This is a genomic window from Klebsiella sp. D5A (assembly GCF_001620885.1).
Classification (GTDB): Bacteria; Pseudomonadota; Gammaproteobacteria; order Enterobacterales; family Enterobacteriaceae; genus Klebsiella; species Klebsiella variicola.
Genome location: NZ_LOAR01000004.1, coordinates 54230 through 110476, shown reverse-complemented (window position 1 = coordinate 110476; position 56247 = coordinate 54230). Strand labels below are relative to the sequence as shown.

Annotated in this window: 54 protein-coding genes, 3 tRNA genes and 5 pseudogenes (2 of these 62 only partly in view); 39 read left to right on the top strand and 23 right to left on the bottom strand. The window is 57.5% G+C overall.

Translation table 11 applies throughout. The features are described from left to right. The 6 genes from dacD to cobT form a co-directional block, all read left to right on the top strand. On the top strand, positions 1-1118 hold the 3' portion of the coding sequence (gene dacD / locus AS136_RS06525; protein ID WP_016161444.1) for a serine-type D-Ala-D-Ala carboxypeptidase DacD. The gene continues 46 nt to the left of window position 1, outside the view; only the last 1118 of its 1164 coding nucleotides appear in the window; its start codon lies beyond the left edge, outside the window; its stop codon occupies positions 1116-1118. Positions 1119-1294: 176 nt separating this feature from the next. Further along, a complete protein-coding gene (sbmC, locus tag AS136_RS06520; protein WP_012967620.1) occupies positions 1295-1768 on the top strand; it encodes a DNA gyrase inhibitor SbmC in 474 nt (157 codons plus the stop codon). Between the two features lie 98 nt (positions 1769-1866). Continuing rightward, a complete protein-coding gene (locus AS136_RS06515; protein WP_004203544.1) occupies positions 1867-2925 on the top strand; it encodes an FUSC family protein in 1059 nt (352 codons plus the stop codon). 167 nt (positions 2926-3092) lie between these two features. Then, the gene (locus AS136_RS06510) at positions 3093-3416 is read left to right on the top strand and encodes a DUF496 family protein (RefSeq protein ID WP_002911883.1); all 324 of its coding nucleotides are present in this window, start codon (positions 3093-3095) and stop codon (positions 3414-3416) included. Between the two features lie 312 nt (positions 3417-3728). Further along, positions 3729-4469, top strand: coding sequence for an adenosylcobinamide-GDP ribazoletransferase (cobS, locus tag AS136_RS06505; protein ID WP_023322943.1), 741 nt, complete (start codon positions 3729-3731; stop codon positions 4467-4469). A 27-nt stretch (positions 4470-4496) separates the two neighbouring features. Further along, positions 4497-5564, top strand: coding sequence for a nicotinate-nucleotide--dimethylbenzimidazole phosphoribosyltransferase (cobT, locus tag AS136_RS06500; RefSeq protein ID WP_023322942.1), 1068 nt, complete (start codon positions 4497-4499; stop codon positions 5562-5564). A 45-nt stretch (positions 5565-5609) separates the two neighbouring features. On the opposite strand, the gene AS136_RS06495 is transcribed toward cobT, so the two are convergent. Next, complete coding sequence (locus tag AS136_RS06495; RefSeq protein ID WP_023297930.1) at positions 5610-6719, bottom strand: adenosylhomocysteinase; 1110 nt, start codon at positions 6717-6719, stop codon at positions 5610-5612. Positions 6720-6919: 200 nt separating this feature from the next. On the opposite strand from AS136_RS06495, the gene AS136_RS06490 reads away from it, so the two are divergent. After that, positions 6920-7651, top strand: coding sequence for an HPP family protein (locus AS136_RS06490; RefSeq protein WP_023322941.1), 732 nt, complete (start codon positions 6920-6922; stop codon positions 7649-7651). Between the two features lie 20 nt (positions 7652-7671). Here the strand turns inward: AS136_RS06490 and AS136_RS06485 are convergent, their stop codons facing one another. Continuing rightward, positions 7672-8061: a tautomerase family protein gene (locus tag AS136_RS06485; RefSeq protein WP_008804146.1), complete on the bottom strand. Its 390-nt coding sequence runs from the start codon at positions 8059-8061 to the stop codon at positions 7672-7674. A gap of 115 nt (positions 8062-8176) precedes the next feature. On the opposite strand from AS136_RS06485, the gene AS136_RS06480 reads away from it, so the two are divergent. Beyond that, positions 8177-9133 (top strand): LysR family transcriptional regulator, encoded by a 957-nt coding sequence (locus AS136_RS06480; protein ID WP_023322940.1) that lies wholly within the window; start codon positions 8177-8179, stop codon positions 9131-9133. On the opposite strand, the gene AS136_RS06475 is transcribed toward AS136_RS06480, so the two are convergent. Continuing rightward, positions 9093-9833 (bottom strand): lipoyl protein ligase domain-containing protein, encoded by a 741-nt coding sequence (locus AS136_RS06475; RefSeq protein WP_032754902.1) that lies wholly within the window; start codon positions 9831-9833, stop codon positions 9093-9095. The two genes, AS136_RS06480 and AS136_RS06475, sit on opposite strands and share 41 nt — an antisense overlap. 45 nt (positions 9834-9878) lie before the next feature. Next, positions 9879-11198 (bottom strand): shikimate transporter, encoded by a 1320-nt coding sequence (gene shiA / locus AS136_RS06470; RefSeq protein ID WP_008804149.1) that lies wholly within the window; start codon positions 11196-11198, stop codon positions 9879-9881. A gap of 306 nt (positions 11199-11504) precedes the next feature. Between shiA and AS136_RS06465 the strand changes: the two genes are divergently transcribed. Continuing rightward, the gene (locus AS136_RS06465; protein ID WP_012541125.1) at positions 11505-12002 is read left to right on the top strand and encodes a putative pterin-binding protein; all 498 of its coding nucleotides are present in this window, start codon (positions 11505-11507) and stop codon (positions 12000-12002) included. A 10-nt stretch (positions 12003-12012) separates the two neighbouring features. Continuing rightward, complete coding sequence (locus AS136_RS06460; RefSeq protein ID WP_023322938.1) at positions 12013-13923, top strand: putative bifunctional diguanylate cyclase/phosphodiesterase; 1911 nt, start codon at positions 12013-12015, stop codon at positions 13921-13923. On the opposite strand, the pseudogene AS136_RS28580 reads toward AS136_RS06460, so the two are convergent. Beyond that, a pseudogene (locus AS136_RS28580) lies at positions 13920-14048 on the bottom strand (hypothetical protein). The gene AS136_RS06460 and the pseudogene AS136_RS28580 overlap by 4 nt on opposite strands. A gap of 97 nt (positions 14049-14145) precedes the next feature. On the opposite strand from AS136_RS28580, the gene AS136_RS06455 reads away from it, so the two are divergent. Together AS136_RS06455 and AS136_RS06450 are read left to right on the top strand one after the other, a co-directional pair. Then, positions 14146-14478, top strand: coding sequence for a TehB family protein (locus tag AS136_RS06455; RefSeq protein WP_008804152.1), 333 nt, complete (start codon positions 14146-14148; stop codon positions 14476-14478). Between the two features lie 6 nt (positions 14479-14484). Next, complete coding sequence (locus AS136_RS06450) at positions 14485-14820, top strand: DUF1869 domain-containing protein (RefSeq protein WP_016161436.1); 336 nt, start codon at positions 14485-14487, stop codon at positions 14818-14820. Positions 14821-14825: 5 nt separating this feature from the next. Here the strand turns inward: AS136_RS06450 and AS136_RS06445 are convergent, their stop codons facing one another. Further along, complete coding sequence (locus AS136_RS06445; RefSeq protein ID WP_023322937.1) at positions 14826-15740, bottom strand: LysR substrate-binding domain-containing protein; 915 nt, start codon at positions 15738-15740, stop codon at positions 14826-14828. A gap of 131 nt (positions 15741-15871) precedes the next feature. Between AS136_RS06445 and AS136_RS06440 the strand changes: the two genes are divergently transcribed. The 3 genes from AS136_RS06440 (at position 15872) to AS136_RS06430 (ending at position 18637) form a co-directional block, all read left to right on the top strand. Continuing rightward, complete coding sequence (locus AS136_RS06440; protein WP_023322936.1) at positions 15872-16447, top strand: hypothetical protein; 576 nt, start codon at positions 15872-15874, stop codon at positions 16445-16447. A gap of 176 nt (positions 16448-16623) precedes the next feature. After that, positions 16624-17460: an alpha/beta fold hydrolase gene (locus AS136_RS06435; RefSeq protein WP_008804155.1), complete on the top strand. Its 837-nt coding sequence runs from the start codon at positions 16624-16626 to the stop codon at positions 17458-17460. Between the two features lie 205 nt (positions 17461-17665). Beyond that, positions 17666-18637 carry a sensor domain-containing diguanylate cyclase gene (locus AS136_RS06430; protein ID WP_012541130.1) on the top strand — a complete coding sequence of 324 codons (972 nt, stop codon included), beginning with the start codon at positions 17666-17668 and terminating at the stop codon, positions 18635-18637. Here the strand turns inward: AS136_RS06430 and AS136_RS06425 are convergent. Then, the gene (locus AS136_RS06425; RefSeq protein WP_023322935.1) at positions 18634-19734 is read right to left on the bottom strand and encodes an AarF/UbiB family protein; all 1101 of its coding nucleotides are present in this window, start codon (positions 19732-19734) and stop codon (positions 18634-18636) included. The two genes, AS136_RS06430 and AS136_RS06425, sit on opposite strands and share 4 nt — an antisense overlap. A 528-nt stretch (positions 19735-20262) precedes the next feature. Here AS136_RS06425 and AS136_RS06420 point away from each other — a divergent pair. From AS136_RS06420 to AS136_RS28105, 3 genes and pseudogenes are all read left to right on the top strand, one after another. Continuing rightward, on the top strand, positions 20263-20520 hold the full coding sequence (locus AS136_RS06420; RefSeq protein ID WP_012541132.1) for an AbrB/MazE/SpoVT family DNA-binding domain-containing protein: 258 nt from the start codon (positions 20263-20265) through the stop codon (positions 20518-20520). Continuing rightward, positions 20521-20853: a type II toxin-antitoxin system PemK/MazF family toxin gene (locus AS136_RS06415; protein WP_023322934.1), complete on the top strand. Its 333-nt coding sequence runs from the start codon at positions 20521-20523 to the stop codon at positions 20851-20853. It begins immediately after the preceding gene. A 54-nt stretch (positions 20854-20907) separates the two neighbouring features. After that, a pseudogene (locus tag AS136_RS28105) lies at positions 20908-21019 on the top strand (DNA primase); the annotation flags it as partial. A gap of 237 nt (positions 21020-21256) precedes the next feature. Here AS136_RS28105 and AS136_RS06410 read toward each other — a convergent pair. From AS136_RS06410 to AS136_RS06375, 8 genes are all read right to left on the bottom strand, one after another. Then, a complete protein-coding gene (locus tag AS136_RS06410) occupies positions 21257-21829 on the bottom strand; it encodes a TetR/AcrR family transcriptional regulator (protein WP_032738874.1) in 573 nt (190 codons plus the stop codon). Positions 21830-22023: 194 nt separating this feature from the next. Beyond that, on the bottom strand, positions 22024-22734 hold the full coding sequence (locus AS136_RS06405; RefSeq protein ID WP_023322932.1) for an SDR family oxidoreductase: 711 nt from the start codon (positions 22732-22734) through the stop codon (positions 22024-22026). Next, positions 22721-23041: a Dabb family protein gene (locus tag AS136_RS06400; protein ID WP_023322931.1), complete on the bottom strand. Its 321-nt coding sequence runs from the start codon at positions 23039-23041 to the stop codon at positions 22721-22723. Before AS136_RS06400 ends, AS136_RS06405 begins: the two co-directional genes overlap by 14 nt. Beyond that, on the bottom strand, positions 23034-23813 hold the full coding sequence (locus AS136_RS06395; protein ID WP_228140419.1) for a sugar transporter: 780 nt from the start codon (positions 23811-23813) through the stop codon (positions 23034-23036). The genes AS136_RS06400 and AS136_RS06395 overlap by 8 nt, the downstream gene beginning before the upstream one ends. A 103-nt stretch (positions 23814-23916) precedes the next feature. Next, positions 23917-25638, bottom strand: coding sequence for a thiamine pyrophosphate-binding protein (locus AS136_RS06390; RefSeq protein WP_023322929.1), 1722 nt, complete (start codon positions 25636-25638; stop codon positions 23917-23919). Next, complete coding sequence (locus AS136_RS06385) at positions 25635-26828, bottom strand: mandelate racemase/muconate lactonizing enzyme family protein (RefSeq protein ID WP_023322928.1); 1194 nt, start codon at positions 26826-26828, stop codon at positions 25635-25637. The genes AS136_RS06390 and AS136_RS06385 overlap by 4 nt, the downstream gene beginning before the upstream one ends. Then, a complete protein-coding gene (locus AS136_RS06380) occupies positions 26815-27681 on the bottom strand; it encodes an alpha/beta hydrolase (RefSeq protein WP_227538960.1) in 867 nt (288 codons plus the stop codon). Before AS136_RS06380 ends, AS136_RS06385 begins: the two co-directional genes overlap by 14 nt. A gap of 27 nt (positions 27682-27708) precedes the next feature. Then, positions 27709-29364: a GH3 family acyl-acid amido synthetase gene (locus tag AS136_RS06375; RefSeq protein WP_023322926.1), complete on the bottom strand. Its 1656-nt coding sequence runs from the start codon at positions 29362-29364 to the stop codon at positions 27709-27711. 319 nt (positions 29365-29683) lie between these two features. On the opposite strand from AS136_RS06375, the gene AS136_RS06370 reads away from it, so the two are divergent. The 6 genes and pseudogenes from AS136_RS06370 to AS136_RS06345 form a co-directional block, all read left to right on the top strand. After that, the gene (locus AS136_RS06370; protein ID WP_023322925.1) at positions 29684-30670 is read left to right on the top strand and encodes an aldo/keto reductase; all 987 of its coding nucleotides are present in this window, start codon (positions 29684-29686) and stop codon (positions 30668-30670) included. Between the two features lie 20 nt (positions 30671-30690). Further along, positions 30691-31866: a condensation domain-containing protein gene (locus tag AS136_RS06365; protein WP_023322924.1), complete on the top strand. Its 1176-nt coding sequence runs from the start codon at positions 30691-30693 to the stop codon at positions 31864-31866. 10 nt (positions 31867-31876) lie between these two features. After that, a complete protein-coding gene (locus AS136_RS06360; protein WP_023322923.1) occupies positions 31877-33256 on the top strand; it encodes an MFS transporter in 1380 nt (459 codons plus the stop codon). 39 nt (positions 33257-33295) lie between these two features. Beyond that, complete coding sequence (locus AS136_RS06355) at positions 33296-34126, top strand: phytanoyl-CoA dioxygenase family protein (protein ID WP_023322922.1); 831 nt, start codon at positions 33296-33298, stop codon at positions 34124-34126. Positions 34127-34187: 61 nt separating this feature from the next. Next, complete coding sequence (locus AS136_RS06350; protein ID WP_032738873.1) at positions 34188-34571, top strand: 5-carboxymethyl-2-hydroxymuconate Delta-isomerase; 384 nt, start codon at positions 34188-34190, stop codon at positions 34569-34571. Between the two features lie 743 nt (positions 34572-35314). Continuing rightward, positions 35315-35777 (top strand): annotated as a pseudogene (locus tag AS136_RS06345) (phage baseplate assembly protein V); the annotation flags it as partial. A gap of 120 nt (positions 35778-35897) precedes the next feature. Here AS136_RS06345 and AS136_RS26415 read toward each other — a convergent pair. Together AS136_RS26415 and AS136_RS06340 are read right to left on the bottom strand one after the other, a co-directional pair. Further along, a pseudogene (locus AS136_RS26415) lies at positions 35898-36101 on the bottom strand (Arm DNA-binding domain-containing protein); the annotation flags it as partial. A 161-nt stretch (positions 36102-36262) separates the two neighbouring features. Then, positions 36263-36338: transfer RNA gene (locus tag AS136_RS06340), tRNA-Asn, on the bottom strand. A gap of 5 nt (positions 36339-36343) precedes the next feature. On the opposite strand from AS136_RS06340, the gene AS136_RS29315 reads away from it, so the two are divergent. From AS136_RS29315 to AS136_RS06330, 3 genes are all read left to right on the top strand, one after another. Next, positions 36344-36523 carry a DUF5951 family protein gene (locus AS136_RS29315; RefSeq protein WP_219163281.1) on the top strand — a complete coding sequence of 60 codons (180 nt, stop codon included), beginning with the start codon at positions 36344-36346 and terminating at the stop codon, positions 36521-36523. Positions 36524-36531: 8 nt separating this feature from the next. Next, complete coding sequence (locus AS136_RS06335; protein ID WP_016161429.1) at positions 36532-37968, top strand: EmmdR/YeeO family multidrug/toxin efflux MATE transporter; 1437 nt, start codon at positions 36532-36534, stop codon at positions 37966-37968. A 128-nt stretch (positions 37969-38096) separates the two neighbouring features. Beyond that, positions 38097-38172 (top strand) — tRNA-Asn (locus AS136_RS06330). A 170-nt stretch (positions 38173-38342) separates the two neighbouring features. Here AS136_RS06330 and AS136_RS06325 read toward each other — a convergent pair. After that, positions 38343-39797: an AMP nucleosidase gene (locus AS136_RS06325; protein ID WP_008804170.1), complete on the bottom strand. Its 1455-nt coding sequence runs from the start codon at positions 39795-39797 to the stop codon at positions 38343-38345. A 130-nt stretch (positions 39798-39927) separates the two neighbouring features. Further along, positions 39928-40173, bottom strand: a complete 246-nt coding sequence (gene pmrD, locus AS136_RS06320; RefSeq protein ID WP_008804171.1) for a signal transduction protein PmrD — start codon at positions 40171-40173, stop codon at positions 39928-39930. A 270-nt stretch (positions 40174-40443) separates the two neighbouring features. On the opposite strand from pmrD, the gene AS136_RS06315 reads away from it, so the two are divergent. Continuing rightward, positions 40444-42066 (top strand): alpha/beta hydrolase, encoded by a 1623-nt coding sequence (locus AS136_RS06315; protein ID WP_023322918.1) that lies wholly within the window; start codon positions 40444-40446, stop codon positions 42064-42066. Here AS136_RS06315 and AS136_RS06310 read toward each other — a convergent pair. The 3 genes and pseudogenes from AS136_RS06310 to acuR all read right to left on the bottom strand — a co-directional run bounded on the left by AS136_RS06310 (position 41977) and on the right by acuR (position 44706). Next, complete coding sequence (locus AS136_RS06310) at positions 41977-42909, bottom strand: nucleoside recognition domain-containing protein (RefSeq protein ID WP_023322917.1); 933 nt, start codon at positions 42907-42909, stop codon at positions 41977-41979. The genes AS136_RS06315 and AS136_RS06310 overlap by 90 nt on opposite strands. A 118-nt stretch (positions 42910-43027) precedes the next feature. Then, positions 43028-43948: an MDR family oxidoreductase gene (locus AS136_RS06305; protein WP_232672667.1), complete on the bottom strand. Its 921-nt coding sequence runs from the start codon at positions 43946-43948 to the stop codon at positions 43028-43030. After that, positions 43881-44706: pseudogene (gene acuR, locus AS136_RS06300) on the bottom strand (acrylate utilization transcriptional regulator AcuR). The gene AS136_RS06305 and the pseudogene acuR overlap by 68 nt, the downstream one beginning before the upstream one ends. A 559-nt stretch (positions 44707-45265) precedes the next feature. Between acuR and AS136_RS06295 the strand changes: the two are divergent. From AS136_RS06295 to AS136_RS06260, 8 genes are all read left to right on the top strand, one after another. Further along, the gene (locus AS136_RS06295; protein ID WP_016161424.1) at positions 45266-46900 is read left to right on the top strand and encodes a Na+/H+ antiporter; all 1635 of its coding nucleotides are present in this window, start codon (positions 45266-45268) and stop codon (positions 46898-46900) included. Between the two features lie 427 nt (positions 46901-47327). Then, positions 47328-48284, top strand: a complete 957-nt coding sequence (gene epsC, locus AS136_RS06290; protein WP_012967641.1) for a serine O-acetyltransferase EpsC — start codon at positions 47328-47330, stop codon at positions 48282-48284. A gap of 63 nt (positions 48285-48347) precedes the next feature. After that, complete coding sequence (locus tag AS136_RS06285; protein WP_012967642.1) at positions 48348-49253, top strand: PLP-dependent cysteine synthase family protein; 906 nt, start codon at positions 48348-48350, stop codon at positions 49251-49253. Further along, on the top strand, positions 49246-49674 hold the full coding sequence (locus AS136_RS06280; protein ID WP_063266711.1) for a M67 family metallopeptidase: 429 nt from the start codon (positions 49246-49248) through the stop codon (positions 49672-49674). Before AS136_RS06285 ends, AS136_RS06280 begins: the two co-directional genes overlap by 8 nt. 59 nt (positions 49675-49733) lie before the next feature. Beyond that, positions 49734-50024 carry a MoaD/ThiS family protein gene (locus tag AS136_RS06275; RefSeq protein ID WP_008804180.1) on the top strand — a complete coding sequence of 97 codons (291 nt, stop codon included), beginning with the start codon at positions 49734-49736 and terminating at the stop codon, positions 50022-50024. Beyond that, positions 50021-51196, top strand: coding sequence for a molybdopterin-synthase adenylyltransferase MoeB (gene moeB, locus AS136_RS06270; protein WP_012541141.1), 1176 nt, complete (start codon positions 50021-50023; stop codon positions 51194-51196). Before AS136_RS06275 ends, moeB begins: the two co-directional genes overlap by 4 nt. Positions 51197-51233: 37 nt before the next feature. Beyond that, positions 51234-52178, top strand: a complete 945-nt coding sequence (locus AS136_RS06265) for a family 2A encapsulin nanocompartment shell protein (protein ID WP_008804182.1) — start codon at positions 51234-51236, stop codon at positions 52176-52178. Then, a complete protein-coding gene (locus tag AS136_RS06260; protein ID WP_032737119.1) occupies positions 52165-53655 on the top strand; it encodes a cysteine desulfurase in 1491 nt (496 codons plus the stop codon). Before AS136_RS06265 ends, AS136_RS06260 begins: the two co-directional genes overlap by 14 nt. A 73-nt stretch (positions 53656-53728) precedes the next feature. On the opposite strand, the gene AS136_RS06255 is transcribed toward AS136_RS06260, so the two are convergent. Next, positions 53729-53804: transfer RNA gene (locus tag AS136_RS06255), tRNA-Asn, on the bottom strand. Between the two features lie 330 nt (positions 53805-54134). Here AS136_RS06255 and nac point away from each other — a divergent pair. The 3 genes from nac to ldtA all read left to right on the top strand — a co-directional run. Beyond that, a complete protein-coding gene (nac, locus tag AS136_RS06250) occupies positions 54135-55052 on the top strand; it encodes a nitrogen assimilation transcriptional regulator NAC (RefSeq protein WP_002911729.1) in 918 nt (305 codons plus the stop codon). 106 nt (positions 55053-55158) lie between these two features. Beyond that, on the top strand, positions 55159-56109 hold the full coding sequence (gene cbl, locus AS136_RS06245; RefSeq protein ID WP_004180456.1) for an HTH-type transcriptional regulator Cbl: 951 nt from the start codon (positions 55159-55161) through the stop codon (positions 56107-56109). A 77-nt stretch (positions 56110-56186) separates the two neighbouring features. After that, a protein-coding gene (gene ldtA, locus AS136_RS06240; RefSeq protein WP_023322915.1) for a L,D-transpeptidase crosses the window boundary here: on the top strand, positions 56187-56247 show its 5' portion. 881 nt of this gene lie beyond the right edge of the window; the window shows 61 of its 942 coding nt (coding positions 1-61); the start codon lies at positions 56187-56189; its stop codon lies beyond the right edge, outside the window.

Sequence of the window (56247 nt, the reverse complement as noted above, 5' to 3'; positions counted from 1 at the left end):
TTTCCTGTGCATTTGCCGTCGACTTCCCTGCTACGGTCGCGCCACCGGCTATTCAGGCTGGCTCCTGGGTGCTGATGGATTACACCACCGGTCAGGTCCTGACCGCGGGTAACGAACATCAGCAGCGCAATCCTGCCAGTCTGACCAAACTGATGACCGGCTACGTGGTCGATCGCGCCATCGACAGCCATCGTATCACCTTTGACGACATCGTCACCGTGGGTAAAGACGCCTGGGCGAAGGGCAACCCGGTGTTCGACGGGTCATCCCTGATGTTCTTAAAACCAGGGGATCGCGTCAGCGTCCGCGACCTCAGCCGTGGGCTGATTGTCGACTCCGGTAACGACGCCTGCGTCGCGCTGGCCGACTATGTCGCCGGCGGCCAGCCGCAGTTTGTCGCCCTGATGAATCAGTATGTCGAAAAATTGCACCTGCGGGATACCCATTTCGAAACCGTCCACGGCCTCGACGCCCCGGGCCAGCACAGTTCTGCCTATGACCTCGCGGTGCTGTCGCGGGCGATTATTCATGGCGAACCTGACGTCTACCACATGTACAGCCAGAAAAGCCTGACGTGGAACGGGATCACCCAGCAAAACCGTAACGGTCTGCTGTGGGATAAAACCATGAACGTCGATGGCCTGAAAACGGGCCACACCTCGGGCGCCGGGTTCAACCTGATCGCCTCGGCGGTGGATGGCCAGCGCCGGCTGATCGCCGTGGTGATGGGGGCGGACAGTCCGAAAGGCCGCGAGCAGCAGGCCGCTAAACTGCTGCACTGGGGGCAGCAGAACTTTGACACCGTGCAGGTGCTGCAGAAAGGCCAGAAGGTCGGCACCGAACGCATCTGGTACGGCGATAAAGAGCAGATTAAGCTCGGCACCGATCAGGATTTCTGGTTAGCGCTGCCGAAGGCGGAAGTGTCGCGGATTAAAGCGAAATATGTGCTGGATAAGAAGGATCTGGAGGCGCCGATCGCCGCCAACCAGCGGGTCGGCGAGATTTCGCTGTATGACGGCGACAAGGTGGTGGGGCACTATCCGCTGGTCACCCTCGAAAGCATCAATAAAGGCGGGGTGTTCTCGCGAATGAGCGATTACCTGCACCACGAGCTGTAACCATGATAACCGCCTCTTTGCAGGCGGTTTTTTTTCGTCTGTCGCTCCTGCTGGCGGGGCGCCTGTTTTTTCAGCAGTGTGATGGCGACTCTGTGAATTCGCGCACATACTGAGGGGGGATCTCCTGTTAAATTAACTGTGTATTCATACAGTCATTTATCCCCAAAGGAGGCAAGATGAACTACAGTATCACCACCCTCGGCAAGAAAACCATTGCCGGTTTCCATCTGGTCGGGCCCTGGGATCAAACGGTCAAGCAGGGGTTTGAGCAACTGATGATGTGGGTTGAGAACCATCAGGTGCCCGCCCGTGAGTGGCTTGCCGTCTACTACGATAACCCGGAGGAAGTGCCGGCGGAAAAACTGCGCTGCGCCACCGTGGTCGCCGTTGACGAGGATTACGTCATTCCCGCCAACAGCGAAGGGGTGATACTGGCGGCGGTTGCCGGCGGGGATTACGCCTGCGCCCGCGCGCGGGTGGTGGATTACGATTTTGCCACCCCGTGGATGCAGTTTTTCGACAGCCTGCTGCAGAGCACAACGTATCGCGTGGCCCCCAGGCCCTGTTTTGAGATCTATCTCAACGACGGCAACCACGACGGCTACTGGGATATCGACATGTATGTCCCCGTTGAGCGCGTAGCGTCGTAGCGGTTTACCCCTGTTCCGGACAAGGATTTTTACATTCCCGGCACGCTCCGGGCGAAAAAGCAGTTACAATTGGCCTTTTCGTTTTGCCGGAGAGGGTTGTGCGCGCTGATAAATCACTCAAGCCATTTGAGATCCGCTTGTATCGCCATTATCGGGTGGTGCATGGCGTGCGGATTGCGCTGGCCTTTGTGCTCACTTTTTTGCTGGTGCGGCTGCTGAACGTGCCTGAGGGGACCTGGCCTCTCATCACCCTGGTGGTGGTGATGGGTCCGATCTCCTTCTGGGGCAACGTCGTGCCGCGGGCGTTTCAGCGCATCGGCGGCACGATCCTCGGCTCGGCGCTGGGGCTGGTGGCGCTGAAGCTTGAGCTCATCTCCCTGCCGCTGATGGTCCTCTGGTGCGCGGCGGCGATGTTCCTCTGCGGCTGGCTGGCGCTGGGCAAGAAACCCTATCAGGCACTGCTGATCGGCATTACCCTGTCGGTGGTGGTCGGGGCGCCGCCCGGCGATATGCATACCGCGCTGTGGCGAAGCGGCGACGTGATCTTCGGCTCGCTGCTGGCGATGCTGTTTACCGGTATCTGGCCGCAGCGGGCGTTCATCCACTGGCGCATCCAGATGGCCAGCTATGTCACCAACTTTAACCGCCTCTACCAGGCCGGCTTCTCGCCAAATCTGGTGGATCGGCCGCGGCTGGAAAAGCATCTCCAGCAGGCGCTGAACGACGTCGTCAAAATGCGCGGGCTGATCACCCCCGCCAGCAAAGAGACGCACATCCAGAAGGCGATCTTCGAGGCTATCCAGACCGTCAGCCGCAACCTCGTCTGCATGCTGGAGCTGCAGATCAACGCCTGGTGGGCCACCCGTCCGGGTCATTTTGTGATGCTCAATGCGCACACCCTGCGGGAGACGCAGCAGATGACCCAGCAGACGCTGTTGGCCATCGCCCACGCCTTGTATGAAGGGAACCCTCAGCCTGTGCGCGCCAACAATGAAAAGCTGAATGAGATCGTTCTCGAACTGCGCCAGCTGATGAAAGAGCAGGGTGACGACAGCCTGGCGGAAACCCCAATTCATGGCTATGTTTGGCTCTCGATTGAACTGGCGCGTCAGCTGGAGCTGCTGTCGCATCTGATCTGCCGCGCGTTGCGCAAATAAGCACCAGATGCACCGGGTAACTGCATGGGTTGTTTCGATTCAGCAGCGTTTAGGGTTATGATAAACGCAAAGGAAAAAACATTGTCATCAGCGACTGCTAGCAGTTATGTTAGCCCTATAACGCAGTCGCTTTACGAATCCGAATCTCAATTATTAGGGGTGTAAAAATGGAAACAACTAAGCCTTCTTTCCAGGACGTACTGGAGTTTGTTCGTCTGTACCGTCGTAAGAACAAACTGCAGCGTGAAATTCAGGACGTTGAGAAAAAGATCCGTGATAACCAGAAGCGCGTTCTGCTGCTGGACAACCTCAGCGACTACATCAAACCGGGCATGAGCGTGGAAGCTATCCAGGGCATCATCGCCAGCATGAAGAGCGATTACGAAGATCGCGTTGATGATTACATCATCAAAAATGCCGAGCTGTCCAAAGAGCGCCGCGACATCTCCAAAAAACTGAAAGTGATGGGCGAAGCCAAAGTCGAAGGCTAATCCCTGCCGGTCCGGCGGCGATCGACGTCGCCGGGCTGTTCTGCTCTACCTCCCCATTCGTCTCTTTTTCTGCAAAACTTTGTCCCGGCAACTGACTCTCCTCACCGACTCTTTGCTATACTGCCCCGCGAAAACGTATTGATATCGGAAAGGTTTCTCTCATCCTGGCCGGGCATCTGACGCAGCGGCGTCAGAGCGATATCTCAACACCTCTCACCTCTCCGACGATCGATTCGCCAGAAGACAAACTCAGGTGCTGACCGGGCGCGACCGAACTCTTCCGCTGCTTTCGCCGACAGGAGTCAACCTCACGTGATTAAGTCATTCTTTGCTGCACTCTCGTTTATCAGCCGCCTGCCGGTCCCGGCGCGGTTATCTCAGGGCCTGGAGATCGAACAGTACCAGCGCAGTATCGTCACCTTTCCGCTGGTCGGTTTACTGCTCGGTGCCATCGCCGGCGCGGTAGTGCTCCTCCTGCAGCCGTGGTGCGGCGTCCCGCTGGCGGCGCTGTTCGGCGTGCTGGCGCTGGCGCTGCTCACCGGCGGATTTCACCTTGACGGGCTGGCTGATACCTGCGACGGCATCTTCTCCGCCCGCACCCGCGATCGGATGCTGGAGATCATGCGCGACAGCCGGCTGGGCACCCACGGCGGGCTGGCGCTGATCTTCGTGCTGGTGGCGAAAGTGCTGGTGGTCGGCGAGCTGCTGCTGCGCGATACCCACCCCATCGCCGCGCTGGCGGCGGCCTGCGCCGTCGGTCGCGGAATGGCGGTGCTGCTGATGTATCGTCATCGCTACGCGCGGGAAAAGGGGCTGGGCAATCTGTTTATTGGCAAAGTTAGCCTGCAGCAGACGCTGGTGACGATGGCGATGGGGGTAGCGCTGGCCACCGTCCTGCTGGGGCTGCAGGGCCTGCGCGCCGCGCTGATCACCCTGGTGCTGATCTGGGGTCTGGGATGGGCGCTGAAGCGAACCCTCGGCGGGCAGACCGGGGATACTCTCGGGGCGGCGATTGAGCTGGGTGAATTACTCTTTTTACTGGCGCTGCTGTAAGGCCTGGCGCCAACGATGAGGAACAGAATGGAAACACTTTCTGCATTACTGGCTGCCATTCCGCAGCCCGATGTGGCGGGCATGGCGCGCGCTCAGCAGCATATTGATGGCCTGTTAAAGCCGCCCGGTAGCCTTGGACGTCTGGAGACGCTGGCCGTGCAACTGGCTGGTCTGCCGGGGCTGCAGGGGCAGCTGGCGCTGGCGGAGAAGGTGATAGTGGTCATGTGCGCCGACCATGGCGTCTGGCATGAAGGCGTGACGCCTTCGCCGCAGGTGGTGACGGCCATTCATGCCGGCAATATGGTGCGGGGCAACACCGGCGTCTGCGTGCTGGCGGCGCAGGCCGGGGCCAGGGTGCAGGTGGTGGATGTCGGCATCGATGCCGACCCGCTGCCGGGCCTGATTAACCTCAAGGTGGCCCGCGGTAGCGGGAATATCGCCCGGACGGCGGCGATGAGTCGCCAGCAGGCGGAGACGGTGCTGCTGGCCAGCATGCATCTCACCCGCCAGCTCGCCGCCGACGGGGTGAAAGTTTTTGGCGTCGGTGAACTGGGAATGGCCAATACCACCCCGGCCGCAGCCGTGATCAGTGTCCTGACGGGCAGCGATCCTGACGCCGTGGTGGGCTGTGGGGCCAATCTGCCGCTGGCGCAGCGGGGCCATAAGGTGGCGGTGGTGCGCCAGGCGATAGCCCTTAACCAGCCGAACCCGGAAGAGGGGCTGGATGTCCTGGCGAAGGTGGGCGGTTACGATCTGGTGGGCATGACCGGGGTGATCCTCGGGGCGGCCTCCTGTGGCCTGCCGGTGGTGCTGGATGGCTTCCTCTCCTATGCCTCTGCCCTGGCGGCCTGCCGCATAGCCCCGGCGGCGCATCCTTATCTTGTCCCTTCGCACTTGTCGGCGGAGAAAGGGGCGCAGATCGCCCTGGACGCGCTGGGTCTGCGGCCGTATCTCGATATGGACATGCGCCTGGGAGAGGGCAGCGGCGCCGCGCTGGCGATGCACCTGCTGGATGCCGCCAGCGTGATGTACAACCAGATGGGAACGCTGGCGCAGAGCAACATTGTGCTGCCCGATACCGCGCCGTCGTCCTGATGGTAGAGCGCATCGTCTCCACGATGGGGGGACGATGCGCTGCGTTTACAGCGCCTGCTGCCAGACCGCCTGGGGCAGGAGGTAAACCTGCGCCGGGGCGCGCATGCCGTCGGTGACAATATGGCGGATGCCGCTGGCCATCACCGCCAGGGTGACGTCAAAAGCGTTCAGGCTGTCGCCGAAGCCCGCGGTCAGGTTGAGCATCGAACCATTGGCCAGCAGATAGATGGTTTTGTCGGCCATGCGGTAGGCGTTGATATACGGCATCACCTCTTCCTGAGGGTACTGGCGCAGGTACTCGCCGTCGATCTCTTCCGCCACGTGGCCGACGTTAAGGATAAAGACTCCCGCTTTCGCGCGCTCCAGCGCCTGGCGATTAACCACGTTTTTCCCGCCTGTCGCCGTGGCCACCACGTCCGCCGAGGCGATAGCCTCCTGCAGATCCACCACGTGCCAGCCGTCGTAGGCCGCCTGCAGACGACGGGCAGGATCGATCTCCGCCACCATCACCTGACCGCCAAAGGCTTTTGCCGCCGCCGCGACGCCCTGGCCGACCAGGCCGTAGCCGATCACCAGCACTTTTTTCTCATGCAGGGTGAGATGAGTGGTCTGGAAGAAGGTGTGCCAGGCGGTGAGACCGACCATATGGCGGTTGTGCAGCCCCTCTTTGACCGGCAGATCGTCCCAGTTAAAGATCGGATAGCCTGGCTGAATATCGCCCAGCCGATTGACGCCCGAGCCAGTGGCTTCCAGACCCGCCACGATGTTACCGAACTCGCCGCGCTGGTGGAGCAGGGTGGTGATATCGGCGCCCATCTCGCACAGGTGAGTGGGCTGCCAGGCAATCGCTTTTTCCCATGACTGTTGCCAGTCGGCGTCGCTCATATTGCGCCACGCGCAGGCCTCGGCGCCGCGCTCCACCAGCCAGGCCACCACGTCGTCCTGCACGGTGGTGGGGTTACAGGTGGTTAAAAAGACCTGAGCGCCCTTGTCGAGGATCCCCTGCACCAGCGGGATCATTTTCATGTCGAGGTGCATACAGCAGGCCAGGCGCACGCCGCTGAGGTCGGGCAGGGCGGCGACCTGACGCAGGGTACGCGGCATATTCTGACTGGCCCATGCCACTTCTTTCACTAAAGAGATTTTATTATTCACTGGGTTATGACCTTCAGTTCGCAAAAGGGGTATCCCCCTGACAGAAAAGGGATTCTATCAGCCCACGCGAGAATTCACAGCCCTGTGCCCTCTGGACGATATTGCCCACGCTATCCCCCTGTGAAATACATGGTTGTTAATGTAAGGTTAAAAAAAGAAAATAAAATATAAGTAATTCCTATGACCTAAGCGATAAATCGATGTTGAGTGTCATTTCTGCGGGGCTGTTTTCACGGCTGCGGATTTTCCTTGGGCGCCTGAAGCCGCACGAGCTACCGGTGGCCCGCCGGCATATCGTGCTGGGATCCATTGGCGCCGGCACCGGCCTGGCGGTGACCAGCATGTTCAGCCACTGGCTGCTCGGCGAAGTCAATTTGTGGTTTATTGCCCCCATGGGCGCGTCGGCGGTGCTGTTATTTGGCGTGCCGAGCAGCCCGCTGGCGCAGCCGTGGTCGATTGTCGGCGGTAATGTGCTGTCGGCGCTGATCGGCGTCACGGTGGGCATGCTGGTTCCCGACCCGGCGCTGGCCTGCGGGCTGGCGGCCGCGCTGGCGATCGCCGGGATGTATTTTCTGCGCTGTCTGCATCCCCCCGGCGGCGCGGTGGCCCTGACGGCGATCCTCGGCGGCGCCGGGGTGCACAGCGAAGGCTATCACTTTGTACTGACGCCGGTGCTGCTCAACTCGCTGATGCTGGCGCTGCTGGCCATCGTGTTTAATAACCTGGTTGGCCGCCGCTATCCGCATCCGCTGGCGGCGGAGGAGGTCAAGCCCCGGGCGGTGCCACTGGGCATCTCGGTCACCCGGGAGGATATTCACGCCGCGCTGCTGGAAGGCCAGTTCCTCGACATTGATGAAGACGATGTCCAGGAACTGCTGGAGAATATCGAGCAGCAGGCGCGCCAGCGCATCGCGACGGCTGCCCGCCGCTAAGGCGCGCTTCGGGCTGCGGGTTACAGATCGCCGGTAAGATACTGCGCGACCCCGCGGCCAAAGCTCCAGTCACCTTTCTGATTACTGATAATCGACACCATCACATCATCGCCGCTCAGGCCGCAGTGCTCCGCCAGCTCCTCCTGCAACAGGGCGAAGAAGCGTTGCTTCTGCGCCTCGCTGCGCGGGCTGGTATAGACCCGCACCACCACCAGATCCCGCGTGCGGGTCAGTCCGAGGCCGGTATCGTCAATCACCATATGGTGGGCTTTGTTTTCGTGAACAATCTGGTAGCGGTCGCGTTCCGGTACCTCGAAGGCACGCAGCACGGCGCGATGGGCGGCATCCAGCAGGGTTCTGATCTCCTGTTCCGTACGGCCTTCAATCAGGTCAAATGTCAGTAATGGCATGCAGGTGTTCCTTATCGTTAGGGAATAATGACGGGCTGAACAGGATGCTAGCCGATGCCGTCGCGGGCAAGAACCGCTATAGTTGAATACATTGTTTTTACTGGTGAACAATCACATGAGCGAGAGTCGTCCGGAGAGTTACTGGGCCCATCTGTACTGGCTGACGGTGCTGGAAGAGCAAAAAAGCTATACCCGGGCCGCGGAAAAGCTGGGGATCAGCAAGTCGGCTATCAGCCAGAAAATCAGCGAGCTGGAGCGGGTGACTGGCAAAACCCTGGTCCATCGCACTACCCGCAGCGTGAGCCTCAGCGAAGACGGACTGCGGCTGGTGGCGGAACTCAACGAGCCGTTTGGTCAGTTGCGGGATATTTTCACCGGCGCCTGCGATGAGGGCGGGCCGCTGCGGGGAACGCTGCGCCTGACCGCGCCGGTGGCCTTTTCCCGCCAGCAGCTGGTCCCGGCGATCGCGCCGTTTTTGCATCAGCATCCCCAGCTGCATTTGCAGCTGGAGGTGACCGACCGGCTGGTCTCTCTGGCCAGCGAAGGGTTCGATCTTGCCATCCGCCACTGTCGGCGCGAGGCGCTCCCGGACACCCACGTCGCCTGGCCGCTGTGTCACACCGCGACGCTGATCGTCGCGTCCGCCGACTATATTCGCCGCCATGGCCGCCCGGAGACCCCCGACGATCTGCGCCACCACCAGTGCCTGACCTATCCCCGTGGGCCACAGCGCCCGCAGTGGACGTTCGCCTCCCGCCAGGCGCCCGATGAACGGGTGACCATCAATGTGCAGGGGCCCTTCGCCACGAATAACAGCGAGTCGCTACGCGATGCCGTGCTGGCGGGGCTTGGGGTGGCGCTGCTGCCGGATTTCAGCGCCCGGGAGGCCATCGGTCGCGGGCTGGTGCAGGAGCTGCTCCCGGCGTGGCAGCCGGTGGAGGTGTTTGCCGATAAGCTGTACGTCATCCGGCCCTATACCCCGCGCGTGTCGCGCGCGGTGGAAACCTTCAGCCGCTACCTGAAAGCGACCTTCAGCGAGCCGCGTCCAGTTCCTGCGCCAGCGCCTCGCTAAAGCGGGGCAGCAGATGGCGCTCGCCGGGAAGCCGCTGCGCGAGGGTGACGGTTTTGTCGGCGCAATAGACCCGCTCGCTGCCGAGCTGCGCTTCAAAGGCGTTCGCCGCCTGATGCGCCGCGGTAAGATCGGCGTCAATAAGGATCACCGCATGAGCCAGCACCACGTGGCCGCGGCCTGCCGTCAGCGGCCGCCAGTACTGGGCGGTACCGACAATCTTGCGCGCCGCCTCGCCCTCCCCGCAGGCGAGGTTATACCGGCCATCGCAAAAGGAACCGTTTACCGCCCGGGCGTGGCTGGCAACGCCGAAGCGCGCGAGGGTACGCTGCAGCACCGCGCACAACGAGTGATAGATGGGTTCGGCGGCCTCGCCGAGCGACTGTTGCACCGGCCAGGCGAGGCTAAGGTTGATAATTCCCGGCCCCTGAGGCACCAGCCCGCCCCCGGAGCGGCGGAGCCATACCGGCCAGCCGCGCGCGGCAAAATGCGCACTGACCGCCGGCAGATCCGCAAACTGACGATAGCTCCCCGGCACCACAAATCCCTGCGGCGCCTGCCAGAGCTGGGCGACGGCTTCCCCGGCGCAGGCTTTGGCAAACAGCGGCTGTTCCGCCTGGGTGGGGTCCTCGCAAAACTGCAGCGCCAGCGAGGAGGGGGTAAAACGGCGAGGCCAGCAGTCGGCCAGCGATAACAGAGACATGCATTCTCCTTACCGGAGGGCGCGGGTCACGCCCCCGCAGGTGGGTCAGTGGACGGTCTGTTTTTTCATCAGCAGGGCGGTGAGCGCCGACAGCAGGCATCCCGCGGTCAGATAGAGGGCCACGCTGTGCCATGAACCGCCGGAGAAGGTGACCAGCGCCGCGGCGATAAACGGCGTAAAACCGCCGCCGACCACGCTCGCCACCTGGTAGCCGACGCCGGCGCCGCTATAGCGATAGCTGGCGCCGAACAGCTCGGTAAACATCGGCTGCTGGACGCAGACCACCATATCATGGGCGATATTGGCCAGCATCAGGGCGAAGAACAGGATCCAGAAAACAGACTGACTCTCCAGCGCCATAAAGAACGGAAAACCGCTCAGCGTGCCGATCAGCGCGCCGGTGATATAGATCCGTCGGCGACCAAAGCGGTCTGCCAGCCAGGCGAAGCAGGGGATAGTCAGGCAACTGAGTCCGCCCACCAGCAGGCCGATGTTGAGAAACAGCTCGCGCGGCAGGCCGAGGTTTTGCGTGGAATAGTTGAGGGCGAAGGCGGTGACGATATACATCGTCAGCAGTTCGCACAGCCGCAGGGCGATAATCAGTAAAAACGCTCCCGGATGGCGAAGCAGGGCTTCCACCACCGGTAGTCGCTTTTTCTCCGGCTGAAGGTTGGCCTGGCTCTGCTGCGCTTCAAATTCCTGCGATTCCGCCATGCCGTTACGGATCCACAGCGCAATAAGGACCAGCACCACGCTGAACAGGAACGGTAAGCGCCAGCCCCAGCTGAGGAACTGCTCGTCGGTGGTCAGGCTGCTGATCAGCGATACCAGCCCGGTGGAGAGCAGCAGGCCGACGCCGTAGCCTACCTGCACCCCGCTGCTGTAAAAGGCTTTTTTCCCCTGCGGGGCGTTCTCCACCGAGAGCAGCGCCGCGCCGCCCCATTCCCCGCCGACGGCAAACCCCTGAACGGCCCGCAGGAACACCAGCAGCGCCGGCGCCCACCAGCCGATCTGGCTGAACGAGGGGAGCAGGCCGATGCAGGCGGTGGCGATACCCATCATCCAGACGGTCATCATCAGCATCCGTTTACGCCCGAGGCGGTCGCCGAAGTGGCCAAAGATAATCCCGCCGAGCGGGCGAAAGAGAAACCCGACGCCGAAGGTGGCAAAGGCGGCAAGCGTCCCCATCGCCGGGCCGATCTGCGGGAAAAACTCGCGGTTAAACACCAGCGCGGCGGTAATGCCATAGAGAAGAAAATCGTACCAGTCGACCACCGCGCCGGCAAAACTGCCCCATGCCGCCCGCCGGGCGCGAAGCAGTGAATCTGGCGCCTCGGCGGGCTGCACGCTTATTGTTGAATCCATACCCTGTCCTGTCTGTCACATAATTTGTCGTTATTGGAATGAGACGCTTTTACTGTTGCGTCAGCGTTGAGACTACCGCGCAGCGGCCGTGGAGGAAAGTAGTTTGCCTGCTAAGCGGGGAGATGGCGCAAAAAAGAAGCGACGGGAAAGGCGGGCTAAATCACACCCTGTACTAAACAATCTGGCAATTTGCCAGCCAGCTTATACTTTTAATTAAATCAACGGATAACAAAGAGGGACACCTTTTAAGAATTGACGTAAATGGTTTACACTTAACATGTCTCCTTCTCTGGAATGGTGAGTTAAATGCGTCTACTTCTTGCAGTGTTATTTTGTTCTGTCATGTTGCCTTCCGCTTACGCTGAAAAACTGCCTGCGCCGACAGGAAAACCTGTACTGACCATTTCCGGAAAAATCGGGAATACGAACGTCGGTGACAAAGCCGTTTTTGACCTCGCGGCGCTGGAAAAACTGGGGATGAAAACGGTGGAAACCACCACCCCCTGGTACACCGGTAAGGTTCGTTTCGATGGCATTCCCCTCAATAAACTCATGGATTTAGTCGGCGCTAAGGGCAAATCCGCGCGCGTGCTGGCGCTTAACGACTACACCACCATTATCCCGATTGATGATTTTTATAAATTCCCGGTCATTATGGCCTTAAAAATGAACGGCGAATATATGCGCGTTCGTGATAAAGGTCCATTATTTATCGTCTACCCTTACGACAGCAGCACTGAATTACAAAACCAGATCTATTATTCCCGATCGGCCTGGCAAGTTTCTAAGATTATTATAGAGTAAGGGTTGGATCTTGAATCGAATACTCACGGCTATTATTTTGTCGTTATTTATTGTTACCGGATATATTACCTATCTGGTGCATGAGCGACAAAGTGAGTTGCAAAAATTTACCCGCTATACAGACTCCTGGTCAATGTCGCAGATGGTGTCGGAATATATGCGACTGGAGTCTCGTCTGGCGGGAATGGCGATCGGGGCCGAAGGGGCGGACCACGATGAGGTGCGCCTGCGCCTGGAGATCATGATGAGCCAGATCGAACTCCTGCAGCAGGGCGATCTGGGTAAATTTATTAATAAAAGCGAACAGCGGAAGGCGGTGGTCGCGACGCTGATTCGTAATCTTCATCTGCTTGATAAACAAGTTGATACCATGACGCCGGAGCAGGTCAAACAGATCCTGCCGGTGTTGAGTGAACTGGATGGCCCCCTGACCTCAATGGCCGCCGCCACCCTGACGCAAGATATTAATATCGTTAATATCACGCATGATAAAATCCAGCATCTTTATTATATCTACTCGGTGATCTCCATTCTGCTGATCGCCATGTGTATTACCCTCGGCCTGTTGATGCTCCGGCAGAATAATAACCTGCGTCGCGCCCATGTGCGCATGAAGACGCTGGCCAACGATCTGCAGGCCTCGAAAGAGAAGTTGCAGGTACAGAACCGCCGACTGCAGTACGATGCCTACCATGATTCGCTGACCGGTATGCCGAATCGTCTCTCTTTCTGGCAGCGGTTGCAGGAGATTGTCAACCAGGTGCGCCCCTATCAGGGGTGCGCGGTGGTGATGCTGTTCGACCTCGACAGCTTTAAGGATGTGAACGATACCCTCGGCCATGATGCTGGCGATAAGCTGCTGCAGGATCTGGCCAGTCGTCTCTCTTTTTTCCGTAAAACCTCCGAGACGCTGTATCGCCTTGGCGGCGATGAGTTCGCGATGCTCTCTTACGATCTGACTGAAGAGATGGCCCTCGAGCGCGCCAATGTTATCCGGGAGAAGATCAGCCAGCCCTATCAGATCTACGATGCGCAGATTAATATCGACGCCTGCATCGGGATCGTTATCTCTGACGGCGAAAGCCGGACCGATTATCTGTACAAGTGTGCTGACCTTGCGCTGTACGAGGCGAAAAAAGAGGGCAGCGGTCATGTGCAAATTTTCCGGCCGGGCATGCTGCAGCGCCTGCAGGAGAATAAATCGTTCGAAGATGACCTGCTGCAGGCGCTGGCCCATGACGAATTTAAAGTCTACTACCAGCCGATCGCCGATACCGTCACGCGTGAAATCTACGGCTATGAAGCGCTGGTTCGCTGGTTCCATCCCGTGCGCGGCGTTGTGCCGCCGACGGTGTTTATTCCCGTCGCGGAGAAAATCGGCCTGATCAATACCCTCGGCGAGTGGGTGCTGAAAACCGCCTGCGCCGAAGCGGCCAGTTGGGCGACGCCGCTAAAAGTCTCGGTCAACGTTTCGCCGATTCAACTGATGAACACGTCGTTGACCGATACCATTATCGGCGTGCTGCAGCAGACCGGCCTCGATCCGCGACGCCTGGATCTGGAGATCACCGAGTCGGACGTGTTCAATGAGAATACCCGTTCGCTGGAAATTCTCAGCCAGCTGCGCGAGCAGGGCATTCAGATTTCCATTGATGACTTTGGTACCGGCTATTCTTCTCTGTCGCGTTTAAGCTACTTCCCGTTCGATAAAATCAAAATTGACCGCTCGTTTGTTATCAATATTCCGGAGCAAAAAGACGATTTGGATATCGTTCGCCTGATTATCAGTATGGGAAAGAGTCTGCATATGCGTATTGTGGCGGAAGGCGTGGAAACCGAAGAGCAGTTGACCTCGCTGCAGGCGCTGGGGTGCGACCTGGTCCAGGGGTATTTAATCGGCAAGCCGAGTCCGCTGCGCTAACAAATTTTTAACGCGTTTACTTTTATTCTCCCGGGCGATTTCAGGATCCTGAAATCGCCTTTTTCATTTTACCGCGTCACTAATCCCTGAGAGGTATAAAAAGGAGTAGACGGTAAAAGCAGCAACAAAATAATATCCTTAGCGTTTAAAAGGGGTATATGATATGCATCATATAGGCTATTTCTGAACGTCGCATTTGAGACGGTAAAGTGAGGCACCATCATGCAGCGAATCATTATTCCCACCCATTACGTTCACACCCGCAGCACGCCGCTGTGGACCAGGGAGACCGCCCCGGCCTCTATCTGGCGTCGCCATCTGGATGCCGGCACCCGGCAGGGCGTCTATCCTCGTCTCTCGGTGATGCAGGGGGCGATCCGCTATCTCGGCTATGCCGATGAAACCAGCCCCGAGCCTGTTGAAACGCTGACCATTGAAGCCGGGCAGTTTGGCGTTTTTCCGCCGGAGAAATGGCACTGTATTGAGGCGCTCAGCGAGGACACGGTTTTTAATGTCGACTTTTACGTCGATCCGAAAATTCTCATCGAGGGATAACAAGAGATGAACAGCGAAAATAAAGGCTATGCCTTGGCAGTTGAGAATGGCCAGCGTCAGGAAAAACGCGAAAAAATATATCTCAAACCGATGGCGCTTTATATTCCGCAGCACGCGGTGGAGGCGGTAAATAGTCTGCTGGATGACCTGCCAGCTGGCAATGAAGAAGAGGAGTGGGTGTTAACCGTCACCAATAATAATAACGGCGTCTCGGTTGATAAAACCTTTTCCTCGCTGGCGGCGCTGCGCGACCCGCTCACCGCCGCTGATACGGTGAAGGATCTGATCAATATCGTTCGCGGCTACGAGTCCGATGAAGAGACCAACGTTTGCGGCTGGTAAGCCCGCTACTCTTCCGCCGGATGGCGACCGTCACCTAATACCATCTGGCCGACCAGCCACTCCCGCAGAGCGATAATATCCGCGCGCTGCGCCGCAGCCTCGGTGGTGACCAGGTAGTAGCAGGCGCCTGGTAATGCACAGCTAAACGGCGCGGACAACACCCCGCGCTGCAGCAGATCCCGCGCCAGCAGTTCGCTGGCGATCACCACCCCCTGGCCGGCCACCGCCGCCTGCAGGGCATGGGTCTCATCGCTAAAGGTTAACCCCGCATCAATATTCAGCGTCGACGGCCCATAGCGGCGGCGCCAGTTCTCCCAGTTTGGCGAGTCGGCCGGCACGCGGCGGTTGGCGACGTGAAACAACGTCACCCGCTGCAGATCTTCAGGCCGGGCGAGGCCCAGGGACGGGCTGGCGACCACGATAAAACGATCCTCATACAGCAGCGTACAGCACAGGTCTGGTTCCGGCGTTTCACGATAGCGAATCGCGGCGTCCACGGTACCCAGTTGCAGATCCACCCGTTCGACGCTGGTGTGCAGACGCAGGTCGATAGCCGGAAAGCGAGCGGTAAAGTCCGCCAGCCGTGGCACCAGCCAGTGGGTGAGAAAATTGGAGGTGGTGGTGACGGTTAAGGATGGTGGCTGGCGAGCATGAGCGATCTGGACGACGGCCTGTTCCAGGGCGCTAAAAGCGCGCTGCGTGGCGGCGTAGAGGATCTCGCCATCGGCAGTCAGACTGACCCCCTGTGCGCTGCGTTCGCAAACCCGGCACTCCAGCACCGACTCCAGCAGTTTAATCTGATGGCTGACTGCCGTCGCGCTGACGCCGAGCGCCCCGGCGGCCTGTTTAAAACTGCGGTGGCGGGCGACGGCATGAAAGGCGCGCAGCGCCCCCAGCGGCGGTAGACGGGGTGTTTTCATGGCTGAGTTTTTCTCATCTATGGCTGAAAACTATGCGTTTGTGTAAGGCAATATAGTGGCGCTAGGCTACGGGCATGTAAAGACAGTGGCATGAATTAAATTCATGCTGCTTCGCCTGTCAGGAGTCAATTATGCACGTTGTAAGCCGCTACACCGCCGCGGACGCGGCGGGGATTATCGAGCCGCGTGGCCGCGCCATCGCCCTGAGCGTGGCTTTTGCCGCCGGAGCCTTGCTGTTAAACATGGTTCCCGTTATCGGCGTGACCGGCATGCTGAGTCTGCTGACGGCGCTAATCGCCGCCTTCGGCGCCGGGTGGGGATCCACACGTGGGCATTCCTGGCTTTATCGCTCGCCCCTGGCGGCGACGCGCTGGGCCTTTCTGCTGTCGGCGGCCGGCTGGCTGCTGGCGCTGGTGGCCTGGTATGGCGGGCAGGACTGGCCCGCCATGCTGCCGGGCGTGGCATGCGGCGGGGCGGGGGCGGCTGTCGCCTGGCGGATTGCGGCGGGACGGTCGGCGCAGTGTGGGCCCAGAATCGATGGCGCAACGCTGCTGAGCGTGGTCGTTGTCATCGCGGCGACGCTGTTGGCCCAACACACCGCCGGGGCCGGGCGCAGCGGCGTGTGCTTCGCCTTCGCCGTGCTGCTGGACCTGTCGCTGCTCGGCGCGCTGATCGTGCGTATCAGGCAGCAGGAGAGCGCGGCGTAACGGAGTCCGGCGGCAAATGAAGCGAGCGGGGTAAGTCACCCGGCGTGGTGACAAATTTCTTCTACACTGTTACAGGCATCACATTCCTGTGCGGTCGGCACTCCTGCCGGCCGCCGTCGGCGTTCAGCCCAGGCACGGGCCTGCAGGCTGGTTATCCTGAAAGAGGAGTCTGTAACATGGCATTTGTCACCACCCAAGACGGCGTCAACATTTACTTCAAAGACTGGGGTCCAAAGGAAGCTCAGCCGATTGTCTTTCATCACGGCTGGCCCCTGAGCGCCGACGACTGGGATAACCAGATGTTGTTTTTCCTTGCCGAAGGTTTTCGGGTCATCGCTATCGACCGTCGGGGTCATGGCCGCTCCGATCAGGTTAGCGAGGGGCACGATATGGACCATTACGCGGCGGACGTTTCGGCGGTGGTGGAACATCTGGATCTGCACAATGCGGTCCACGTCGGGCACTCCACTGGCGGCGGCCAGGTTGCCCGCTACGTCGCCCGCTACGGCCAGCCGCAGGGGCGGGTGGCGAAAGCGGTGTTAATTAGCGCCGTCCCGCCGCTGATGGTGAAAACCGAGCAGAATCCGGGCGGTACGCCGATCGAGGTGTTTGATGGTTTCCGCAAAGCGCTGGCGGCGAACCGCGCCCAGTTCTATCTCGACGTCGCCTCTGGCCCGTTCTATGGCTTCAATCGTGACGGGGCAGAAGTGTCGCAGGGGACGATCCAGAACTGGTGGCGACAGGGAATGATCGGCAGCGCCAAGGCCCATTATGAAGGTATCAAGGCGTTTTCAGAGACTGACCAGACGGAAGACCTTAAGTCGATCACCTTGCCGGTGCTGGTGATGCAGGGGGATGACGACCAGGTGGTTCCCTATAAAAATGCAGCCATTCTGCAGGACAAACTGCTGCCGAACAGCCAGCTAATCATTTATCCTGGCTTCCCGCACGGGATGCACACCTCTCACGCCGATACCATCAACGCCGATCTGCTGGCGTTTATCCGCGCCTGATCTTCCCCTTTTGCCGGGCAGAGTGCCGTTAATGGCATTCCGCCAGCGCCCTGGTCGCCAGTCGCCGGGGCGCGCTGGTTGACGAGCAGGGGAAATCTGCTTAACTCATGGGATACCTGACGACAATTTCCCCCTGGCAGGATAAAACGCCGGGTTTCTCTGTGGAAACCCGGCAGAATTCTGCGCAAGAGACAAGAGAGAGACAATGAAATTAGCCGGACTTCATCCCGACGAGCAGCGTCGCCTGCAATCGCTACGCTCTTCCGGGCTGTTGAATAGCGGAAAAGAAGAACGCTTCGATCGCCTGACCAGGCTTGCCCGTTCGCTGTATAACCTGCCGGTGGCGTCCATCAGTCTGGTGGGGGAAGATCTCCTGCATATCAAGTCCTGTGCCGGCCTCGATGTGGACACGGTGCCGAGAGATATTTCATTTTGCGCCCATACCATCCTGCAAACCGACCCGCTTATCGTCAACGACATGCAGCAGGACGAGCGCTTTCACGATAACCCGCTGGTCATTGCGGCGCCGTATATCCGCTTTTACGCCGGGTATCCGGTGCAACTGCCGGATGGCGCGACCGTTGGATCGTTCTGTCTGATGGATCACCAGCCGCGTTCATTTTCCGCCCATGAAATGCAGATCTTAAGCGATCTGGCGGCGATCGTGGAGGATGAGTTCAAGGTGCTGGATGCAGCAACCTCTGATGAGCTGACGGGACTGTTTAATCGCCGGGGATTCCTTACCCTGGCGGAGTATGCCCTGCTGACGGCCCAGCGCCGCCAGGAGCCGGTAAGCCTCGCCTTTGTCGACCTCGACCGCTTCAAGCACATCAATGATACCTGGGGGCATGAAGAGGGCGACCGCGCGCTGATCGCCATCGCCGATTTGATGAAAGCGGCCTTCCGTGAGTCCGATATCCTCGCCAGGCAGGGTGGGGACGAATTTATCATTCTGTTCGCCAATACCAGTCGCCACGATGCCGCGACAGCGATGGAGACGCTCAGTCACAACGTGGCCCGTTTCAACCAGCAGGCGGCTCACCCCTGGCAGCTGGCGTTCTCCTGGGGCTGCGTCGAGTACGATCCCGCCAGCCATCCCAGTCTCAACGCGCTGGTGGCCACCGCTGACCGGCTGATGTACCAGGCGAAGCAGAAGCAGGGTCGCGAGCGTCGCTAACCTGGCGTGGAGGCGTTCTGCAGGTACCGCTGCGCCAGCTGCCTCTTCTGCGCATAGCTGCTGAGCAGCGCCTGCTGTGATTTGCCTTCGTTATCGTAAAACAGACCGCCTTCGTCGGCGATAAAGCGATAATGCTGTTCCAGCTGGCCTATCACCCAGTCGATACGTTGCAGAGTGAGTAAGGTACACGACTGGCCATGCAGATCGTCTTCGATATCCAGCACGTGGGAGCGGAAAGCCTCCACAGCAAATAACCGCCTCAGCGCGGCTGGGTCCGCCAGCGCCGACGCCCAGCGCGCCGTTATCTGCTGAAAATGGGCCTGCACCTGCGGGGCGGCCTGTCGGGCGCGGAGCCAGGCGAGCTTGCGCCGGTAGCTTTCGAGCGCCAGCCGCTTCAGATCGCGATAGTGCGCCAGCTGCTGCTCCGCGCCGGGAACCTGGGTCATCAGCCAGCTAAAAAAGAAGCGGGTCTCAAAGCGCTCGACAAAGTGGAACAGCGGATCGGCCAGACCGTTGCTGTTGAATTCCCTGAGCGGATCGAAGGGATACATGTAGCCAAAATCGAACAGCCACAGCTGCTCCTGATGGTCCACCAGCAGATTTCCACGACAGAGATCCCACTCCATCAGCCCCTGTTCCTCACAGGCTTCCAGGGTCGTAAATAGCTGGGCGATCAGCGGCGGGGTCAGCTGGTGAATCAGCTCGCCATCGATCCACGGTGAGAGCAGGATGCCGAGGCGATAATCGGCATACAGCGTCGGAACGATGTGGGTGAAGCGCGGGGCGGTGACCGGGTTATCCTTCAGCCGCTGCAACGCCTGCCGGCGCTGCACTTCATTTAAAAACGACAGCTGGCCGTTGAGGTTGGCGACGCCGGCGACGGCGCGTCGTTTTTTTAAATTGTACTCCTTGCCAGCGATGCGCAGCCGGTAAACCTCGCCGGTCAGGCCTGAGCCGTATACCTGCACCACATAAGGGGAATCGGGGCCCAGTGCGGCGAGGGTTTCGGGTGGCAGCGGGCAATGGCTGACGTCGCCGACGATAAGGGGTTCTCCGCTGCGATCGAACGCCTGCTGTTGCTGTTGTCTGAGGTTCATGGTGCCTCCGGGTATAACGTTAGATAGCGTGGATAATCCACGCTATCTCACCCGCAAGCGGCAGTGAATTCATCCTACTGGCGGGGGCTTTTTCAGGCTGAGCTGGGGGGCGTCCACGGAGGATACTCGGGGCGTAGGGAGGCGGCAGGGAAGGGCATCGCGCCTGAGCAAATCTGGCCTTCGCGCTATCGCTGATGTTCCTCCAGCGCAACCCGGATACGGAAGCAGCGCCGCATTTTATTTATCTGATTCGCCATAATCCTTTGAACCCCAGAATTAGTTTTCTATTATCGCCTTCTTACAACGAAATCAGTTCTCGCCTGCACACAATGCTTCCTGACCTACGAGAAGTGCCCGATGTATCAGGATGGTCGCCGTTTTACAGGTCATCACACCGCTGAAAACAGCCGGATCTGTCGTTCGATGGATGACGGTTTATTACGCTAAGGAAATCACATGAGTCTGATGAGTAATTGTGCACAATCCACCCTGGATGTTATATTAAAATATAATATTCGGAGGTCCTCTATGTACAAAACTCGCCTGAAAAAGGTTGGCGGATCCATCATGCTGGCGGTTCCTCCCGCCGTGCTGAAAGCGCTGGAGCTGTCGACAGACAGCGAAGTGGGTATGACTATAGATAATGGCTGCCTGATTATTGAACCGCAGAAACGGCCCCATTATTCGCTTGAGGAACTGTTGGCGCAGTGCGATCCGCACGCCGAAATGAGCGAAGAGGATCGGGAATGGATTGATGCGCCTGCGGTGGGCAAGGAGATTCTGTAAATGGACAGAGGGGAAATCTGGCTTGTTTCACTGGATCCGATTGCTGGCCACGAGCAAAGTGGAAAACGTCCGGTCCTCATTGTATCGAAGGCATCGTTTAACAAGCTGACCCGGCTACCGGTCGTGGTTCCCGTCACCAGCGGCGGAAACTTTGCACGTACAGCAGGCTTCACGGTTTCACTGGAAGAGGCGGGGACCAAAACAACAGGCGTTATTCGCTGCGACCAGCCTGGAACTATCGATATGGCGGCCCGGAACGGCAAGCGTCTGGAACGCATACCTGACGCCGTTGTCAATGAAGTGCTTGCCAGGCTGGATGCGATTCTGAGTTAACGTCAGCGACGCAAAAAAGCAAAAAGCCTGCTCGAAAGCAGGCTTTTTAAATGTGGCTCCTTTGCTTCCTGGCTGAAAGCGCTGAAAAACGACAAGCGCTATATTTTCAAAGCGGCCGGCCAGCGCCGCCTCTAAAGCGCATTCTTATCTGATAGGCAAACTCTGAGAGCGGAACCAGACAACCGCAAGGGAATGCGGTTATATGGTTTTTAACCTGCAACGTAGCACAGTGAGTATCCATGGCATAGACGTAGCCTTCTGTAGCTCGGCAAATATCGTGTTCAATAATTTGCAGTGCAGCAGGTGCAATTTGATCCACAAGGTGATCGATAACTGAAATCCACTCGAATTGGTGTCTTTTCTGGCGATACGGAATGACAGGCTACGGGAGTAGAAACCTCTCTCAGCGAATCTGCTTGCCTGCATTGAATCGAAGCAGCATTAACGCCGCATCACACGCCTCACCGGCAAAGTAACTTTCGCCAAATGCCTGGGCATTCACAGTCGCCCCGTCAAGCAGCATCATGATGTAGTTCGCGAGGGTCGCAGCAGTCTCGGGGAGATGGTATTGGGCGATTTCGTCCTGTATCAGGCCGTGCAGCTTGCGCTTGTAATCGAGGGCAATCTCACGGATGTCTGAGTGGTCCGGAAACTCAGCCACTGCTCGACCAAACAGGCAACCAGCGAAGGTAGTCGAACAAAACCATTGGCCGCGCCAATCGAATATTGCAATGATTTTCTCGTCCAGGCTGGGCTTGTCCTTAAGTCGTGTCTTTAATTGCTCAGTCAGGTAGTCAGAGCGCTGCCTCAGTACGGCTTTTACTAAGTCTTCCTTACCACGGAAATTACGGTACATCGTCATCCTGGCAACACCAGACGCTTCGATGATCCAATCAACACCCACGGGGTGAAAACCATATTGGGAAAATAAGGCAGTCGCAGTGTCCAGAACATGTTGTTTCTTCGATACGGACAACTTAAGAACTCCAAAGTTAGAGGTTGGGATGGGCTAAAAACCGTAACCTTTTAATATAAATCTTACATATCAGTGTAAGGTAGGTGTTTCGCTTTATACAAAAACTATGCCAAAGGTACCTATCAATAATAGCACACTGATACAGATCAGTCTATATCAGTGTGAGGTCGGAGTTACATTCGAACTTTACAAGACTACGTGAAAGTAACCGAATCTCCGCCGTCTACGGCCAATACTGTCCCGCTGATCATTGGGTTGATGGCGAGCAAAAGCGCAGCCGAAGCAATGTCCTCAGGCTGGGCGATGCGCTTGACGGGGAGTAAAAGGCTTCGCTGGCTCATTTTTTGTACCAGTGGTTCGGGATGCATGCCCGTGTCAACAAAACCTGGGGACAGTACGTTGACCCGTACCGGCGACAGCTCGCTGGCCAGTCCGCGGGCTAAACCCTCTATACCTGAGTTGACCGCGCTGATTAAGGCGGTTTGAGGTCCAGCGCGCTGGGCAAACCGCCCAGAGACCAGTGTCAGAGAGCCGCGTTCGTCAAACTGTGCGAGACGGGCAATGTGATAAGCCGCCCAGAACTTGCTGTCGAAGATGCGCCGGGCGTCTTCCAGGGAGACGGTTTTCAGTGGTCCAAACGTCAGCGAGGCTGCCGTGACAATGATGTGGTGCCAGCGCGTCGGCCGGGCGAAAAAGCGCTCCAGCTCTGCCGGTTGCATGACATCGAGTGGCTCGATGGTAATGTCAGAGCCGATATCCTGTGCGGCTTGGCGCAAGCGTGCTGCACTGCGGCCTGCCAGGGTGACAGTGGCACCCTGTTGATGGAACAGTTTGGCGATGGCAAAACCGATGCCAGAGGAGCCGCCGATTACCAGCACCTGGATGGTGTGCTCAAACGTTAGCATGGCGACCTTCCTCCTGCAGCAACGTCGTGGTGTGCGGGTAATCGAAAATCAGCATTTGAGACAACGCACGTAACCTTGGGCGAAACGCGGCGTGTAAGGGGTGTTCTCGCCAGTCGGGGAGTACTGATTCATCGATAAAGGTCAGAATGAAACCCTGGTCAAAGCCAAGGGAACGGTGGCCACTGTCGGCAATGACTTCCACCGACACAAGGCCGGGAACATGCCCGGGGAAACCGTGCAGTTCCTGAAGCAATACCGACAAGGCTGCGGTGTCTGGGCTTTTCAGCAACACGATACGTTTATACATGGACGTTCTCCCATTCTATAAGGTTGCTCAGCCGGGGGCCGCTCTCGAAATCGCATACCACAGTGTCACCGTGGGACAGCTGGATGCCGGCGTCGGCGCTGTTGCGATCTGCCCCCAGGTAGAGGTAGATCAGCGTACCTGGTAGGCGCAGCGCCGGGTGTTGCCACAAGGTGTTGAACAAGTCGTCGACGTCATAGCAAAGACACGAAAGTCCTGTGCGAAACTCCTGTTCCCAGTGCAAGTTTCCCGCCCGATAAATGGACGTTCTGCCTTGCACCAGTTCGGGCAGGGGTTGCCGATAAAGCAAGTGGGAAATGGCACTGGGCTGTAGCTTGGCGTACGCCAGGTAGTTGCGTTTGGATTTGGCCAGGGCGATATCGGTCAGGTCGTTGCCGAAGGTGTAGCCGAGGTAATCCGGCTGGCCGTTCTCAGACACCAGAAAAAGAGCCACCACTTCAGCCTCTTCACATGCCGACAGCGCGCCGCGGCTCATGCATAGCACGTCACCGCTGCGTTTAAGGGTGTCGGCAAAGCCCTTGATAAAGAACGCGGGCCGCTCGTCGTGTTCCGGCGGTACCGCGACTTTGCTTTGATGGGTCAGGCCAAAGCCGCACACCACCCCGTGCCTTGGATCTGGGGGCTGCAGGCAAGGCAGCATGTCAAAGCCGGACAGGTCCGCCACCCTCTGCGGTGTCACGCCTTGTTCACGCAGGTATGCCAGTGGACCATCGGGATACTGGCCCGCCGGTGTTTCCCGAAGCAGTTGGTACATGCTGTTGACTGGATAGAGGGCATACTGCTCGTTAGTGCAAGGACAGGTGATATAGTGCTGGCCGTCCCGTTCGCATTCGAAAATGATCGATATGGGGAAGCTCCTAGAGCGTCTTAATTTCAAGCAAGGCAGGCTTGCCGTGGGTTTCCATGTAAGTCAGGCAGTCCATGATTTTTTCCTGAATGGCCGCTGGCGTGTCGGCACTGCCGGGGCTATAGAGGTCAAAGGTTTTCGCCAGCGCAACAAAGTCTACTTCGTTGTCATGGAAGCCGGTGGCCAGGTTGGACAGATCTGTTGACCGCTGGCGCAGGTCGGCAATGCGTTCGGCATGCTGCTTGGAGTTGAGATACAGCCGATTGTTGATGACCAGTACCAGTAGAGGGATGTCGTAGGCCGACAGCGTCCAGAGCGCGCTCGGGGTATAGAGTAAGTCACCATCCGATTGCAGGTTAATGCACAGCTTGCCGGTGCCCTTGTGTGCAAGGGCGCCTCCGATGGCTGCACCCAGACCATAACCAAGCCCGGCACCGCCACTCATGCCGATGTAGGCTTCACTGCGGTCAATCGGCCAGAGTTGGCGAACCAGGGTGTCGATTGTCACGCTACCGGTATTGGTTAGTACCCAGCGGAGGTGCCCGATGGCTTCGTGAATGGCGATCAGTGCCTGAGCAATGGTCAGGCCGTCGGCGGGTTGTGTAACGTGCGCCAGTAACGCCTGACGCTGCTTCTGTTTATGCGCTGCGATGCGTTCGATGCGTTCCCTTGCTTGTGCCTGTGCTGTAGCGGTACGCATCTCCGCGACTGCGTGCACGGCCTGTGCGATGCGGGGGATGGAGGCCACTACGTTGGCATGCAGCGACAAGTCAGCGCACACCAGTTTCTGGCTATCAGCCACCCAACTGCTGATCAGCAGGGAATGGGTATCCAGGGTCGCAATATATAGTCCGGCATGGGGCGTCTGCCCGGAATGGGCAAGCAGACCATAGAGGTCCTGGACTTCCAGTGCTAACAGAAAGTCGCACTCGCCCATGAGGTGCGCGTCATGGTCCTGGAACACCAGTGGATGGGTGTTGGGCACGTTGAAACGTCCGTTACGGGAGATAACTGCAGCACTTGCGGTTGTGGCCACTTCCAGTAACAGGTCTGCCTGTTTGTCATTCAGCGCAGCGTAGTCTACGGCGATGACCGGATGTCGCGCTGCCATCAGGTGCTCGACCAGCTCGGACAGTTGCTGGTCGTCCAGGGCCGGCAGGCGTTCTGGGCGCACCGGGCCGGCTGGTAGTAAAAGCCCGTCAGCCAGCGACTCCTCCTGAACCGCGCTGTCGATGGCGACGTAGCAGGGCGCGTGGGGCTCGGCGGCGCAAAGTTTAAGCGCGCGTTGTACCGACTCCAACGTGGCGGCCTGGGAAATGGGCATGTCCGTCCATTTGGTATAGCCGGAGAGCAATTTGTCAATGCCCTGTGATGTATGGATCCAGTCGATCCAGGGGCGGCGCAGCGCAGCGTCAATGGGGCCGTTGCCACCCAGTACCAGCAGCGGAACCCGATCGCACCAGGCGTTGAAGATGGCCATGCTTGCGTGCTGCAAGCCGATGTTGGCGTGCACCAGCACCGCCATATGCTTGCCGCTGGCCTTGTAATACCCGTGTGCTATGGCCACGGAGATTTCTTCGTGGCAGCACATCAGGATAGTCGGAACTTCGGGGGCCGGATGATGTACCAGCGAGTCATGAATGCCGCGGAATGAGGCGCCCGGGTTGAAGCAAACATACTCAATGCCTTGGTTGATCAGCAGGTCGACAAGCAAATCGGAAAAATACTTCATTGTGCACGCTCCGAGTTGAGTGGCTCTTTGAGGTGTTTGACTGCCTCGGTGGCCTGTTGGAAGGGCAATATGTGTGGCGTCAGCTGGCAGCCAAGGCCTGGTCGCGCAGGAACAGGCAGGGGAATAGCATTGTGCTGTCGATCAATAGCGGGCATTGGCTCCATCAGGTCGCTATCAAAAAAACGGTCGTGCTGGCCGGCTTCCACCGCCAGAAAACCGTCGTAGGCCGTCAGTAATGCGCGGTGCGCGGCAATCAGCGGGCCCACTTCGGCCACCTGCACGCCCAGATAAACCGGCAGCCCCCAGTGATGGCATTGCTCAATCATCTTTGTCGTAGCAAGTAACCCACCACATTTGGCGATGCGCAGGTTCACCGCATCCAGCGCCTGGTGTTTCCAGGCCAGCGCCAGGCTGGAAGGTGAGATGACAGATTCATCGAGCATGATCGCAATACCTAGTTTGCGGCGGGCCTGGCGGTAATCCTCCAGGCTTCCCCGAGGTAAAGGTTCCTCGAACAGCGCTACGTCTAAATCCCGTAACTGCCGGGCGCTGTTGTGAAGTTGATCGGCTGACCAGCTCATGTTCGGGTCGACATACAGCTCCAGGGTTGGCGCCAATGCCCTGAGGCTTTCCAGACGCTGGCGATTGGCATGGAGGTCGGCCTCCAGCTTGAGCTTCAGCGAACGTAAGGGTTTGCGTTGCTGAAAGAAGACCTGCACCGATTGAGACAGGTCGAGTACTTGGGTGATGTTAGCCTGGGCAGGCAGTACACGGCGTGTTGCCGTGGCTGGCGCTGTGATATGCAGCAGGTAAGAGGACAGAGGCAGTTCAGCTTGCTGGGCCAGAGTATCCAGCACTGCCATCTCAACCAGGCAACGTGTATTGTTACCCACGGCTTTGTCGGGAAAGAATGGCAGGCCTTGTTCATAGAGCGCACGACCACGATCGATCGGGTCAACGCTGGCCAGGGCTTGCGCCAGTCGCGCGAAATCAATACTGCGCAGTTCTGCCAGCACGGATTCACAATCTTCTGCGGTCACATAGCGACGCGGAGCGCACTCACCGATTCCGGTGAAAGCGCCACGTGTCCAGCGCAGCACAACACTTTCCGAGGTTTGTCGTCGGTGGGCGCCATGGGTGAACGGGGTGGTCATAGGTTGGCGGACGAGATAGATCTCAGGCAGCGTCATAAGCATAGTGTCCGTTGGCTTTGACAAAATCTGCGGTGAACTGCACGACCAGGCCCATCGCCGGAGTGAAGAACAGGTAATGCTTGTCCTGGTTGACCAGCAGGGTTGAGCCGTTGATGCACAGGCGCTGAAAATGACGCACAGTGGAACTCACGTCCACAAGCGGATCTTTGTCGGCGCAGATGAACAGGCTGGGGGCGTCTATCGGTTGGGCATCGGCCGCCAGGTACACCTTCTCCAGTGCCAGCAGTTTTTTGCGTTCGCGATTCTGAAGGTGAGTGGTGGCCAGCGCATCATTGCGTATGAACTCAGCCAGGTGCGGATTGGCTGTGAAATCCTCGGCCTTCAGTCCGGCGTCCCACAGACTTTGCCTGTCGTCCAGGTCAATGCTCGCGCGCTCATGTTCGCTGAGCCGGTCATGCATTTTGCCCAGCCAGGTTGAGCAGATGACGAGATTGTCGTAGGGCAACTGACCGTGGGAGCAACTGGCAATGGCAGCAAGTACCGATCCACCGAGGCAATGCCCGAACAGGCAGAGCGGAACATCGTCAGGCACTTCGCGGCGAATATGGTCAATGGCAGCCCGTGCATCCTCGTGAAGCGTACGAACATCCGGGAACCCGTGTTTCTCGCCGCTGCTGATGCCGCAACCTTCACGATCCAGCGCATAGAAGGCGATCCCCAGGTTGGCGAATGCATTACCTACTGACCATAGCCAACCCGCGTGGCTTTGCAGCCCATGGAAATACAGAATGGCGCCTTGTACCCGCATGGGCCGCCAGGCATGCAAAGCCATACGGCGGTTTGCCTGAGCCAGATAGTGGACCTCGCGAGTAATGTTGTGCTGAAACATATGCATATTCATGAGTACCTCTCAAAGTCAGAAATGTTGGATGCCCAGCAGGGACAGGTCGGGTTGGAAAGGCTTGTACTTGATCTGAAGTGTTTTCCTGGCGGCTTTCTCCTTCTCGATGGCAAGGGAGATAGCGTTACCAGGGATAGTGATGACTCTTATTTGCCCCAGCCGCTTGCTGGTGCGTTTGGATTCATACTCGATATTGAGTGCCTGGAGATGACTATCCAGCAGCTGGCTGAGCATCTCCGATTCACCGCAGGGCAGTCCTCCGGCCTCGATGGCGACAGCATAGTAAGGTGTCTCTTTCCAGATCGGGGCGCATAGATACAGCCCGGCATTAGGGATGCCACACATCTGTATTGCTTCGTGCAATTGGGTCTCGGTAATTTTTTCGCCGGTGAATGAGTGCATCACGCCGTTACGCCGACTGAAGCTGAGACGCGGTACGCCACGGTAGTAACCATGCACGCGATAGATGTCACCGGTGTACATCCGGACCATGCCATTGCCCTGCCACATAACCAGATGGTATTCGTCCCCTTCCTTCAGTTGGTCCAGTGCAAGGGTTTCCGGCTGCAGCTGGTCGCGGACCACAGCATCTATGTCGACGGACACGGGAATGAACTCGAAGAAAGCCTGGTTCACTGCCAATGGTTGGCTGTCTTGATCATCATCCACCGGCAGGGTCACTACCCCTTCGGTACCGCAGGACATGAACGGCAGCACTTTCGCCTGCCCCATAATTCGCTGCAACTGGGGTTTGTAGAGCTTAGCCGATGCAGTTGTCCAGCAACTGTAGCGCTCCAGTCCGGGCCACACATTCGTCAGCACAACGTTGTCCGCAGCCAGTATGGGCTCAAGTCGGCGAGCGGCAGCAGGGTTAGCTGCGCGTATGCTACCGCTGGCAAGCGTACCGTTATGCAAGTCGCGTAGCAGTTGTTCACGGTTTTCCAGCAGGCAATGGTGTAGTGAGAGCAGAGTGCTGGGGTTGATGGCAGTGATCAACCTTACATCCTCGCCCAGTGTCCATAACAGTCGTGCATACATCTTCTGTTCATGGCTGGCATCCAGGAATGGTGTGAACCAGGGAGCCTCATACCAGGGCGGATTCCAGTCGCCACTGCCTACCAAGGGGTTCCGGTTGCTGATCGCCTGATACGGCAGTCCTTCAACGTACTCGGTGCTCGGGTCACGTACCGTCTGGGTATCCAGCGTGGCCCATGGGTTGGCGAGGAGGGCAGGGTAGTCATGGGCAAAGAATCCCCACATCGCCTGGATGGCGGGGACCCGATACTGACGGATCCAGTGCAGCGTATAGGGGATCCGCTTTGACTGCCCGGTAGTACCGCTGGTCTTGAGCCAGCGCACTACCGGGCTGCAACTGAGTATTCCCCCTTTTTGCTGGCCTTCCCGTATCAGGGTTTCCCTGAAGCTGTCATAGGTCATGACCGGAATGTTAGTGCGGGTGATTCTGCCGTTGCAGTGGTGGACATAATAGCCATTTTCTTTCCATAACAGTGACTTATTGCATACATGAATGATGTCCTCCAGCACGTTCTCCTGTGTCCTGAGGGGTTTGTCCAGCCTCTCCAGATAACTCGCCAGCGCCTGGGCGCATTCCGCTTTGAAGGTCGGCGCCCGGTGCTGCCAATGACCGACCCAAGAGTCCAACTTTCCCATACTTTTCGTCCTCGATCTCGTGGAAGGGAATGGTGAGGGAGACTGATATGTCTCTTTTATGGCTTATATAGGATCGAAATTTAAGCGTCAATAGTTATTTGAAGTGACTGAATCCAAGGGTGAGGTTTTATCCAACGTCAGAAAATGATTTTTAATTTGCGTTTAACACATTGATTTATCTGGTTAAATCAAATTTTTTTTACGATTGAGTTATGTGAAGAATCGAAAAATAACGTAAATTTTTTTATGAAAGATATTGACGTGGCGTCGATAGTTTGGAAAACATGTAGAACGATCTGTATCACAAGAGGGCGATTCGATGGTTTCCAAGATCACGCTGGGCACGCAGGGGTTGCAAGTTGGCCGTATAGGCCTGGGCTGTATGGGGATGAGTCAGTGGTATGGCGCTACGGATGACACCGAATCAGTGCGTACCCTGCATCGGGCAATAGAACTGGGAGTGGACTTCTTCGATTCGGCCGAGGCGTATGGACCGTTCACCAATGAACGGCTTTTACAGCGCGCTTTTGCCGGGCGGCGTGAGGAGGTAGTGATCGCTACCAAGTTCGGTTTCCGCATCGTTGACGACCAGATCGTTGGCGTGGATAGCTCCGTCAGCAATCTTCAGAAAGTCGTCGATGAATCGTTGAAGCGGCTGGGGACGGACTACATTGATGTGCTTTACCAGCATCGGCTTGACCCCTCTATACCCATTGAGGAGGTGGTGGGCGCGATGGCGCGTTTTGTCGAGCAAGGCAAGGTGAAATACCTGGGACTTTGCGAAGTGGGAGCACGCACCATTGAGCGAGCCCATACCACTCATCCAATTTCAGTGATCCAGGGTGAATACTCGTTGTGGGAGCGCAATGTTGAGCAAGAGATCTTGCCGCTTCTGGAAAGGCTGGGCATTGGCTATGTGGCGTTCTGTCCCTTGGGTCGGGGCTTTCTGACTGGCAAAGCCGCCAGCGCAAGCCACTACGATGCCAACGATTTCCGTCAGCAGGATCCACGTTTTCGCGAAGAAAATTTTGCCGCCAATACGTTTCTGACCGAGTCGATCATAGCGCTCGCGGCCTCCTGGGGGATGACGCCCGCGCAACTCGCGCTGGCCTGGCTGCTGACGCGCAGCCCGCATTTAGCGGTGATCCCCGGCACCAAGCGGGTAGCGTACCTGGAAGAAAACGTTGCCTCCGATGGCTGCGAGCTCACCGGCGAGCAATTGCATGCGATCGAGGCGCTGCTTGGTCAGTGGACCGTTGCCGGCGCGCGGTATGAGCAGCGAATGATGCAGTTCATTGACCGATAGACACTGCCAGGAGGCTGGACATGCAATCGTATCGTTTGCTGGATGAAACTGAACAACGTTTTCATCAGAACTTTTTGCACCGCAACGGTAACACCCAGGTGACTTCGTTGCTGACTGTGCCAGGCTGTGTCAGTGCCCTTCGGGCGAGGAAGGCGTTTAGCCAGTTGGTCGCTGACTATCCTTTTCTTCGACAGAAGATCGTTCCTGTGGGGGGTGAACAATACGGGTTTGTACAGATTGAAGAGCAAGTCCATTCTTCGCCCTGCGCGGCTCAACCGCCGCTGCAACCCGACATATTGCTCAGGCTTGAATTGAATCGGGTGTTGGGCGATCAAGAGTGCTGGCGCGCACTGGTCGTTCCTGATCCTGAGCTGAACCAGACGCACATTGTCCTGACGCGTAACCACGCGATCTCAGACGGCTACAGCACTGCCCGGCTGGTTAACAGCCTGGCCGGTTATCTCGGCGTGAGCCCGTCGAACTCAGATAAGCAGAAGCCGGGCGCCTTTCACCTGCGTCTGCGGTATTGGCGTGAGTATCCGATAGAGACGGGAAAAGCCAGCCATGCCGACTTTGTGAGGTTGCAGGTCAGTGCACATGTCGCGTACCGCATCGATCACTTACGCGCGACATCGGGTTTCACCGCCAACACTATCTGGGGGGGGGTTCTGGTTTACAGCTATCTGCGGCATGCCAGTGTACCGGCAGTGGATTTGTTCACTGCTTATTCGCTGCGTGATCCAGGCAGCCACGGTCAGCCACTGAGCAAGGCCTGCATGATTGATGTGCGTGAAGCTACATTTGGCGACGAGCCGCTAGACCTGCCCGGATGTATTAAGCGCTACGCGCGAGTGGTATCCCAGGACAAGGCACTGCTTGGCACAAAACCCGGCAAGCCCGCGAACCAAAGGCCGGTAGCAGAAGATACGGTGCGACCGACACTGGCCTTCACTAACACGGGGTTGCTGGATCGCTTTTTGACTCATCCCAGGGGGCGCGTTCTTGAGTTCTCCACGCTGGTCAACCGCTCCGGCGGCAACTACGAATTCGTCCTGCACTTGGGCAAGTTCAACGGCACGTGGCATGCCGCGCTGGCCTTCAGCTCACTGAAAGTCGATCGAGCGACGGCGCTTGCCTTCAAGTCACAAGTTGAGTCGGCACTTGACGCATTGCCCACTGCGCTCAACATCCAATAAGGAATTGAAAATGAATACTTCCGACAACAAGACATTGACGCTTCTTGCCACCTGTCTGGGCTTCGTGGTGGTGTTGCTCGATGTGAGCGTAGTCAATGTGGCTCTGGAGAGATTCAAAGCCGAGTTCGCCACGGACGTGCTGCAATTGCAATGGATAGTTAACGCTTATACCTTGTTTTTCGCCTCGCTCCTGCTCACCGGTGGGGCATTAGGCGATCGTTTTGGGCACAAAACGGTGTTTTTGTGGGGATATGCAGTGTTCACCCTGGCCTCGCTAGGCTGTGGCCTGGCTCATACATTACCCATTCTGATCGGCTTTCGGTCACTGCAAGGCATTGGCGCTGCGCTGTTGGTACCGACGTCTCTGGCCCTTGTGCGTATTGCCTATGAAGTACCCGCCGAACGCAGCAAGGCTATTGCTCTCTGGGCTGGGGTTGCCGGGATCGCGCTAGCTGCCGGGCCGGTTGTTGGTGGGCTGCTGATCGGCGTGTTCGGCTGGCGCAGCATTTTTTTCATCAACCTGCCCATCGGCCTAATTGGGATCGTGCTATGCATGGTCAATACACCCCGTATTGCACCCAATCATAAAGGAGGGTTCGATCTCTGGGGGCAGATCCTGGCGTTGTTCACCCTGGCCAACCTGACCTACACGGTCATTGAATTGGGCCGGGAGGGGGGCGTTGACCTGCGAGTGATTATCCACTCACTGTGTTTTGTGCTCGGACTGATTGGTTTTATCTGGGTCGAGTCGCGCACCGCGCGTCCTATGGTTCCTCTCTCGGTCTTCAACAATGCGGCGTTCAGCCTGGCCTCGATCTTGGGGGTCATCGTGAATTTTGTGTTTTACGGACTGATATTCGTCTTCAGTATCTTTTTACAGCAGGTCAATCATTACTCGGTGATCAGCACCGGTCTGGCATTCCTACCGATGACGGGTGTCCTGTTCTTCGGTAATCAGTTGGCGGCCAGGTGGTTACCCAAGCTGCGCGAGCGACGGCTGCTGGCGTTGGGACTTGCCATTGCATTGCTGGGCGTGGTTTCGTTGTGGCCATTTGTAGACGGTGCACCCTACGCAGACATTGCCGTACAGATGTTTGTTATCGGCTTCGGTATATCTCTGACCGTTCCCACGCTGACTGCGACAGCGGTCAACCACGTCAGCAGTGACAAGTCCGGGGTTGCTTCGGCAATAGTTAACGCCTCGCGCCAGGTCGGCGGCCTGATCGGGGTGGCAATTTTCAGCTTGTTGATCAGCGTGGCCGATGCCTCCCAGTTTGGCCGCGGATTCGCCCAGGTTATCGTCCTGTCCTCGTTGCTGTTGGCGGTGGGCTGGGCTTTGACGCTCGTGTTGCTGCGCAAGCAACCATTGGCCGTGAAATCGGCTACGTGAAGCAATGCTCAAAAAACCCGAAAACGATGGAGGTTGTACATGCAAACCGTCATGAAAAATGAGTCAAATCCAGGCTATACACCTTTCCAACTGAACTCCCAGCAAATTCTGGATTTTAGGGCTAACGGATGGATGAAGCTGGAAAACGTTATTTCGGCTGAAACAGTGCAGATGTTGCTGAATGAGGCCAGAACAAGGATGGGTGAAGTCGCACGCACAGTAGACCGTAACGACCCGGGCAAACAGATTGAGAATGCCTACCGCTGGTATGCGCGCTGGGATGAAGTCTCCAGCACTTGTCCGCAGATAAAGGCGCTCAGCCACTCTCCCCGGCTGGCCAGTATTGCCTCACAACTGGTGGGGGAAGATGTGCGTTTTTATTCCGACCATGTGTTCGCCAAGAACCCGGAATCCGAGGCGGGTGGAGATACGCCCTGGCACCAGGACTTTCCCCATCACCCTCTGGATCGGCAAGGTGCCTTGAACATCTGGATTGCGTTGGTGGATCTCACGCCTGAGATGGGCACCATGCAGTTTCTCAGTCGTAGTCATCGGGCGGGCATGCTGGGAAGATATTTCAACCGTCGTGATGACGTGACCTTGATCGACGAGCACCCGTGGGTACTGGATGAGTTCGAAATGTCGCCACCTATTTCACTCAAGGCCGGTGATGCAACTGTGCACGACATGAACGTCATCCACGCAGCACCGGCCAACAGTTCCAACACGCCGCGCTGGGTGTATTCGACGCTCTGGCTGCCGGTTTCTGCACGCTATACGGGAGCGTCCAACCACCGTACTGACCCGCTCGGATTGACACTCGACATGCCCATGGAACATCCCAAGTTCCCCATTATTCCAACCCGCTGACAGGCACATTCTCCGGCTGGCGATTGCCGGCCGGTGTTCGATTGAGCCAGAGGATCTGCACATGCCACATGTTTATCTTGAATATTCCGCAGGAGTAGATGACAACGTTAATGCCAGGGAAGCGATCCAGCGGCTTCATCAGGCGCTCGTCGAGGTATCCGGATTGCGACTGGACTTGGTCAAGACACGACTTATTCGGTACGACGACTACTTCATTGGTGACTGCAATGAACCTCAGGAATTCATCCACCTGAATGTTTCGACCGTGTCCGGAAAGGCCGGAGATGATGAGCAGCGGCGGGCGATCAGCGGTACGCTGCTGGATGTGCTTGCTGATATTTTCGAGCCTGTTTTGCAGCAACAAAAGGTGGATATTTCTGTACAGATCACTGAGGTACCGGCAAGTGGGTACGTACGCAGGCGGTCGACGACCTTGGTTCCATGATGCTTTGGTATGGTTGAGGGCTTGAAGGGATGTAGGTGAGGGCTCTACACCGGGACCACCGGAATTTCCGTTACCGAGGCTATTGATGCATATCAGCGGGGCTGGAGATCTTGCCAGAGAATTGGCTTTGCGTTGCTTTGTGGTATCTGGCATTTCATCGGACAAGGCCGGATGATGTATGCGCCGGACGTGAGGGACAGAAGTTAACTCGGCTGCTTTGGGCACTTCGCGCCGACCAGCAGCCTGCGTGCGATTTTGTCGTGTCGTTGCGCAACGGTCTCGTTGTTTCCCTACTGGCAACTGAACCGGCGCTTTCTGATCAGGGTGAGTAACTGGATCGCAAACTGCTGTACTTGCCGAAGGCGGCGCGTTAGCGACGTTGGATATTACGAGCCTGTGTGGTAGTGACGGTTCACCTGAGCACCTCAATTTGCTGCCGATCCACTCAGCCAAAGGTTGTGAATACGACGTGGTCATCATGGTCGGCTTGGGTCTGGATAACCTGACTTGACGTAATGAGACACCAGTGAGGTTGTACCAAAGCCGTCGTCTTTTCTATGTGGAGTTGACCTGTGCACGAGACGAGGTGCATATGCTGTATCCCATTTTTGTAGAGGGTCGCTACGGCCCGAGGTGTCTCGGGCGTTCGCCATTTCTGGATGAGCTGGAGGCACGAATGCATACGGCTGGTTTACGGTAGTTAATAATAAACACGTGACCGAATCTGTGGGCCGCCAGTATATGAAACTAACTGGATTAACTGGCTGACGCTGCGCGGCAATGGTGCCCGCACATAGTGTTCCGTCGCCGGATGAGCAGGTGGTGGTTCTGAGTATGGACGGCAGTCTCGAAACTGCGTTTGTACTGCCCTCCATTTACTCCAGACAGTTTGCACCGCCTTCGGATTCCGTGGACGGCTGCGTGACGCAGAACCCGGGCGGCGGCTGGTTAGAACACGAGCCTGCCACTGGGTGCTGGCATGTCCGGAGCATCAAATCCATAGTGATTCAGGTGGCAGACAATATTAGCCTCAAAATCACTTAGTTTGTCGTGGAGGTCGACACCATTCACATCAACAGCGAGGTGGTGATAAACGGCGCAGTCACCCAGGGGGGCGGCCCAATGAATTCCAACGGGATCGTAGTGGATGACCATACTTATATCAAAATTATGAAAGGTGGTGGCACGTCGGGAGGTCCGGTATGATGCTATATCTCGGCATGAGTCAGAACAACGGCAAGGGCATAACGGACTGTCGTTTTCGGAGCAGTAGCTGATTTGACGTACCATCTCCACAAAAAAGCTATCAGTCCTTATCCACTCAACGCGCCTCTGACGAGCGTAAGCCAGAGAAACATCGGGATAGGCACCTAAGCCGAGGCGAGATTCTTTACCATTAATATGATATTTGAGATACCAAAGACGTGAACCGCCTGGATTGACTAAAAGGTACAGTCCATGAGGATCGGAAACTTTGAAGGGTTTAGCGGAAGGTTTTAAGCTGCGGATTTTAGCGTCGTTCAGAGACATATGGTGGTCACTTCATAATCGAACTGAAATGACCCCAAATCAGACCACCAATCTTGCCCGATGCGGAGGGGAATATGAAAATTCATCAGGAAGACTTTTCACGCTAACCTGTTGAATCTAAATCGTATAAAGATTCGTGAAGATGCATGAAAACAAGAATTTGGCTCCTCTGACTGGACTCGAACCAGTGACATACGGATTAACAGTCCGCCGTTCTACCGACTGAACTACAGAGGAATCGTGTGGAGTCGTATCTTAGCGGCGAAAAATCTTTTGTCAAACATCAATTCGCCTGTTCAGGCGCAACTGCCGCTTCCATCAACAATTTGTTGTCATTTCCGACAATTATTCAGGAAAAATACTTTGCAGGATATCCATTTCTCAATCATCATTTGAAATGTTGTTTCAACATCTCTCACTAAGGTCTCTCTTGAACGTCACCTCCGCCGTACGCCAGGCCGTCGAACGGACATCCTGGTTTAAAAAACGTCAGCGTTATCGTGTGCTGTACTGGCGCGAAATCAGCCCTCTCGCTGTCCCCATTCTGCTGGAAAATGCCTGTGTGCTGTTGATGGGGGTATTGAGCACCTTCCTTGTCAGCTGGCTGGGAAAAGAGGCCATGGCCGGGGTGGGGCTGGCCGATAGCTTTAACATGGTGATCATGTCGTTCTTTGCCGCCATCGATCTTGGCACCACGGTGGTGGTGGCTTTTAGCCTTGGCAAGCGCGATCGGCGGCGGGCGAGAGCGGCCGCGCGTCAGTCGCTGGCCATTATGACGCTGTTTTCCATTTTGCTGGCGGGAGTGATCCATGCCTTTGGGCAGGAGATTATTGATTTTGTCGCCGGTGACGCCACTGCGCAGGTCAAGGCCCTGGCCCTGACCTATCTTGAGCTGACGGCGCTGAGCTATCCGGCGGCGGCGATTGCGCTGATCGGTAGCGGTGCACTGCGCGGCGCCGGAACCACCAAAATCCCGCTGCTGATCAATGGCGGGATGAATATCCTCAACATCTTAATCAGCAGCGTGCTCATCTACGGCATCTTCTCCTGGCCGGGGCTGGGGTTTGTCGGCGCCGGTCTTGGGCTGACCATTGCCCGCTATATTGGCGCGATAGCCACTATCTGGGTGCTGATGGTGGGTCTCAATCCGGCGCTGCGGCTGTCGCTGAAGGGCTACTTCAAACCCTTTAACTTCGCCATTATCTGGGAGGTGATGGGGATCGGCATCCCGGCCAGTATCGAATCGGTCCTGTTCAATGGCGGCAAGCTGCTGACCCAAATGTTTGTCGCCGGGATGGGTACCAACGTTATCGCCGGCAACTTTATCGCTTTTTCAGTGGCCTCGCTGATTAACCTGCCGGGCAACGCCCTCGGCTCCGCCTCGACGATCATCACCGGTAAGCGGCTGGGAAAAGGGCAGATTGGTCAGGCTGAATTCCAGGCCTGGCACGTATTTTGGCTGTCGACGATCATTCTGACGCTGATCGCCTGGGGCAGCGCCCCGTTCGCCGGCTTTATCGCCTCGTTCTATACCCATGAAGACGACGTGAAAGAGGTGGTGAAGCAGTTGCTGTGGCTCAACGCCCTGTTTATGCCAATCTGGTCGCTGTCGTGGACCTTACCCTGCGCGTTTAAGGGGGCCCGCGACGTTCGCTATACCATGTGGGTGTCGATGCTGGGCATGTGGGGCTGCCGGGTGGTGGCGGGCTATACGCTGGGTATCGTGCTGGGGATGGGCGTGATAGGCGTGTGGTTGGGGATGGTGCTCGACTGGGCGGTGCGCGGCGTGCTGTTTTACTTCCGCATGGTGAGCGGTCGCTGGCTGTGGAAGTACCCGCGCGTGAAGGCCACGTCGGAGGAAACCTGAGCCGTTTGCGGGGATGAACGCCATTTTTTGCGCAAAGTGAAGAATAATTCGGCAAACGATTCATTTTATTGAAAACAGGCTTTGACAGCGCCGGGCGTCATCGATAATATGCGCCCCGTTCACACGATTCCTCTGTAGTTCAGTCGGTAGAACGGCGGACTGTTAATCCGTATGTCACTGGTTCGAGTCCAGTCAGAGGAGCCAAATTTAAGAAGCCTGCTTTCGAGCAGGCTTTTTGCTTTTCTGCGCGCCACGCTTCCCTGTGGACGCACATCCAAAGTTCTCGCCGGGCCGTGTTCGTTTCGCTCATCCCGGCACTGACGATCCCCTGCAGGGAACGCCAGCGTGTTTCCTTTCTATCCCTGTGTCACCGGTTAACGGAACGGCGGTTCGTTGAAGGTGCGTAGCTTACGCGAGTGCATGTGATCCCCCTCGGCGCGCAGCAGGTCGATCGCCCGGATGCCTATCTGCAGATGCTCGGAGATAGCGCCCTCGTAGAAACGGTTGGCCTGGCCCGGTAGCTTGATTTCACCGTGCAGCGGCTTGTCCGAGACGCAGAGTAGCGTGCCGTAAGGCACGCGGAAGCGATAGCCCTGGGCGGCGATGGTCGCGCTCTCCATATCGATAGCCACCGCGCGGCTGAGATTAAAGCGCAGCGCCGAAGCAGAATAGCGCAGCTCCCAGTTACGGTCGTCGGTGGTGACCACCGTTCCGGTACGCAGCCGCTGCTTCACCTCCTCGCCGGGCATCCCGCTCACCTGCTTGGTGGCATCGTACAGCGCACGCTGCACTTCGGCAATGCTGGGGATCGGAATATCTGGCGGCAGTACCGCATCCAGCACATGGTCGTCGCGCAGATAGGCGTGGGCCAGCACATAGTCGCCGATAGCCTGGCTTTCACGCAGGCCGCCGCAGTGGCCAATCATCAGCCAGACATCGGGGCGCAGTACCGCCAGATGGTCACAAATGGTTTTGGCGTTAGCCGGGCCGACGCCAATGTTAATCAGGGTGATCCCTTTGCCGTCGTGGGTGATCAGATGCCAGGCTGGCATCTGGTGCTTCTTCCACGCCAGATCGGAAATGGCCTGTTCCGGCGCTTCCGTTTCCGCGGTGATCCAGATCCCGCCGGCGCAGGAGAGGGCGATATAGGGGCTGTCGGGATCGAGGATCTGGCTGCAGCCCCAGCTGACGAACTCATCCACATAGCGGGTATAGTTGGTGAACAGCACGTAGGGCTGGAAGTGTTCCGCCGGCGTGCCGGTGTAGTGACGCAGACGCGCCAGCGAAAAATCGACGCGGCGGGCATCAAAGTGCGACAGCGGATAGAACTCGGTAGGGTGGAACAGGCCATCCGCGGTCTCATCGCCAATCTGTGACAGCTCGGTGGTGGGAAAATAGCGCGTCAGACCAGCGCTCATCGAGCGGTCGAGGGTCAGGGTGGAGCCATCTATCACATAAGGATAGGGGATCTCATGCTGCGACAGCTCGACGCTGATATGCGCGCCATAGTCCTGATACAGCAGGGTCAGCTGTTCCAGCAAATAGTGGCGGAACAGTTTCGGATTCGTAATGGTGGTGGTATAGCAACCGGCATGGGTGAAACGTCCCCAGGCGCGCGTTTTGAGGGCTTTATGATCGGCGCCGTCCCAGGAGACCGACAGCTGCGGGTAGACAAAAAGGCCTTCCGCACGGGCTTCGGTATCAGGGAGCGTATTATGGTCGATATAGTCGCCGATGGCCTTGCGTAACGCCGTGACCGAGGCTTCATAGCGCGCTTCCAGCTCGGCAAGCGCTTGTTCCGGGGTCAGACTGGCGGCCTTGTGATTCATTATTCGCTCCTTGTTTCAGGTCTGCTGACATTCCCGATAGTATGTCACAGCGTGAAAAGGACGAAGGGGAATTTATATATTGGATGCGAAGATACTGAGACTATAACTGGCTAAGGGCCGGACGTGCTCTTTATCCGCCGAGTTTGGCCCAGCGCTCACTGCTATAATGAGTGGCTTTGAGGATCTTCAACGTCTGCGCCGGGTTATTATTCAGACAATAACGAGCATTGGCCAGCGGAGTGAGTTTATCGCCTTCCTGCAGGTGGAGGCGACAAGCTTCAATTTCCGCAATCATCTCCAGCGCACCGCTCTGCAGCACGACGCAGCAGGAGCTGGTCATTGAATTTTTTCGTACTTTTTTTACCCACCACTCCATCTATATCTTCCTGTCCTGATCGCGTCCCTGCCGATAATTCATGTTTCCTCAAGGTCTGACAATAAGATTATCCCCTTGGTTTATACAGTGTTTAAAAATACGCGACCGAACGTTGATCTCATCGGTAGGCTTTTTTTCACCGAACATGAATGATCTGCCGGGTTTAATTTGCCGGAACCGATGACTATGCTGAGAAGCAGACAGTGAAAATAGCCTGTCAGGAATAGGGCAGATGAGTTCGGCTACGCGAAAAATATAAGAGGGAGCGTCATGAAGCATGTTTTACGCCACTGGCGAACGTCGGGCGCCGTGATTGGCTCACTGCTAAAAAAAGGGATCATTGCGGTACTGGTGCTGCTGGTGGTCTTTCTCGCCGGGCGGATCTATGAGTCCCAGCGTGGCCCGGCCCTGCATCGCTGGCATACCTGGAGCGCCAACGAGATGTCGGCCGAAGAGATCGACCAGGCGACCTTTGCCCAGTATCTGGCGCGGGAGAAGACGATTTTCGCCGATCTCCAGCACGAGGTCACAGAGGCTTTGCCGGAGGAAGATAAAACCCCGGTCAACCGCTTTTATCGTCACAGCCGGGTCTGGCCGGGGCAGTTTAAGCAGGACTGGAATCGTTCTTTTGTGCTGTTGCCGCAGGGCAAGCCGCGCGGCAGCGTGGTGCTGCTCCATGGCCTGACTGATTCGCCCTACAGCGTGCGCTATCTGGCGCAACTCTGGCAGCAGCGGGGTTATGTGGCGGTGGTGCCGCGTTTGCCGGGACACGGCACCGCGCCGGGGGCGTTAACGGCGGTGGACTGGGAGACCTGGCTGGCGGCGACGCGTCTGGCAGTGCGCGAAGCGACGCGCCTGGCCGGGGCGGACGTGCCGCTGCATCTGGTCGGTTACTCTAACGGCGGCGCGCTGGCGCTCAAGTATGCTCTTGATAGCCTGGAAGACAATCACTTGCGCCAGCCGCAGCAGATTATCCTGCTGTCGCCGATGATCGGTGTGACCGCGTTTGCCCGTTTCGCTGGCCTCGCCGGGCTGCCGTCCATCTTCCCGGCGTTCGCCCGCGCGGCCTGGCTGAACGTGGCGCCTGAGTTTAATCCCTTCAAGTACAACTCCTTTCCGGTCAAGGCGGCAAGACAGTCCTGGTTATTGAGCCAGGCGCTGCAGCAGCAGATTATCCGCGCGTCCCGTCAGGGCGAGCTGAAAGCACTGCCGCCGGTCCTGACCTTTCAGTCGGTGATGGATTCCACGGTCAGCACCCGCGCGGTGGTGGAGTCCCTGTATCGTTACCTGCCGGATAACGGCAGCGAGCTGGTGGTGTTCGACATTAACCAGGCGGCGGATCTCCGGGTCCTGTTCCGTCCCGCGCTCTATGCGGCAGTCAATACGCTGCTGCCCCCGGCGCCGCGGGCCTATACCACCACGGTGGTGACCAACGCGACGGCGCACACGCTGCAGACCATCGCCCGTACCACGCTGGCGCAGGAGCGGGATGAGCATCGTTATCCGTTGCATCTCGCCTGGCCGGCGGATATGTACTCTCTGTCGCATGTGGCGGTGCCGTTTCCCCTGAGCGACTCGCTGTATGGTCGCGAGCCGGACGAGAAGAACCGCTACGGCATCAGCCTGGGCACCATTTCACTGCGTGGGGAAACCGGAACGCTGAGCGTGGGGCTGGAGACGTTAATGCGCGTCACCTCCAATCCTTTCTTTCCGTGGATGCTGGCGCGCGTCGATGAGCATATCACCTGCGGCGAGCAGGCGGCGGTGGCGGCCTGCCTGAAAGCGCAGGCCAGAGCAGAGGCGTTAAAACAGGATCAGGTGCAGAACGGTACGCAGCAGGATGCCGACGATCGCCGCGGGAACGACAAAGCGAAACAGGCGGACAAACCGTGAGCTGATGCCGAGAAAAATACCGATACCGGGGAGGTCAAAGGTCTGGATCAGCAGGCCGGCCGAGGCGTTGACCTGGCTGACGGTCACTTTGCCCTGCTGGATCAGCTCAGAAATGACGCCAAAGTAGGCGGTGCCCCCGGCGACGCACTTCACCAGCGCCGGCAGCACAAAGTTCTGCGGGATATGCAGCCAGCCAAGTACCGGCTTCAGCGCCTGCTGTAGCAGGTCAATGGCCCCGGCGCCCTGCAGCAGTCCGACGATGGTTAACGACAGGATCAGCATCGGGACTGCGCCGAGCGCCAGGCGGATGGCGTCGGAGCCGGCGCTGTTGATCACCGCCAGTATGCCCTGGCTGTTTTGCTCGGCGTTGGGCAGCGCTTCCGCGCGGGGATTCTCGGCGACCGATAAGCGCCGTCCGGTGACGTGCCAGGCGACGGCGGCCGCGCACAGCCCGCCGACCACCGAGATAACGATCGAGGCCAGCCAGTGCAGACCAAAAGGGGTGAGGGGATAAAAGACGTTGCCTTGCCCCATGGCGAACACCATGGCCAGCGTGGCGGTCATTTGCCGGTCCGAGACGCCGCGTTTGTCCATAATCGACAGCGTCGCAAGCGGGGCGGCGAAGCTGACAAAGTTAATCTGGATCAGGGCGAAGGCGCTCATCCCGGTTAAGCCGAAGGGCTTCAGCAGCGGGGCAACCCAGCGAACAATCACATCGAGGATGCCGCGGACCTCCAGATATTTCATGATGATCAGCATGATCACCATAATCGGCAACAGCGTATACAGTGCAACGTCAACGGATGATTTACCCGCCGCCATAATGATGCTTATGACATCCATTTACTTTTTTACCACTCGCAAAGGCATCGGTTCGCGTCATCATAATCCCGCGGGGAAGGAAATGATATGCCTTGATCCTCTCGAAGTCCGGCGCACCACGGGCGCCGGGAGAAGAGGATTACTGGCCGATATTGACCAGCGTCCGGCCGTGAATCGTGTTGCTGAGGAAATCTGCGGCATACGCTGGCGCCTGCTCCAGCGTGATTTCGGTGGCCGCCTGCTGGTAGTAGCTCTCCGGCAGAAGCTGGGCCAGACGCTGCCAGACGGCGTTGCGTTCAGCGGTCGGCACCATCACCGAGTCCACCCCCTGCAGGCGCACGTTGCGCAGAATAAACGGCATCACGGTGGTCGGCAGATCGAAGCCCCCGGCCAGACCGCAGGCGGCGACGCAGCCGCGGTATTGCGTCTGCGCCAGCACTTTGGCCAGCATCGTGCCGCCTACGGTATCCACCGCGCCCGCCCACAGCTGTTTCTCCAGCGGACGGGTCTCCGCGAAGTCGCTGCGCGGCAGGATCGCATCGGCGCCCAGCTGGCGAAGATAATCGTGCGTCGATTCCCGGCCCGATACCGCCGTCACCCGGTAGCCCAGCGCTTTTAGCAACACCACGGCGGTGCTGCCGACCCCGCCGCTGGCGCCGGTAACCAGGATTTCCCCGCTTTCCGGAGTGACGCCCGCATTGACGAGGGCATCAACGCACAGCATCGCGGTAAAGCCGGCGGTGCCGATGATCATCGCCTGGCGCGCGCTGAGCGCCGCCGGCAGGGCAACCAGCCAGTCACCTTTGACGCAGGCTTCGGTGGCCAGGCCACCCCAGTGGTTTTCGCCTACGCCCCAACCGGTCAGGATCACGTCCTGACCGGGAGCAAAGCGCGGATCGCGGCTTTCACTCACCCGGCCCGCAAAATCGATACCAGGCACCATCGGGAACTGACGGATGATTTTGCCTTTGCCGGTGATCGCCAGGGCATCTTTATAGTTGAGACTCGACCAGTCGATAGCGACCCGAACGTCGCCTTCGGCAAGGGCGGGCAGGTCGATCGCTTTGATGGCGGCGACGGTGCGGTTGTCGATCTGGTCCAGAACTAATGCTTTCATGACAGAGTATTCCTCGTCGGAAGGGGGTTATCGGCGCTAACGCCGTCCTGTGCAGGTGTTTTTGTTGTCATACTGTGCGCAAAAAATTCCCAGTACTGGTGAAGCGGTGCGGCGGACTGGCACAGCCTGGCGCGCATCACCGCGCCTTCCCAGCCGATCCAGAAGACCTGGGCCAGCGCGTCCGGTGAGGCGTCGCGGGCGATCGCTCCGGCAGCCTGCGCCTCGTGCAGGCAGCGGGCCACGCGCGACTCCCATGCCGTCAGAATCGCTTTTAATCGCCCGGGAAAGGTGTCGGGTAACAGAGGGGCTTCCTGCAGGAGGTTGCCCACCAGGCAACCGCGGCGAAACTGGTATTTCTCCATCCCCTGGCCGGCATGACGCACAAAAGCCGCCATCCGTTCCAGCGGCGGCACGGCGTCGTCCAGCAGGAATTTATCTAATTTATGCGCAAAAAAGTCGCCATAGGCGCTAAGCACGGCCAGGCCAAAGGCCTCCTTGCTTTTAAAGCAGTGATAAAACGATCCCTTGGGCACATCGATATTCCTGATAACGGCCTCGATACCTGCCGCGAGATAGCCCGTTTCGGTCAGCACTTCAAGGCCTGAGCGAATCAGCGCCTGGCGCGTATCGTCAAACTGGCGATCGACCTTGGGTGGACGACCGCGGCGGGGCTTCAGGACGGCGGAGGTATCGGGATTCATCATTTAGACCGTGTGGTTTAATTGTTGGTCAGGGTACGCCCAAACCCGGGATGGGGCAAGCGCAGCGTGGCGGAGGAGAGGGATGTCGAAAACCAGGGTCAGGAAGGCGGCCTGGCATGAGCATGTTCTGGCACTGTACGGCGATAACCGTTGTTTTCGGCAGTGAAATATTACTCTGCGAATTCTATTATGTTGCCTGGTAATATCCGTATTCGAAATACGATAAGAAGAACTAATAATATAAAAATATATTGATCCGTGATTACCATCAGGTGGGATAGACGAGCGCCAGAGATACCTGCATTGCGCTGTCGCAGACGCGGATTGTCAATTATTTGCAGACGATGGCGGATTGACAAAGGCGGTACGATAAAACACATTGTCACCCCTGGTTCGGCATGAGGCGCACCGTAGTTTAAATAACATCGCCATCATACAGAGATTGCTGACCTCTATTATCGGCGTCTGAAGCAATAAACCGGCGATGAAACAACACCTGCAAGGAAAGGAATAAAAGCGTGATGTACAGAATGAGTATTGCCGTCAGAGGAGGGGGCGAATGTCGCTAATTACTATTGTGTTGGTCTTTATGATGGCCATCGTCGTGACCGTGTTCGTGTCTCATCTTCTGCCCGTTAAGGTGCCGCTGCCGCTGATCCAGATCGCTGCAGGCGCTGCGCTGGCCGCCGGCGGATTTCAGGTCGATTTCGATCCGCATATCTTTTTGCTGCTGTTTATTCCGCCGCTGCTTTTCCTCGATGGCTGGCGGATCCCCAAAGACGCCTTTTTCAGGGATATGAAGCCGATTCTGTCGCTGGCGATAGGCCTGGTGATGGTGACGATCCTCGGCATTGGTCTGTTTATACACTGGCTGATCCCGGCTATCACCGTGGCCGCGGGGTTCGCCCTCGCGGCTATTCTGTCACCCACCGATCCGGTGGCGGTATCGGCAATGACAGCCAGCTCACCGCTTCCCTCAAGGATGGCGCATATTCTCGAAGGGGAGTCGCTGTTAAACGATGCTTCAGGCCTTGTCGCCTTTAACTTCGCCATCGCCGCGGTGCTGACCGGCAGCTTCTCTCCGGGAGACGCAGTGGTGAAGTTTTTCCTGATGGCGTTTGGGGGGATCCTCAGTGGCCTCGTGGTGGTGTGGGTCACCGGCAAATGCAACAACTTTCTCGTGCGGCGCACCCGCGAGGAGCCGGCAATTCAGATCCTGATAAGCCTGCTTATCCCCTTCGCCGCCTACCTGCTGGCCGAGGCGTTCCATGTCTCAGGCATTCTTGCTGCGGTGGCCGCCGGCATTGCGATGCACTATGAGCAGCTGTCGGGTCCCCGACTGCCGGCGACGCGTATGAAAAGCAGCGCGGTGTGGACCATGCTGCAGACCACCCTCAATGGCATGATTTTTCTCATGCTGGGCGAGCAGCTGCCGCGCATGCTGAATACGCTTCCTGCGGTGGCCAGTCAGGCCGGCGTCTCGTCTCCCTGGTATCTGCTGCTGTACGCGGTGGCCATCACCCTGGCGCTTGGCCTGATGCGCTTTGCCTGGGTATGGCTGTCGATGACCCTGACGATTTTCCGCCGCAAGCGCCGGGGCAAGGCTATCACTATTCGTCCGCGATTCAGCATTATGGCCGTCATGGCGCTGGCGGGGGTAAAAGGTTCCGTCACCCTTGCCGGTATCCTGACACTACCGGTATTGCTGGCGGATGGCTCGCCGTTTCCGGGGCGGGAACTGCTGATCTTTCTCTCAATGGCGGTGATCCTGATGTCGCTCATCGTGGCGGCTGTTGGCCTGCCGTACATGACCCAGTATCTTGCCGATGATTTACCCCATGACACCGGAAAGGACAATATCGGTGCGGTGATGACCGAAGTGGCGATTAACCGCCTGAATGCGCTGCTGGACGAGTCGGTGGACGATCCGAATGAGCAGGCTTTGCGGGTCGATGCGGGCAATATGCTGCTGGAAACGTACCAGCGGCGGCTGCACTATAACGACAGTGACGAGGAGCAGGACGTCGGGCTGGAGCTGGCGAAGCGCGCCAGGCTGGAGAAGTATATGCAAAGGGAGGTCATTATCGCCCAGCGTCAGGAGCTGTTCCGGCTGCGGCGCGCCCATAACATCAGTGATACGACCTTTTATGAAGTGCTGCGGGAGATAGACCTCAAGGAAGAAAGCTTGCGCTAACAAACATGGCCGGTGGGCCGGGGCGTAAGCGCTGAAAGGGGCTGGTTCGCCTTCCGGAAGAGGTGTTCTGCCGCTGTATAAAACAAAGCCTGCTGGAAAGCAGGCTTTTTTTATGTTGGCGGCCTGGACTGGCGAACAGTGGCAGATGGGGCGAGTTGCTCTGAAAGCAAACCTCTGGCTCTACTTATTGCAAGGAACCTGCTTTTCCCCATCTCACTGGGGTTTGACGCCTACAATGCTTGACCAGGCGGGACGCGATGTCACGACTGAGCGAGGTGAGGGGGGAAGAATACCTTGATTTTTAACTATTTATTCTTTTCAGCTATTTAAAGTCAATAAGGTTATTTGTTTTTAATGTGGGTAATGCATAAAAGTGAGGTAACGCCAAAAAGAATTTTATCGATGTGCTTTTATGAAGGATATTATTATGCCGGAAGCGGGTGAATTGTATCTCTTGCCGAAAAGAGAAAATAACTGGCATTTAAATAATGTCGTCAATGAATTGCGTCGCGTTCGCCAGGCGTGGCGCGATGAGCACGCGAAGAATAATTATCGTAATAAACGGAGTTTACCTTCCCGGGAAAGCGTTAATTCCGTCGCGGATACATTGATAAAAGTGCTTTATCCGATGCGCTTAGGCGACGTGGACTTACGCAAAGAGGGGGAAGATTATTACGTCGGCCATTTGCTGGGCACCGCGCTGGACAGGCTCACCGAAGAAGCACTTCTGGAACTCTATTATCAGTCGGATGAGCAGGCGGAAAATGAGGTCCTGTTGCAGGAGGCGGTCAGACGCGTTCAGCAGTTTGCCAACCGTTTACCGGTGATTCGTCAGCGTCTTGACGGTGATATCCTCGCCGCTTATCAGGGTGACCCCTCCGCGCGCAGCATGGATGATGTGCTGCTCTGCTACCCGGGAATTCATGCGGTGATGCACTATCGGCTGGCCCATGAGCTGCATCAGCTCGACCTTCCGCTGCTGGCGCGCATCATCACGGAAAAGGCGCATAGCCAGACCGGAATCGATATTCATCCCGGTGCGCAGATTGATGACGGATTCTTTATCGATCACGGAACCGGCGTGGTCATTGGTGAAACTGCCATCGTCGGCAAACGAGTACGTATTTATCAAGCCGTCACCCTGGGGGCCAAACGTTTCCTCGTCGGTGAGGACGGACAATTGCAAAAAAATTATCCTCGCCACCCTATTATTGAAGATGACGTTGTGATTTATGCCGGCGCGACAATCCTCGGGAGAATTACCATTGGGGCGCGCTCCAGCATCGGAGGAAATATCTGGCTAACTCGTGATGTGCCACCGGACAGTAATGTTCAACAGGCGCGAATACAGCAGAGACATTTCAGCGACGGCGACGGCATTTAATCATTACAGGAATAAATAAACCTATCGTTCCCGTACCATTAAAATAGCAGCGTGATCATTATCATGAATTTACTTGAAACGATTGGCGAGACGCCTTTAATAGCCTTGCCCTCTTTTTCTGCAGAATTATCGGGTGTCACGCTGCTGGCGAAAGCTGAATTTATGAATCCCAGCGGCTCGGTGAAAGACCGCGCGGCAAAAGCGATGGTACTGGACGGAATTGCGCGGGGGTTATTGACGCCGGATAAAACTATTATTGATGCGACCAGCGGTAATACCGGAATTGCTTACGCGATGATCGGCGCCGCGCTGGGGTATCACGTTCGGCTGTATCTCCCGCAGAATACCAGCCCGGAGCGTAAAAAAATAATTCGTCAGTATGGCGCCACGATTGTGGAGACTGATCCGCTTGAAGGTTCCGATGGCGCTTATCTTGAAGTCCAGGCCCAGGTCGCCGCACACCCGGAGCGCTATTTTTATCCCGACCAGTATAACAACCCCGTTAATCCGCAAACGCATTTCGCGACCACCGGGAAAGAGATCTGGGAGCAAAGCGGAAAGCAAGTCACCCATTTTGTCGCCGGGATGGGCACGTCAGGCAGTTTTGTCGGCACCGCCCGGCGGCTGAAGTTTGAGGATCCGCGGGTGAAAACCCTCGCCGTTCAGCCCGCTTCGCCATTCCATGGCATTGAAGGGACTAAGCATATGGGCAGCAGTATTAAACCCGGCATTCTCGACGAAACCCTGTTTGATGATGTGATTTCCGTCACCACCGAGGAGGCCTATGCGAGTGCGCGACGCCTCGCCCGGCGGGACGGCATTTTTGTCGGTATTTCATCTGGCGCCAATGTTGCCGCCGCCGCACGGCTGGCCCGCACGCTGCCGGCTGGTTCGGTGGTGGTCACGCTGCTGTGCGATGTGGGCTCCCGCTATTTGACCGACCCTTTCTGGAATGAAACCCATGATTGAATTGACTCGTGAAATCGCCAGGCAGATTGGCGCTGAAGGGGAAAAGACCTATCCCAATGAATGCTGTGGTGCGCTTTTTGGTCATTTATCTGCGCAGGGCGATGGCCGCGTGACGGCGATTTTCCCCATCGTCAACGCGCGGGAATCGGAAGTGCAGTACCACCGCTTTGTTATCACCGCCGACGACGCCTTGCGGGCGGAGCGTGCTGCGCTGGCGGAAGGTGTGGATGTCATCGGCTATTACCATTCGCACCCCGATCATCCGGCCATTCCATCGGAATTTGACCGTGAACATGCCCTGCCGTTTTACGCCTACATCATCGTGGCGGTCGCGCAGCGGCAGGCGGGGGCGCTGACCAGCTGGCGGCTCACGCAGGACCGCCTGCGCTTTTTGCAGGAGGAAGTGCACATCGTTTCATGACGTGAATAACAGGCACAACGTTGCCGGAAACCAGAGCAAAACACGGAGAGATTATCACTATGGCATCGACATTACTGATCCCCACTGCGCTACGCGCGTTCACCGACGGTCAGGGGAAGGTGACCCTCGAAGGTCACACCGTTGGGCAACTGGTCGCGGCGCTGGCGGCGCGATATCCGGACATTCAGCCGCATCTGTATGACGACGCAGGCGCGTTGCGCAGCTTTATCAATCTGTATGTGGGTGAGCACAATATTAAAACTACCGGTGGGCTGGAGACGCCGGTTAGCGATGGGGCGGAAGTGTTGCTGGTTCCCGCCATTGCCGGTGGCGTCGGGAAGGCGATATGAGCAGACCGAGCATTATCCCGGACGACCGTCTGTCGGCGCTGACGCATGCTGAGATTGCCCGCTACAGCCGCCACTTGCTGCTGCCGGAAGTCGGGCTTGAGGGGCAAAAGCGTCTGAAGGCCGCCCGCGTGTTACTTATTGGCACCGGCGGGTTGGGGGCGCCAGTGGCGCTTTATCTGGCCGCGGCGGGGGTTGGTAAGCTGGGGATTGTCGACTTTGATTTTGTCGATATCTCCAACCTGCAAAGGCAGATTATTCACAGCACCAAAGATATTAACCGCCCCAAAGTCGCTTCGGCGAAAGACAAGATTAAAGCAATTAACCCCGAGATTCAGGTGGAAACCTATAACACCACCCTGAGTAGTAAAAACGCGCTCGAGATCATCCGCGAATACGACCTGGTGGTCGACGGCACGGACAATTATCCCACCCGGTATCTGATCAACGATGCCTGCGTGTTACTGGGTAAGCCGCTGGTCTACGGCTCCATCTTCCAGTTTGAAGGGCAGGCCAGCGTTTTTTATGCCGGGCAAGGGCCCTGCTACCGCTGCCTTTATCCCGAGCCACCGCCGCCGGGGCTGGTGCCCTCCTGCGCGGAAGGCGGCGTGGTCGGTGTGTTGCCGGGCATTATTGGCACTATTCAGGCCGCGGAAGCCATCAAGCTTATCGTCGGCGGCAGCGAGAGCCTGATCGGCCGTCTGCTGCTCTTCGATGTGTGGCAGATGAAGCAACGTGAACTGCGGCTGGAGAGGGACCCCGGCTGTCCGGTCTGCGGTGAGCATCCGTCGATCCATGCGCTCATCGACTATGAGGAGTTTTGCGGGCTGAAACCTGATGAGTCAGAAGCACCCATTGAAAGCGTCACGGCGCTTGAGCTTCATGCGTGGATAGAGGAGGGAAAACCCCTGCAACTGATCGACATTCGTGAGCCCCACGAAAGAGCGATCGCAAAATTTCCGCAGGCCAAAGTGATGCCGCTGGGCCAGATAGTCAGACGTATCGATGAATTCGATCCGACGGTCGATGCGGTGTTTCTGTGCAAGATAGGGCAGCGCAGTATTTTCGCCATTCGGGCACTCCAGCGCGCAGGTTATCAGGGGCGCGTGATGAATTTAAAAGATGGCCTAAACGCCTGGGCGCGGGATGTCGATACCCGTTTACCGCAGTACTAACCTTCAGCTCCACTCTTTCAAACACTAAGGACTTATCATGGCAGAACAAAAAAGCATTAATGCACTGGGGCGTGAAGCCGCGTATCAGTTAGCGAATGTGACCAAAACGGCGCCGCAATTTGCGGCAATTACTCCGCGCTGGGTCAGTCGTTTTCTCGATTATAAAGGGCTGGAGTCGGGCATTTATCGCGTCAACAAGGTCGTGGAGGGGGAGACGCCGCTGGACGTATTATGCAGCCAGGACCCTTCACGCGTAGAGATACCACAGGGCTATATTGAGTATCAGACCACACCGCGCGAATATCAGCTGGATTCGATCTCGACCATTATTAACGTTGATACCAAAATTGCCGATCTCTACAGTTCGCCCTATGACCAGGCGTCAGAGCAAATTGCGCTGGCGATCGAAAGCCTGCGTGAACGCCAGGAAAGCCAGCTTATTAATAATGATGAATATGGACTGCTGAAAAATATTGATGACTCGCAGCGCATTCAGACCCGCAACGGCCGCCCGACGCCGGATGATCTGGATGAGTTGTTGTCAAAAGTGTGGAAAGAGCCTTCCTTCTTCCTCGCCCATCCGCGGGCCATTGCCGCCTTTCAGCGTGAAGCCACGCGACGCGGTGTGCCGCCGGTCACGGTGAACCTGCATGGCGGGACTTTTATTCTGTGGCGCGGTATTCCGCTGATCCCTTCCGATAAACTTTTTGTCGACGGACTGAAGAACCCAAAAAGCCAGGGCGGGAAAACCAATATTCTGCTGATTCGCTCCGGGGAAAGTAAACGCGGCGTGCTGGGGCTTTATCAGGAAGGGCTGCCAAACGAGCAGTCTCGCGGGCTGTCGGTGCGCTTCCGCGGGATCGATGATAACGGCGTGGCCTCTTATTTACTCTCACTTTATTGCTCCGCCGCGATCCTGGCCGATGATGCCATTGCTGTGCTGGAAGATGTTGAAGTGGGTGAATATTATGACTACGAGTAATTTATTCACGCTTCCCTTTGCGCCGGGCGGATGGCCCGGCGAGGCGGATGACGCCCCCTCTGCACGCGATTATGGTCTGCCCGACGCGCGGGATCTGCAAGGGTTGCTGAGCGATACGCCCGCCCGTCCGCGCGGAGTGGAGACGGCCTACGCGCCGCGGGTGGTGCCACTGGGCCAGGAGGGCAGGGCGGATATCACCCCTCGCGGGTTTGCAACATTGCCTGCTTTCGGCTCCCGGCCTGCGCCAGCGGCGCGGGTTGGGCAGATCCCGGTTGAGCGGATCCGTGCAGATTTTCCGATCCTTGCCGAACAGGTGGAGGGGCATCCGCTGGTGTGGCTGGATAATGCCGCGACGACCCAGCGCCCGAAGCAGGTTATCGATCGCATCAGCCATTATTATTTGCACGAAAACTCGAACGTTCATCGGGCGGCGCATACGCTTGCCGCTCGTTCCACCGATGCTTATGAAGCCGCGCGAGAGAAAGTATCGCGTTTTATTGGCGCCCGCGGCCCGGAGAATATTATCTTTGTGCGCGGCACCACGGAGGGACTCAATCTTATCGCTCACAGCTACGTGAAGCCGCTGCTACGCCCTGGGGATGAAATTATCCTCACGCAGCTTGAGCATCACGCCAACATTGTGCCGTGGCAACTTATTGCGCAGGAGACGGGCGCGACGATCCGCGTTGCGCCGGTTGATGAGCACGGACAGCTGATTGTCGAGGAGTATATTCGGTTATTCAACGATAAAACCCGTTTTGTGTCCGCCACTCACGTTTCCAACGCCCTGGGGACCGTGACGCCGGTTCAGGAACTGGTGCAGATCGCCCATCGTTTTGGCGTACGTATCGCCATCGACGGCGCGCAGTCTATCTCACATATTCCGACCAACGTCACGGCGCTGGATGCCGATTTCTTTGTCTTCTCCGGGCATAAAATTTTTGGACCTACCGGGATCGGCGTCGTCTATGGCAAGCAGGAGGTGCTGGAAGAGGCGCGCCCGTACCAGGGCGGCGGGAACATGATTGCCGACGTGACCTTTGAGCTGACGCGCTATCAGCCTTCGCCGAATAAATTTGAAGCGGGAACGGGCAATATTGCCGATGCCGTCGGGCTGGGGGCGGCCATCGACTATGTGACCTCACTGGGGATTGAAAATATTGCGCAGTATGAGCATGCCTTACTGGAGTATGGGATTGCGAAGCTGTCGGCTATTCCGGGCCTGACGCTGGTCGGCACCGCGGCGAACAAAACCAGCGTCTTGTCTTTTGTGCTGGCGGGGCATGAAAATGAAGCCGTGGGGCGCTATCTCAGTCAGGTTGGCATCGCTGTGCGGTCCGGGCATCACTGTGCGCAACCGATCCTGCGTCGTTTGGGCTATGAGAGTACCGTCCGGCCTTCGCTGGCTTTTTATAACACGCCGCAGGAAATTGATTTTCTCGCCGAACAGGTTGCCCGATTTGCCGCGCGGCAATGACGCCGTAAACCGCGTAAGGCCGCATGAAAACCGAAAAGCAAAAAGCCTGCTCGAAAGCAGGCTTTTTTAAATTTGGCTCCTCTGACTGGACTCGAACCAGTGACATACGGATTAACAGTCCGCCGTTCTACCGACTGAACTACAGAGGAATCGTGTGAACGGGGCGCATATTAACGATGCCATCCGGCCTTGTCAAAGCCTGATTCAAAGAATTGCGTTCAACTGCTGACAATTTCAACAACCCCTGGCTGGGCGCCGCTTTTTTCACCATTACGCACCGTTGCGGTGCAAAAATACCCCTAATGGGGCATACCACAATCTGCTTACCGGGCAAATAAAAGCTGGATTGTTATCACTATCCCTTATAACACGGCCTCTGGCGGGCAGCGGCAGCGCAATTGAAAAGCTGGCAAGCAAATTGCAGAACCAGTTGCATCATACTTCCAGCGTTGACGCTGGCGTTCCTTACAGGAGGCAAAATGAACTTAAGACGACTGAAATATTTTGTGAAAATCGTCGATATCGGCAGTCTGACCCAGGCCGCTGAAGTCTTGCACATCGCACAACCGGCCCTGAGCCAGCAGGTCGCGACCCTGGAAGGTGAAATGGACCAGCAGTTGCTGATACGCACCAAGCGAGGGGTCACGCCAACGGAAGCCGGTAAAATACTCTACACCCATGCGCGAACCATCCTGCGCCAGTGTGAGCAGGCGCAGCTGGCGGTCAATAACGTCGGCCAGACGCTGCGTGGTCAGGTCTCGATTGGCCTGGCGCCGGGCACGGCAGCTTCTGCCATTACCATGCCGTTGCTGCAGACGGTGCGTAATGAGTTGCCCGAGGTGATGGTCTATCTGCAGGAGAGCAGCGGCACTGCGCTGAATGACAAGCTGCTGGCGGGTCAGCTGGATATGGCGGTGCTGTATGAGCGTTCGCCAGTGGCCGGTATCGTCAGCCAGCCGCTGCTGAAAGAGGATCTCTACCTGGTGGGTACCCGCGACTGCCCGGGACAGAGCGTGGATCTCACGGCGGTGGCGGAGATGAACCTGTTCCTGCCGCGGGATTACAGCGCGGTACGGGCGCGGGTCACCGAGGCGTTCACCCTGCGTCGTCTGTCGGCGAAAATTATCGGCGAGATCGAATCCATTACCACTCTGACCGCGGCTATCGCCAGCGGCATGGGGGCGACGGTCCTGCCGGAATCCGCTGCCCGCTCCCTGTGCGGCGCGGCAAACGGCTGGATGGCGCGGATTAGCACGCCGTCGATGAGCCTGTCGCTGTCGCTGAATATGTCGGCACGCGGCAGTCTGTCGCCGCAGGCGCAGGCGGTGAAAGAGATCCTGCTGTCTCTGGTGAGCCGCCCGTCGCTGGAGAACCGTGAACTGCAGCTGGTTAGTTAGGCTATATTCTCTTAAGGAATAAGTTGCTGGTTTTTATTATTTGTTACCTGGGACAACAGACTTTAACAATAGCAGATACGTTAAGTCCATTGGCCCGGAGGAAAGGGTGAACTTCCAGCAACTGAAAATTATCCGTGAGGCGGCCCGTCAGGATTACAACCTGACGGAAGTCGCGAATATGCTCTATACCTCGCAGTCAGGCGTCAGCCGCCATATCCGGGAACTGGAAGAGGAGCTGGGGATTGAGATCTTTATCCGTCGCGGTAAGCGCCTGTTAGGCATGACCGAGCCGGGTAAAGCGCTGTTATCCATTGCCGAGCGCATCCTCAATGAAGCCAGCAACGTCCGGCGGCTGGCGGATCTCTTTACCAATGATGCCTCCGGTGTCTTAACCATCGCCACCACCCACACCCAGGCGCGCTACAGCCTGCCGCCGGTGATTAAAGCCTTCCGCGAGCTGTTCTCAGATGTTCGCGTCGAGCTGGTGCAGGGCACCCCGCAGGAAATCGAAGCGCTGCTGCATAACGGCGGGGCGGATATCGGTATCGCCAGCGAGCGCCTGAGCAACGACCCGACGCTGGCGGCTTTCCCCTGGTTCCGCTGGCATCACAGCCTGCTGGTGCCGAAGGATCATCCTTTGACGCAGGTGTCTCCTCTGACGCTGGAGGCGATCGCCCGCTGGCCGTTAATCACCTACCGCCAGGGGATCACTGGCCGTTCGCGAATCGATGAGGCCTTCAACCGCAAGGGGTTGATGCCGGATATCGTGCTGAGCGCGCAGGATTCCGATGTCATCAAGACCTATGTCGAGCTGGGGCTGGGCGTCGGGCTGGTTGCCGAGCAGTCCGGAGATGCCAGGGAAGCGGACACCTTTACGCGTCTCGATACTCGTCATCTGTTCGATGCCAATACCGTGTGGCTGGGGTTGAAGCGGGGCCAGCTCCAGCGTAACTACGTCTGGCGCTTTATCGAACTGTGCAATGCCGGACTGTCGCTGGATGAAATTAAGCGTCAGGCGATGGAGCCGGAAGAGGCCGCTATCGACTATCAGATTTAAGCCATCGTGGTCAGCGGATCGAGGCGAGGAAATAACGCTATAATTCACACACGAGAGTCGCGACTGAGGAAGGGAAAATGACGATGCGGCGTGTGAAATTACTTTGTTCTGCGCTGATGCTGCTCGCCAGCCACGGCG

Coding starts and splice junctions, on each gene's coding strand:
- sbmC (WP_012967620.1), top strand. CDS start 1,295: ATGAACTACAGTATCACCACCCTCGGCAAGAAAACCATTGCCGGTTTC.
- AS136_RS06510 (WP_002911883.1), top strand. CDS start 3,093: ATGGAAACAACTAAGCCTTCTTTCCAGGACGTACTGGAGTTTGTTCGT.
- cobT (WP_023322942.1), top strand. CDS start 4,497: ATGGAAACACTTTCTGCATTACTGGCTGCCATTCCGCAGCCCGATGTG.
- AS136_RS06490 (WP_023322941.1), top strand. CDS start 6,920: ATGTTGAGTGTCATTTCTGCGGGGCTGTTTTCACGGCTGCGGATTTTC.
- AS136_RS06485 (WP_008804146.1), bottom strand. CDS start 8,061: ATGCCATTACTGACATTTGACCTGATTGAAGGCCGTACGGAACAGGAG.
- AS136_RS06480 (WP_023322940.1), top strand. CDS start 8,177: ATGAGCGAGAGTCGTCCGGAGAGTTACTGGGCCCATCTGTACTGGCTG.
- AS136_RS06475 (WP_032754902.1), bottom strand. CDS start 9,833: ATGTCTCTGTTATCGCTGGCCGACTGCTGGCCTCGCCGTTTTACCCCC.
- shiA (WP_008804149.1), bottom strand. CDS start 11,198: ATGGATTCAACAATAAGCGTGCAGCCCGCCGAGGCGCCAGATTCACTG.
- AS136_RS06465 (WP_012541125.1), top strand. CDS start 11,505: ATGCGTCTACTTCTTGCAGTGTTATTTTGTTCTGTCATGTTGCCTTCC.
- AS136_RS06455 (WP_008804152.1), top strand. CDS start 14,146: ATGCAGCGAATCATTATTCCCACCCATTACGTTCACACCCGCAGCACG.
- AS136_RS06450 (WP_016161436.1), top strand. CDS start 14,485: ATGAACAGCGAAAATAAAGGCTATGCCTTGGCAGTTGAGAATGGCCAG.
- AS136_RS06445 (WP_023322937.1), bottom strand. CDS start 15,740: ATGAAAACACCCCGTCTACCGCCGCTGGGGGCGCTGCGCGCCTTTCAT.
- AS136_RS06440 (WP_023322936.1), top strand. CDS start 15,872: ATGCACGTTGTAAGCCGCTACACCGCCGCGGACGCGGCGGGGATTATC.
- AS136_RS06435 (WP_008804155.1), top strand. CDS start 16,624: ATGGCATTTGTCACCACCCAAGACGGCGTCAACATTTACTTCAAAGAC.
- AS136_RS06430 (WP_012541130.1), top strand. CDS start 17,666: ATGAAATTAGCCGGACTTCATCCCGACGAGCAGCGTCGCCTGCAATCG.
- AS136_RS06425 (WP_023322935.1), bottom strand. CDS start 19,734: ATGAACCTCAGACAACAGCAACAGCAGGCGTTCGATCGCAGCGGAGAA.
- AS136_RS06420 (WP_012541132.1), top strand. CDS start 20,263: ATGTACAAAACTCGCCTGAAAAAGGTTGGCGGATCCATCATGCTGGCG.
- AS136_RS06415 (WP_023322934.1), top strand. CDS start 20,521: ATGGACAGAGGGGAAATCTGGCTTGTTTCACTGGATCCGATTGCTGGC.
- AS136_RS06405 (WP_023322932.1), bottom strand. CDS start 22,734: ATGCTAACGTTTGAGCACACCATCCAGGTGCTGGTAATCGGCGGCTCC.
- AS136_RS06400 (WP_023322931.1), bottom strand. CDS start 23,041: ATGTATAAACGTATCGTGTTGCTGAAAAGCCCAGACACCGCAGCCTTG.
- AS136_RS06395 (WP_228140419.1), bottom strand. CDS start 23,813: ATGTACCAACTGCTTCGGGAAACACCGGCGGGCCAGTATCCCGATGGT.
- AS136_RS06390 (WP_023322929.1), bottom strand. CDS start 25,638: ATGAAGTATTTTTCCGATTTGCTTGTCGACCTGCTGATCAACCAAGGC.
- AS136_RS06385 (WP_023322928.1), bottom strand. CDS start 26,828: ATGACGCTGCCTGAGATCTATCTCGTCCGCCAACCTATGACCACCCCG.
- AS136_RS06380 (WP_227538960.1), bottom strand. CDS start 27,681: ATGTTTCAGCACAACATTACTCGCGAGGTCCACTATCTGGCTCAGGCA.
- AS136_RS06375 (WP_023322926.1), bottom strand. CDS start 29,364: ATGGGAAAGTTGGACTCTTGGGTCGGTCATTGGCAGCACCGGGCGCCG.
- AS136_RS06370 (WP_023322925.1), top strand. CDS start 29,684: ATGGTTTCCAAGATCACGCTGGGCACGCAGGGGTTGCAAGTTGGCCGT.
- AS136_RS06365 (WP_023322924.1), top strand. CDS start 30,691: ATGCAATCGTATCGTTTGCTGGATGAAACTGAACAACGTTTTCATCAG.
- AS136_RS06360 (WP_023322923.1), top strand. CDS start 31,877: ATGAATACTTCCGACAACAAGACATTGACGCTTCTTGCCACCTGTCTG.
- AS136_RS06355 (WP_023322922.1), top strand. CDS start 33,296: ATGCAAACCGTCATGAAAAATGAGTCAAATCCAGGCTATACACCTTTC.
- AS136_RS06350 (WP_032738873.1), top strand. CDS start 34,188: ATGCCACATGTTTATCTTGAATATTCCGCAGGAGTAGATGACAACGTT.
- AS136_RS06325 (WP_008804170.1), bottom strand. CDS start 39,797: ATGAATCACAAGGCCGCCAGTCTGACCCCGGAACAAGCGCTTGCCGAG.
- pmrD (WP_008804171.1), bottom strand. CDS start 40,173: ATGGAGTGGTGGGTAAAAAAAGTACGAAAAAATTCAATGACCAGCTCC.
- AS136_RS06315 (WP_023322918.1), top strand. CDS start 40,444: ATGAAGCATGTTTTACGCCACTGGCGAACGTCGGGCGCCGTGATTGGC.
- AS136_RS06310 (WP_023322917.1), bottom strand. CDS start 42,909: ATGGATGTCATAAGCATCATTATGGCGGCGGGTAAATCATCCGTTGAC.
- AS136_RS06295 (WP_016161424.1), top strand. CDS start 45,266: ATGTCGCTAATTACTATTGTGTTGGTCTTTATGATGGCCATCGTCGTG.
- epsC (WP_012967641.1), top strand. CDS start 47,328: ATGCCGGAAGCGGGTGAATTGTATCTCTTGCCGAAAAGAGAAAATAAC.
- AS136_RS06285 (WP_012967642.1), top strand. CDS start 48,348: ATGAATTTACTTGAAACGATTGGCGAGACGCCTTTAATAGCCTTGCCC.
- AS136_RS06280 (WP_063266711.1), top strand. CDS start 49,246: ATGATTGAATTGACTCGTGAAATCGCCAGGCAGATTGGCGCTGAAGGG.
- AS136_RS06275 (WP_008804180.1), top strand. CDS start 49,734: ATGGCATCGACATTACTGATCCCCACTGCGCTACGCGCGTTCACCGAC.
- moeB (WP_012541141.1), top strand. CDS start 50,021: ATGAGCAGACCGAGCATTATCCCGGACGACCGTCTGTCGGCGCTGACG.
- AS136_RS06265 (WP_008804182.1), top strand. CDS start 51,234: ATGGCAGAACAAAAAAGCATTAATGCACTGGGGCGTGAAGCCGCGTAT.
- AS136_RS06260 (WP_032737119.1), top strand. CDS start 52,165: ATGACTACGAGTAATTTATTCACGCTTCCCTTTGCGCCGGGCGGATGG.
- nac (WP_002911729.1), top strand. CDS start 54,135: ATGAACTTAAGACGACTGAAATATTTTGTGAAAATCGTCGATATCGGC.